Source organism: Hungatella sp. L36 (assembly GCF_014288035.1).
Genome location: NZ_JACOPC010000005.1, coordinates 230,687 through 288,357, shown reverse-complemented (window position 1 = coordinate 288,357; position 57,671 = coordinate 230,687). Strand labels below are relative to the sequence as shown.

At 50.0% G+C, this 57,671-nt stretch carries 50 protein-coding genes (2 of these 50 running past the window's edge); 42 read left to right on the top strand and 8 right to left on the bottom strand.

Annotation, left to right across the window (positions count from 1 at the left end):
- Both H8S80_RS14930 and H8S80_RS14925 read left to right on the top strand, forming a co-directional pair.
- Positions 1-357 carry the end of a DMT family transporter gene (locus tag H8S80_RS14930; RefSeq protein ID WP_002602438.1) on the top strand. 723 nt of this gene lie to the left of the window's left edge, so the window shows 357 of its 1,080 coding nt (coding positions 724-1,080); the start codon falls outside the window, past its left edge; the stop codon is at positions 355-357.
- Positions 358-361: 4 nt separating this feature from the next.
- Positions 362-628 (top strand): hypothetical protein, encoded by a 267-nt coding sequence (locus H8S80_RS14925; RefSeq protein WP_002602439.1) that lies wholly within the window; start codon positions 362-364, stop codon positions 626-628.
- 144 nt (positions 629-772) lie between these two features.
- Here H8S80_RS14925 and H8S80_RS14920 read toward each other — a convergent pair whose 3' ends face one another.
- A complete protein-coding gene (locus H8S80_RS14920) occupies positions 773-1,570 on the bottom strand; it encodes a histidinol-phosphatase HisJ family protein (protein ID WP_002602440.1) in 798 nt (265 codons plus the stop codon).
- A gap of 253 nt (positions 1,571-1,823) precedes the next feature.
- On the opposite strand from H8S80_RS14920, the gene H8S80_RS14915 reads away from it, so the two are divergent.
- The 9 genes from H8S80_RS14915 (at position 1,824) to H8S80_RS14875 (ending at position 11,324) form a co-directional block, all read left to right on the top strand.
- Positions 1,824-3,491: a Na/Pi cotransporter family protein gene (locus tag H8S80_RS14915; RefSeq protein ID WP_002602441.1), complete on the top strand. Its 1,668-nt coding sequence runs from the start codon at positions 1,824-1,826 to the stop codon at positions 3,489-3,491.
- 193 nt (positions 3,492-3,684) lie between these two features.
- The gene (gene gap / locus H8S80_RS14910) at positions 3,685-4,716 is read left to right on the top strand and encodes a type I glyceraldehyde-3-phosphate dehydrogenase (RefSeq protein WP_025530550.1); all 1,032 of its coding nucleotides are present in this window, start codon (positions 3,685-3,687) and stop codon (positions 4,714-4,716) included.
- 302 nt (positions 4,717-5,018) lie between these two features.
- Positions 5,019-6,230, top strand: coding sequence for a phosphoglycerate kinase (locus tag H8S80_RS14905; RefSeq protein WP_025530551.1), 1,212 nt, complete (start codon positions 5,019-5,021; stop codon positions 6,228-6,230).
- Between the two features lie 25 nt (positions 6,231-6,255).
- A complete protein-coding gene (gene tpiA / locus H8S80_RS14900; protein WP_002602444.1) occupies positions 6,256-7,008 on the top strand; it encodes a triose-phosphate isomerase in 753 nt (250 codons plus the stop codon).
- A 265-nt stretch (positions 7,009-7,273) separates the two neighbouring features.
- The gene (locus H8S80_RS14895) at positions 7,274-7,747 is read left to right on the top strand and encodes a hypothetical protein (RefSeq protein ID WP_002602445.1); all 474 of its coding nucleotides are present in this window, start codon (positions 7,274-7,276) and stop codon (positions 7,745-7,747) included.
- A 147-nt stretch (positions 7,748-7,894) separates the two neighbouring features.
- Complete coding sequence (gene gpmI, locus H8S80_RS14890) at positions 7,895-9,433, top strand: 2,3-bisphosphoglycerate-independent phosphoglycerate mutase (RefSeq protein ID WP_025530553.1); 1,539 nt, start codon at positions 7,895-7,897, stop codon at positions 9,431-9,433.
- 255 nt (positions 9,434-9,688) lie between these two features.
- Positions 9,689-10,201: a ferritin gene (locus H8S80_RS14885; RefSeq protein ID WP_002602447.1), complete on the top strand. Its 513-nt coding sequence runs from the start codon at positions 9,689-9,691 to the stop codon at positions 10,199-10,201.
- Positions 10,201-10,386 (top strand): (2Fe-2S)-binding protein, encoded by a 186-nt coding sequence (locus H8S80_RS14880; protein WP_002602448.1) that lies wholly within the window; start codon positions 10,201-10,203, stop codon positions 10,384-10,386. Before H8S80_RS14885 ends, H8S80_RS14880 begins: the two co-directional genes overlap by 1 nt.
- 77 nt (positions 10,387-10,463) lie before the next feature.
- A complete protein-coding gene (locus tag H8S80_RS14875) occupies positions 10,464-11,324 on the top strand; it encodes an SAM hydrolase/SAM-dependent halogenase family protein (protein ID WP_002602449.1) in 861 nt (286 codons plus the stop codon).
- A 205-nt stretch (positions 11,325-11,529) separates the two neighbouring features.
- On the opposite strand, the gene H8S80_RS14870 is transcribed toward H8S80_RS14875, so the two are convergent.
- A complete protein-coding gene (locus tag H8S80_RS14870; protein WP_412300688.1) occupies positions 11,530-12,570 on the bottom strand; it encodes an alcohol dehydrogenase in 1,041 nt (346 codons plus the stop codon).
- Between the two features lie 597 nt (positions 12,571-13,167).
- On the opposite strand from H8S80_RS14870, the gene H8S80_RS14865 reads away from it, so the two are divergent.
- From H8S80_RS14865 to H8S80_RS14845, 5 genes are all read left to right on the top strand, one after another.
- Positions 13,168-14,688 carry a GntR family transcriptional regulator gene (locus tag H8S80_RS14865; protein WP_117632925.1) on the top strand — a complete coding sequence of 507 codons (1,521 nt, stop codon included), beginning with the start codon at positions 13,168-13,170 and terminating at the stop codon, positions 14,686-14,688.
- 30 nt (positions 14,689-14,718) lie between these two features.
- Positions 14,719-16,434: an ABC transporter ATP-binding protein gene (locus tag H8S80_RS14860; RefSeq protein ID WP_117632926.1), complete on the top strand. Its 1,716-nt coding sequence runs from the start codon at positions 14,719-14,721 to the stop codon at positions 16,432-16,434.
- Positions 16,431-17,267 (top strand): energy-coupling factor transporter transmembrane component T family protein, encoded by an 837-nt coding sequence (locus tag H8S80_RS14855; protein WP_002602453.1) that lies wholly within the window; start codon positions 16,431-16,433, stop codon positions 17,265-17,267. Before H8S80_RS14860 ends, H8S80_RS14855 begins: the two co-directional genes overlap by 4 nt.
- A 22-nt stretch (positions 17,268-17,289) precedes the next feature.
- Positions 17,290-18,132 carry an SAM hydrolase/SAM-dependent halogenase family protein gene (locus H8S80_RS14850; protein WP_002602454.1) on the top strand — a complete coding sequence of 281 codons (843 nt, stop codon included), beginning with the start codon at positions 17,290-17,292 and terminating at the stop codon, positions 18,130-18,132.
- Positions 18,133-18,202: 70 nt separating this feature from the next.
- Positions 18,203-18,760: an ECF-type riboflavin transporter substrate-binding protein gene (locus H8S80_RS14845; protein ID WP_002602455.1), complete on the top strand. Its 558-nt coding sequence runs from the start codon at positions 18,203-18,205 to the stop codon at positions 18,758-18,760.
- 67 nt (positions 18,761-18,827) lie between these two features.
- On the opposite strand, the gene H8S80_RS14840 is transcribed toward H8S80_RS14845, so the two are convergent.
- Complete coding sequence (locus H8S80_RS14840) at positions 18,828-19,523, bottom strand: hypothetical protein (RefSeq protein WP_002602456.1); 696 nt, start codon at positions 19,521-19,523, stop codon at positions 18,828-18,830.
- A 160-nt stretch (positions 19,524-19,683) separates the two neighbouring features.
- Here H8S80_RS14840 and H8S80_RS14835 point away from each other — a divergent pair, with 160 nt between their 5' ends.
- The 7 genes from H8S80_RS14835 (at position 19,684) to holA (ending at position 29,680) form a co-directional block, all read left to right on the top strand.
- On the top strand, positions 19,684-20,934 hold the full coding sequence (locus H8S80_RS14835) for a hypothetical protein (RefSeq protein WP_002602457.1): 1,251 nt from the start codon (positions 19,684-19,686) through the stop codon (positions 20,932-20,934).
- Positions 20,935-20,942: 8 nt separating this feature from the next.
- Positions 20,943-22,709, top strand: a complete 1,767-nt coding sequence (locus H8S80_RS14830; RefSeq protein WP_117632927.1) for an ABC transporter ATP-binding protein — start codon at positions 20,943-20,945, stop codon at positions 22,707-22,709.
- Positions 22,710-22,767: 58 nt separating this feature from the next.
- Entirely contained in the window at positions 22,768-23,634 is an 867-nt protein-coding gene (locus tag H8S80_RS14825) for a DegV family protein (protein WP_002602459.1), read from the top strand.
- 28 nt (positions 23,635-23,662) lie between these two features.
- Positions 23,663-25,108 carry a sensor histidine kinase gene (locus H8S80_RS14820; RefSeq protein ID WP_002602460.1) on the top strand — a complete coding sequence of 482 codons (1,446 nt, stop codon included), beginning with the start codon at positions 23,663-23,665 and terminating at the stop codon, positions 25,106-25,108.
- A 19-nt stretch (positions 25,109-25,127) separates the two neighbouring features.
- Entirely contained in the window at positions 25,128-26,087 is a 960-nt protein-coding gene (locus H8S80_RS14815) for a GerMN domain-containing protein (RefSeq protein ID WP_025530558.1), read from the top strand.
- Positions 26,088-26,104: 17 nt separating this feature from the next.
- Positions 26,105-28,624: a ComEC/Rec2 family competence protein gene (locus H8S80_RS14810; RefSeq protein WP_320959146.1), complete on the top strand. Its 2,520-nt coding sequence runs from the start codon at positions 26,105-26,107 to the stop codon at positions 28,622-28,624.
- A gap of 84 nt (positions 28,625-28,708) precedes the next feature.
- Positions 28,709-29,680, top strand: coding sequence for a DNA polymerase III subunit delta (gene holA / locus H8S80_RS14805; protein ID WP_117632929.1), 972 nt, complete (start codon positions 28,709-28,711; stop codon positions 29,678-29,680).
- Positions 29,681-29,788: 108 nt separating this feature from the next.
- Here the strand turns inward: holA and H8S80_RS14800 are convergent, their stop codons facing one another.
- Entirely contained in the window at positions 29,789-30,430 is a 642-nt protein-coding gene (locus H8S80_RS14800; protein WP_117632930.1) for a superoxide dismutase, read from the bottom strand.
- A 669-nt stretch (positions 30,431-31,099) separates the two neighbouring features.
- Between H8S80_RS14800 and H8S80_RS14795 the strand changes: the two genes are divergently transcribed.
- Positions 31,100-31,390 carry a hypothetical protein gene (locus H8S80_RS14795; RefSeq protein WP_025530560.1) on the top strand — a complete coding sequence of 97 codons (291 nt, stop codon included), beginning with the start codon at positions 31,100-31,102 and terminating at the stop codon, positions 31,388-31,390.
- A gap of 465 nt (positions 31,391-31,855) precedes the next feature.
- On the opposite strand, the gene rpsT is transcribed toward H8S80_RS14795, so the two are convergent.
- Positions 31,856-32,119 (bottom strand): 30S ribosomal protein S20, encoded by a 264-nt coding sequence (gene rpsT, locus H8S80_RS14790; protein WP_002602465.1) that lies wholly within the window; start codon positions 32,117-32,119, stop codon positions 31,856-31,858.
- Positions 32,120-32,589: 470 nt separating this feature from the next.
- On the opposite strand from rpsT, the gene gpr reads away from it, so the two are divergent.
- The 4 genes from gpr (at position 32,590) to hemW (ending at position 38,239) form a co-directional block, all read left to right on the top strand.
- Positions 32,590-33,567 carry a GPR endopeptidase gene (gene gpr / locus H8S80_RS14785; protein WP_029466889.1) on the top strand — a complete coding sequence of 326 codons (978 nt, stop codon included), beginning with the start codon at positions 32,590-32,592 and terminating at the stop codon, positions 33,565-33,567.
- 88 nt (positions 33,568-33,655) lie between these two features.
- Positions 33,656-35,125 (top strand): stage II sporulation protein P, encoded by a 1,470-nt coding sequence (gene spoIIP / locus H8S80_RS14780; protein ID WP_117631863.1) that lies wholly within the window; start codon positions 33,656-33,658, stop codon positions 35,123-35,125.
- Between the two features lie 92 nt (positions 35,126-35,217).
- Entirely contained in the window at positions 35,218-37,032 is a 1,815-nt protein-coding gene (gene lepA, locus H8S80_RS14775; RefSeq protein ID WP_002602468.1) for a translation elongation factor 4, read from the top strand.
- Positions 37,022-38,239, top strand: a complete 1,218-nt coding sequence (gene hemW / locus H8S80_RS14770) for a radical SAM family heme chaperone HemW (RefSeq protein WP_002602469.1) — start codon at positions 37,022-37,024, stop codon at positions 38,237-38,239. Before lepA ends, hemW begins: the two co-directional genes overlap by 11 nt.
- 118 nt (positions 38,240-38,357) lie before the next feature.
- Here the strand turns inward: hemW and H8S80_RS14765 are convergent, their stop codons facing one another.
- Positions 38,358-39,086 (bottom strand): 3D domain-containing protein, encoded by a 729-nt coding sequence (locus H8S80_RS14765; protein WP_002602470.1) that lies wholly within the window; start codon positions 39,084-39,086, stop codon positions 38,358-38,360.
- A 229-nt stretch (positions 39,087-39,315) separates the two neighbouring features.
- Positions 39,316-40,119 (bottom strand): 3D domain-containing protein, encoded by an 804-nt coding sequence (locus tag H8S80_RS14760; protein WP_117631865.1) that lies wholly within the window; start codon positions 40,117-40,119, stop codon positions 39,316-39,318.
- A 394-nt stretch (positions 40,120-40,513) separates the two neighbouring features.
- Here H8S80_RS14760 and hrcA point away from each other — a divergent pair, with 394 nt between their 5' ends.
- The 11 genes from hrcA (at position 40,514) to thiI (ending at position 54,603) form a co-directional block, all read left to right on the top strand.
- Positions 40,514-41,563 (top strand): heat-inducible transcriptional repressor HrcA, encoded by a 1,050-nt coding sequence (gene hrcA / locus H8S80_RS14755; protein ID WP_025530565.1) that lies wholly within the window; start codon positions 40,514-40,516, stop codon positions 41,561-41,563.
- A 59-nt stretch (positions 41,564-41,622) separates the two neighbouring features.
- Complete coding sequence (grpE, locus tag H8S80_RS14750; protein WP_051079344.1) at positions 41,623-42,243, top strand: nucleotide exchange factor GrpE; 621 nt, start codon at positions 41,623-41,625, stop codon at positions 42,241-42,243.
- 138 nt (positions 42,244-42,381) lie between these two features.
- Positions 42,382-44,253, top strand: a complete 1,872-nt coding sequence (dnaK, locus tag H8S80_RS14745) for a molecular chaperone DnaK (RefSeq protein WP_002602474.1) — start codon at positions 42,382-42,384, stop codon at positions 44,251-44,253.
- A gap of 139 nt (positions 44,254-44,392) precedes the next feature.
- Positions 44,393-45,532, top strand: a complete 1,140-nt coding sequence (gene dnaJ, locus H8S80_RS14740; RefSeq protein ID WP_002602475.1) for a molecular chaperone DnaJ — start codon at positions 44,393-44,395, stop codon at positions 45,530-45,532.
- 217 nt (positions 45,533-45,749) lie between these two features.
- Positions 45,750-48,458, top strand: a complete 2,709-nt coding sequence (locus H8S80_RS14735; RefSeq protein WP_117631867.1) for a diguanylate cyclase domain-containing protein — start codon at positions 45,750-45,752, stop codon at positions 48,456-48,458.
- The gene (locus H8S80_RS14730) at positions 48,455-49,024 is read left to right on the top strand and encodes a hypothetical protein (protein WP_002602477.1); all 570 of its coding nucleotides are present in this window, start codon (positions 48,455-48,457) and stop codon (positions 49,022-49,024) included. Before H8S80_RS14735 ends, H8S80_RS14730 begins: the two co-directional genes overlap by 4 nt.
- Before the next feature lie 674 nt (positions 49,025-49,698).
- A complete protein-coding gene (locus tag H8S80_RS14725; RefSeq protein ID WP_002602478.1) occupies positions 49,699-50,445 on the top strand; it encodes a sulfite exporter TauE/SafE family protein in 747 nt (248 codons plus the stop codon).
- A gap of 9 nt (positions 50,446-50,454) precedes the next feature.
- Positions 50,455-51,411 (top strand): 50S ribosomal protein L11 methyltransferase, encoded by a 957-nt coding sequence (gene prmA, locus H8S80_RS14720; protein WP_117631869.1) that lies wholly within the window; start codon positions 50,455-50,457, stop codon positions 51,409-51,411.
- Positions 51,412-51,419: 8 nt separating this feature from the next.
- Complete coding sequence (locus tag H8S80_RS14715) at positions 51,420-52,157, top strand: 16S rRNA (uracil(1498)-N(3))-methyltransferase (RefSeq protein WP_117631871.1); 738 nt, start codon at positions 51,420-51,422, stop codon at positions 52,155-52,157.
- A 14-nt stretch (positions 52,158-52,171) separates the two neighbouring features.
- Positions 52,172-53,326 carry a cysteine desulfurase family protein gene (locus H8S80_RS14710; RefSeq protein ID WP_117631872.1) on the top strand — a complete coding sequence of 385 codons (1,155 nt, stop codon included), beginning with the start codon at positions 52,172-52,174 and terminating at the stop codon, positions 53,324-53,326.
- A 98-nt stretch (positions 53,327-53,424) separates the two neighbouring features.
- Positions 53,425-54,603 carry a tRNA uracil 4-sulfurtransferase ThiI gene (gene thiI, locus H8S80_RS14705; protein ID WP_117631875.1) on the top strand — a complete coding sequence of 393 codons (1,179 nt, stop codon included), beginning with the start codon at positions 53,425-53,427 and terminating at the stop codon, positions 54,601-54,603.
- A gap of 225 nt (positions 54,604-54,828) precedes the next feature.
- On the opposite strand, the gene H8S80_RS14700 is transcribed toward thiI, so the two are convergent.
- Positions 54,829-55,062 carry an HPr family phosphocarrier protein gene (locus tag H8S80_RS14700; protein WP_002602483.1) on the bottom strand — a complete coding sequence of 78 codons (234 nt, stop codon included), beginning with the start codon at positions 55,060-55,062 and terminating at the stop codon, positions 54,829-54,831.
- A gap of 151 nt (positions 55,063-55,213) precedes the next feature.
- On the opposite strand from H8S80_RS14700, the gene mtaB reads away from it, so the two are divergent.
- The 3 genes from mtaB to ruvX all read left to right on the top strand — a co-directional run.
- The gene (mtaB, locus tag H8S80_RS14695) at positions 55,214-56,533 is read left to right on the top strand and encodes a tRNA (N(6)-L-threonylcarbamoyladenosine(37)-C(2))-methylthiotransferase MtaB (RefSeq protein ID WP_029466885.1); all 1,320 of its coding nucleotides are present in this window, start codon (positions 55,214-55,216) and stop codon (positions 56,531-56,533) included.
- Between the two features lie 149 nt (positions 56,534-56,682).
- Complete coding sequence (locus H8S80_RS14690) at positions 56,683-56,943, top strand: IreB family regulatory phosphoprotein (protein WP_117631877.1); 261 nt, start codon at positions 56,683-56,685, stop codon at positions 56,941-56,943.
- Positions 56,944-57,330: 387 nt separating this feature from the next.
- On the top strand, positions 57,331-57,671 hold the 5' portion of the coding sequence (ruvX, locus tag H8S80_RS14685; protein WP_029466884.1) for a Holliday junction resolvase RuvX. It continues 100 nt past the right edge of the window; only the first 341 of its 441 coding nucleotides appear in the window; it begins with the start codon at positions 57,331-57,333; its stop codon lies off the right edge, out of view.

Sequence of the window (57,671 nt, the reverse complement as noted above, 5' to 3'; positions counted from 1 at the left end):
GTTCCGATTTTTGGCATCATTGCCGGCAACATCGGCATTGCCCCTCATTTAACGGTTCAGGCATTTACCAGCGGTCCGGCCATGATCTTTTTCGTGATCAGCGGATTCTTCGCCCTGTTTGCATACAGTCTGTGGTATAAAGGAAACAGCATGTGCGGCGCGGCTCTCGGTATGGCGTGTAACGGAGCGTTTTCCTTCTGGGGACCGTTCTTCTGCTGGATTATCCTCGGCGTCATCTGCGGGATCGACGGCTGGTCACTTCCGCCGATCGTCTGGGCGGCAGCGATTCTGATGATATTCGGTATCCTTATGATCGCCATGAATCCGCTGGATTTATTTAAGAAAAAGGAGGACTAGGCAGATGAAACCACTGAGTTACGCGATTATCAAACACTTTACGGAGGTCCCAGAGGCCTGTGCGGAAGATGTAATCGACGCCTTAAAGGGAGATTACGGTAAATTCAGGGGATTGACCCTTAAGTCTGTGATCGAGACCCTGATGACGGACGAGGCCAACGGTCTCCTTGAGGAATCCAGATTTGAACTGGATGAAGTCGGAAATTTAAGGATTTACTACCGGGCGAATGAGGAGCAGAAGGCGACCATCAACCGGTATATCAAAGACTGACGGCGGGATACGGTATAACCGCTGAACAGCCATCGATTGGAGGCGGGCCTGGCCCTTCCAGCCGATGGCTGTTTTGTGTAATAGGAAGGTGCTCCGCACCCTTTACTCCTCTGTGTATGGACTTTACTGCAGTGTACGAATCCACTACAATGGAAGAAACTGCGCTTTCCGCTGGCGGAACACCGTATAATACGAGAACCCGCATTCCTTCAGCAGTTCCCTTGTCCGCTCGAAATCAGCCCCTAAATCTTCAGGTATATGGGCGTCCGAGCCGATCGTCAGGATTTCTCCGCCTAACTCCCGGTAGCGTTTCAGCACATCTGCCGCCGGGTTGGGCTGGCTGATGCCCTTCCGCAGTCCGGCCGTGTTGCATTCAATTCCCTTGCCGTGTTCGATGACAGCCTTGAGAATCCTGTCGAGGATGTCCCTGTACGCCTCATAGCTGTAGAAGGCGGCCTTGTTGGGACCGTATCGGACGATGTAGTCGATGTGGCCCGCCACGTCGTAATCGTCCAAATGGCTGACATTATCCAGCGTAGTCTCAAAATACTGGAGGTAGGCATTGGCCTCCCCCCTCTCCTCGAAAAACTCCGGGTAGGCGGGATCCTTTCTGTCTATGAAATGGGTGGAACCGATGACGAAATCAAAGGGATATCTGCGGGTCAGTTCTTTAAAATACTCCTTTAAATGGACCTGCAGTCCCAGTTCAATGCCGATCCTCACATCGATCCGGTCTTTATATTCTTCCTGAAGCCTGGTGAGAGAACTCATGTAGGGGTCCAAATCCAGGTTGAAGTCGATGATGGATTCCACGTCATAGTCGTGGTGGTCCGTGATGCACAGCGAATCCATTCCCAGTTGTATGGCACGCTCGATCTGCGCCCTGGGGGGCGTCGTGGAGTCGCCGGAAAAATCCGTGTGCAGATGGTAATCTGGCAGCATGACTGTCTCCTCTCTCTCTAAATGAAAGCTAAAACCATTATAATCAATATCGTTGGGAAAAGCAACGCAGGATTCGTCAGCTTTACACACTTTTTACCAAAAGTTTACAGAATTCATAAAAAGCGTTGAAAAGACATTCCGGTCTATGATATCATTAGAGATGCGCGCGGCGGAGGGAATCCATGCGGGTATGAAGCCGGCGCTTAAAAAAGAAAATGAATGCAGTTGAAAAAGGGGTTACAAGGAGGTAACTATGTCTGTCAATGACATATCAAGTCTGTTCAGTTTTATCGGTGGACTGGGGATGTTCCTGTATGGCATGAACATCATGGCCGACGGTATGCAGAAGACCGCCGGAAGTAAGATGAGCCAGTTTTTGGGAATGTTAACGAACAATCGTCTGATGGCGGTCCTTTTGGGTGCGCTGATCACGGCAATTATTCAGAGCAGCGGTGCTACGACGGTTATGGTAGTCGGTTTTGTAAGTGCCGGGGTCCTGAATCTGACACAGGCGGTAGGCGTGATCATGGGTGCCAATATCGGTACGACGATTACGGCCTGGATTGTATCTATGAACCAGCTGGGAGATGCGTTTGCCGTATTCCAGCCGGCATTTTTTGCTCCGCTGTTGATCGGGATCGGAGCGATTTTCATGTTATTTGGTAAAAAACAGAGGATGAAAACGGCGGGAGAGATTCTGGTCGGCCTTGGTCTTCTGTTCATTGGTCTTGATTTTATGTCGAGTTCCATATCGCCATACACTGACGCGCCTGTTTTCTCTGAGGCATTCCGCCTGCTGGGAAGCAATCCATTGCTGGGAATGATCATCGGTGCTCTGGTTACGGCTCTTCTTCAGAGCTCCTCCGCCTCAGTCGGTATCTTACAGACTCTGGCGATGAACGGTGTGGTAACGACGAACGCGGCGATTTTCATCACGCTGGGCCAGAATATCGGTTCCTGTGTGACCGCCATGATATCCAGTATCGGCGGGTCCAGAACCGCAAAGAGAGCGGCCGTCATCCACCTGACATTTAATGTGATGGGCGCCGTGATATTCGGAGTGATTTCGTTTATCCTGTTTTCCCTTCATCCGGTGCTTGCGGCCCATAACATTACATCTGTGCAGATATCGATTTTCCATACGATCTTTAACCTGACGAACACGGCGCTGCTGTTCCCGTTTGCCAATCAGCTGGTGAAGCTCTCCGGAGTCTTCGTTCCGGAGGATAAGAAGGAACCGGCCGTCACTGACGAAGAGTCCGAGACGATGAAGCATCTGGATGAGAGAATCTTCGAATCTCCCGCATTTGCCGTGGAGACGGCAGCCATGGAAGTGGTTCATATGGGACAGATCACCATGGAGAATGTGAGACGGGCCATGGACGCGGTTCTGACTAAGAATGCAAATGAAGTCGAAGACGTGTATAAAACGGAGCAGACCATCAATAATATGGAGAAGATGCTGACCGAATATCTCGTCAAGGTCAACAACCTGTCGCTGACAGAAAGACAGAAGCTGGTTGTGAATGACTTGTTCTACAGCATCAATGACATTGAGCGTGTGGGAGACCACGCAGAAAACCTGGCCGAGCAGGCAGAATACATGGTACAGCATAATATCAGCTTTTCAGAAACAGGAGAGTCGGACCTTCATGTTATTTGTGAGACCGCTTTTAACTCGTTCAAACACTCCATCAACGCCCGGCAGAAGGGGGACATGGATGATGTCAGAAAGGTAAGCCAGTACGAGGACGAGGTGGATACGCTGGAGGAGGAGCTGAGGGAGAAGCACATCGAGCGGCTGTCTGCCGGTAAATGTGACCCTTCGGCAGGGGTGGTATTCCTGGATCTTATCAGCAATCTGGAACGTATTTCTGATCACGCATACAATCTTGCCGGTTACGTGAAGGACGAGATGTAGAAAATGTTAAAAAAGTAACAAAATCCAAAAAATGAAAAAAAGGACTTGCTATTTAATGGATTATTAGGTAAAATAAAGGGTAGTTGATTTTATTTTAACAAAATCACAAGAAATCCACTCTTCATTAAAGATTGTGGATATGTGAATTAAAAGGTACAATCAAATTAATTTTATTCTTAGGAGGAATTGAATTATGGCAGTAAAAGTAGCGATTAACGGTTTTGGTCGTATCGGTCGTCTTGCATTCAGACAGATGTTTGGTGCAGAAGGTTATGATGTAGTAGCTATCAACGATTTAACAGATCCGAAGATGTTAGCTCATTTATTAAAATATGACACCGCTCAGGGTGGATACACAGGACGCATCGGTGAAGGCCTTCACACAGTAGAAGCTGGAGAGGACTCCATTACTGTAGACGGCAAGACCATCAAGATTTACGCAGAAAAAGATGCTGCTAATCTTCCTTGGGGAGAAATTGGCGTAGATGTAGTATTAGAGTGTACAGGCTTCTACTGCTCTAAAGATAAATCTCAGGCACACATCAATGCAGGCGCTAAGAAAGTTGTTATCTCCGCACCAGCAGGCAGCGATCTGCCAACCATCGTTTACAGCGTAAACGAGAAGGAATTAACTGCAGATGATACCATCATCTCCGCAGCTTCCTGTACAACAAACTGCTTAGCTCCTATGGCTAAGGCTCTGAACGATTACGCTCCGATCCAGTCCGGTATCATGAGCACAATCCACGCTTACACAGGCGATCAGATGATCCTTGACGGACCGCACAGAAAAGGCGATTTAAGAAGAGCAAGAGCTGGCGCTGCCAACATCGTTCCGAACTCCACAGGCGCTGCAAAAGCAATCGGCCTTGTTATTCCGGAATTAAACGGCAAGTTAATCGGTTCCGCTCAGCGTGTTCCGGTTCCGACAGGTTCCACAACAATCTTAGTTGCTGTAGTTAAGGGCAAAGACGTTACAAAAGAAGGCATCAACGCAGCTATGAAGGCAGCAGCTTCCGAGTCCTTCGGCTACGAAGAAGATCCGATCGTTTCTTCTGACGTTATCGGCATGAGATTCGGTTCTCTGTTCGATGCTACTCAGACCATGGTTTCCAGCCTTGGTGATGACTTATATCAGGTACAGGTTGTTTCCTGGTATGACAACGAGAACTCCTATACAAGCCAGATGGTTCGTACAATTAAGTACTTCGCTGAATTAGGCTAATTATTAAAGATCCATGGAGGGTCCGGTCGTTTGGACCGGACCCTTTTATCGTTCAAAGGAAGGGGCGCTCCGGCGTGTCCTTTCTCTTATAAAACAGGTTCGTATCCTGTATCCATAACCATTTCGTTATGAATACAGCGTCAAGTCAAAACCCCGCCGCAGGCAACGGGGCATCCAATTTGCAACGCCGTGAACGGCGGGGTTTTTAACCCTCGCGGCAGTCGCCAAATGGTCCCGCAAGCGTGCCCATCTGGCTCGTTGCCCGCGGGAATAAGCGAAAATATGGAAAGGAGCATGAAATTATGCTTAACAAGAAAACAGTTGATGATTTAACCGGATTACAGGGAAAGAAAGTGCTCGTAAGATGTGACTTCAACGTTCCGTTAAAGGAAGGCGTGATTCAGAACTACAACCGTATCGACGGTGCGATTCCAACCATTAAGAAATTACTTGATCAGGGTGCAAAAGTGATACTTTGCTCTCATTTAGGAAAGCCGAAGGGAGAGCCGCTTCCAGAGCTGTCCTTAGCTCCGGTAGCTCCGGCACTGAGCGAGAGACTTGGCGTAGAAGTAAAATTCGTGGATGATCCGAAGGTAACTGGACCGGAGACACAGAAGGTTGCTGCCGAATTAAAGGATGGCGAAGTTTTATTACTTCAGAATACCCGTTACAGAATCGAAGAGACAAAGTACGGAAAAGATGAGAATGCGGAAAGCTATGCGAAAGAACTGGCTGATCTCTGCGACGGCATCTTTGTAAACGACGCGTTCGGTACGGCCCACAGAGCTCACTGCTCCAACGTAGGCGTTACAAAATACACCAATACCAATGTAGTTGGATACTTAATGGAAAAAGAAATCAAGTTCTTAGGACAGGCCGTTGAGAATCCGGTTCGTCCGTTCGTTGCCATCTTGGGCGGAGCGAAGGTTTCCGATAAGATTAACGTAATCAACAACCTGCTTGACAAGGTAGATACCCTGATCATCGGCGGCGGTATGGCTTATACATTTGAGAAGGCACAGGGCGAGGAGATCGGCAATTCCTTATGTGAGGAAGACAAGCTGGATTACGCTCTGGAGATGATCAAGAAGGCCGAAGAAAAAGGCGTGAAGTTATTACTTCCGGTTGACCATGTAGAAGGTAAGGAATTCTCCAACGATACAGAACGCAAGGTCGTTGATGTTATCGATGCCGGCTGGTCAGGATTCGATATCGGACCGAAGACCATCGCTCTTTACAAGGCTGCTCTGGAAGGTGCTAAGACTGTTGTTTGGAACGGACCGATGGGCGTATTTGAATTCTCCAACTTTGCGGAAGGTACTCTGGAAGTATGCCGCGCCGTTGCTGATTTACAGGACGCAACAACCGTAATCGGCGGCGGAGATTCCGTAAATGCTGTGAAGAGACTTGGCTTCGCTGACAAGATGACTCATATCTCCACAGGCGGCGGTGCATCCTTAGAGTTCCTGGAAGGCAAAGAGCTGCCAGGCGTAGCTGCTGCAGATAATAAATAAGTAAGTAAGAGGAGAATAAGATAAAATGGCAAGGAAAAAAATTATTGCTGGTAACTGGAAGATGAACATGACACCAACAGAGGCTGTAGAGCTGGTTAATACCTTAAAGCCGCTGGTTGTTAATGAGGATGTAGATGTAGTATTCTGTGTACCGGCCATTGATATCATTCCGGTTATGGAAGCAGCAAAGGGAACCAACATCTGCGTTGGTGCCGAGAATATGTACTATGAGGACAAGGGCGCCTACACCGGCGAGATTTCCCCTGCCATGTTAGTAGATGCTGGCGTTAAATACGTAGTAATCGGCCATTCTGAGAGAAGAGAGTACTTCGCTGAGAGTGACGAGACAGTAAATAAAAAGGTCTTAAAGGCATTCGAATACGGCATTACACCGATCGTATGCTGCGGAGAGTCCTTAACTCAGAGAGAGCAGGGAATCACCATCGACTGGATCCGTCAGCAGATCAAGATCGCCTTCTTAAACGTACCGGCAGACAAGGCTGCAGAAGCTGTTATCGCTTATGAGCCGATCTGGGCAATCGGTACCGGCAAGGTCGCTACGACTGAGCAGGCTCAGGAAGTATGCGGAGCGATCCGTGCATGCATCGCTGAGATCTATGACGAAGCCACAGCAGAAGCGATCCGTATCCAGTACGGCGGTTCTGTATCCGCTGGAAGCGCACCGGAACTGTTCGCACAGCCGGACATCGACGGCGGCTTAGTAGGCGGAGCTTCCCTGAAGCCAGACTTCGGAAAGATCGTTTGCTATAACAAATAAGTAATGAATAATACAGGATTATGAAGTGTCCTGTAATGAAAAAAGGTGGAGACAGTCGCAAACGCGGCTTCTCTGCCTTTTTATTATTCTGTACACGGCCGGTATTTCGCGAAGCGTACTGCCGGTCGCAGTGTGTGCAGTAACTTTTTATTCCGCTGAAAAGCCTGGTTATGCGCATACGGTTGACAAGTGATGAGAAAAAGTGAATAATAGTAATGAATATACCGATGTCAGGGTGCGCAGAATGGGTAAAGGAGGAGGAGTTATGGATACAAAAGAGCCGGGACTGATGCAGAGGAGTATTGAGATCGACATGGAGCGGATTCGGAAGGAACTGTGTGAGCAGGAGCTGCTTCCGGGAGCGTACTGCCAGGAATACGAGATATTTAAAGTGATATACCGGTTTGTGGCGCGGAGGCTGAAGCGCACGAATGAGAGCGCCTATATCATCCTGCTGACCCTGACGGACCGGAAGGGAGAACTGCCCTGTCTCGAGAGCAGAAACGGGCAGATGGAGATTTTAAGGGAACTGATTCAGTATTCGATCCGCTGCGGGGATGTCTATACGAAATACAGCAGCTGTCAGTTTCTCATTATGGTGACAGACTTATCAGAGGCGGATGCCGATATGGTTGCGAAGAGAATTGCGGATGCATTTTACCAGAGACTGGGCGAGGGAGCGGACCAGGTGCTGCTGCACCACTGCTATCCCATGAAAGCCATGGAAGAGCGGCCTTAAACCATTATCGTTCACAGCCTAAAGCCTGGGTTTATGATAAAAATTTGTCATTCAGCAGTTGCAAGATATCCGCAAATCATGTAGAATATAGAGTTGTGAGAAGATAATTACCATTATATAGAAAAAACAAGATAAGGAGATTAAGTTATGAGCAAGAAACCTGTTGTACTTATGATACTTGATGGATATGGACTGAATGATAACTGTGACCATAACGCAGTCTGCGAAGGCAGAACACCGATTATGGACCAGCTGATGAGCCAGTGCCCGTTTGTAAAGGGCAACGCCAGCGGCCTTGCCGTAGGACTTCCGGATGGCCAGATGGGAAATTCCGAGGTTGGTCACTTAAACATGGGTGCCGGCCGTATCGTTTATCAGGAACTGACCAGAATTACAAAATCGATCCAGGACGGAGATTTTTTCGATGTTCCTGAATTTTTACAGGCTGTAGAGAACTGTAAGAAGAATGATTCTGCCCTTCATTTATGGGGACTTGTCTCCGACGGAGGCGTGCACAGCCACAATACCCATATCTACGGACTCCTGGAACTTGCCAGGAGAAATGGCCTCGACAAGGTTTACGTACACTGCTTCTTAGACGGCCGTGACACACCGCCGGCTTCCGGCAAGGGCTACGTGGAAGCGCTGGAAGCGAAGATGAAGGAAATCGGAGTGGGCAAAGTAGCCTCTGTGATGGGCCGTTATTATGCGATGGACCGTGACAACCGCTGGGATCGTGTGGAGCGCGCTTACAACGCTCTGACCAGGGGAGAAGGCGGTACTGCTGCCAGCGCTACGGCAGGAATTCAGGCTTCTTATGACGCGGAAGTGAATGATGAGTTTGTGGAGCCGTTTGTCGTAGTCGAGGATGGAAAACCGGTTGCTACCGTAAAAGATAACGATTCCGTTATTTTCTTCAATTTCCGTCCTGACCGTGCAAGAGAGATCACGAGAGCGTTCTGTGATGACGATTTCAAGGGATTTGCCAGAGACAGACGCCTGAACTTAACGTATGTATGCTTTACCGATTATGATGACACCATTGCAAATAAGCTGGTTGCATTTAAGAAGGAAGCCATTGCGAATACCTTTGGCCAGTTCCTTGCAGACCACGACATGACCCAGGCCAGAATCGCCGAGACAGAGAAGTATGCTCATGTGACATTCTTCTTTAACGGCGGTGTTGAGGAGCCGAATAAGGGCGAGGACAGAATTCTGGTTCCGTCTCCGAAGGTGGCTACCTATGACCTTCAGCCTGAGATGAGTGCCCCGGCTGTTTGTGACAAGCTGGTGGAAGCGATCAAATCCGGAAAATACGACGTTGTCATCATCAACTTCGCGAACCCGGATATGGTTGGCCATACGGGAATTGAGGATGCTGCGATCAAGGCGATCGAGACAGTAGACGCCTGTGTGGGAAGAGCCGTAGACGCAGTCAAGGAGATGGACGGCGTACTGTTCATCTGCGCCGACCACGGAAATGCAGAGCAGCTGGTAGATTACGAGACAGGAACACCGTTCACCGCTCATACCACAAATCCGGTTCCGTTCATTCTTGTGAACGCAGATCCGTCCTATAAGCTGCGCGAAGGCGGCTGCCTGGCAGATATCGCTCCGACATTAATTGAATTAATGGGCATGGAACAGCCGAAAGAGATGACTGGAAAGTCATTATTAGTGAAGTAAGATACGGGAAATATCCTGTAAAAACGACAAAAATATAAAAGAAAAGTCATGTTATAATCTCAGACATAAAAAAATAGTTATGAAAAGTCGAAAAAAGGCCGCATATTTGAACCTTAGGAACCGCAGCGATCACCGGCGGGGAAGAGGGGACAGAGTGACGGCCTTTTTCCTGCCTCCGTGGGAACGAATGGTGGTTGTTCGTCTGGCTGGCGGATGATATAATATGGGAAGAAAATAAAAGAAAGGGGAATTACCATGTTGGATCAAAAAGTTGCAGAACTTATTAATGTGCAGGTGAATAAGGAATTTTACTCGGCGTATCTGTATCTCGATTTTGCCAATTACTACCGCGAGGCGGAGCTGAATGGATTTGCAAACTGGTATCAGGTGCAGGCACAGGAGGAGAGAGACCATGCCATGCTGTTTATTCAGTATCTGCAGAATAACAGCGGCAAAGTGACTCTTGAGGCCATTGACAAGCCCGATAAAAAGTTTGAGGACTACGTCGGACCGCTGAAGGCAGGGCTGGAGCATGAGGTCTATGTGACCGGACTTATCCATGCGATCTATGATGCGGCATACTCCGTAAAGGATTTCCGTACCATGCAGTTTCTCGACTGGTTTGTGAAGGAGCAGGGCGAGGAAGAGAAGAATGCAGATAATCTGGTGAAGCGTTTCGAGCTCTTTGGCCATGATCCGAAGGGGTTATACATGCTGGATTCTGAGATGGCGGCCCGCGTATACACCGCTCCGTCCCTGGTGCTGTAATGGGAAAGAATGAATATCTCTGTCCGTGCCTGAAGATCACGAAAAAGGATATCAAGGAGGCGATCGCGGACGGCGCGGATTCCTTTAAAAAAGTGAAAAAGAAGACGGGAGCTTCCCTGAAATGCGGCCATTGTGAGTGCCGGGTGAAGAAGTATGCGAAAAAGCAGTTGAAGAAGCACGCTTGACAAGCGCAGCAAAGAAATCTATACTAAATGTGCAAGGGTTTCTAAACAACTCCCTTAGCACTAAAGGAAAGATGAATATGAGAAAACCACTTATTATTCAAACAGATTTTGGCACTGCGGACGGGGCTGTCTGCGCAATGTATGGAGTATCCTATGGGGTAGACCCGGAACTTCGGATTACGGACTTGACACACGATATTCCCCAGTATGATATCTGGGAAGCATCCTACCGGCTGATACAGACGGTGAACTATTGGCCGGAGGGGTCGGTATTTGTCAGCGTTGTGGATCCGGGAGTGGGATCGACGAGACGAAGCATTGTGGCGAAGACCACCACGGGACAGTACATAGTGACACCTGACAATGGAACACTGACCCATGTGAAGCGGATGTGCGGAATCACGGAAGCGCGTATCATCGATGAGAATGTGAACCGCCTGCCGGGATCGGGAGAGAGCTATACGTTCCATGGCCGTGATATTTACGCTTATACTGGGGCGAGGCTGGCTGCCGGTGTCATCACCTTCGAGGGAGTAGGCCCTTCCGTGGAAGCGGAAAGCGTCATCGAGCTTCCTGTTGTGGAAGCGGCTTATAACGGAGAGCGTGTGAGCGGTACCATCGATGTGCTCGACGTCAGATTCGGAAGCCTGTGGACCAATATCTCCAGAGACCTGTTTTTGAAGATTGGTGTAAAACACGGACAGCGTGTGGAAATCAGTATTGAGAATGAGACGAGAACCCTGTACAAGAATATTCTGGTTTATGCAAAGAGCTTTGCCGACGTTTATGTAGGCGAACCGCTCATCTATGTGAACAGCCTGGACTGCATGGCGGTAGCCATCAATCAGGGCAGCTTTGCAAAGGCCTATAACATTGGAACAGGGAATAAGTGGCAGATTACGATGCGTAAGGCGCCTAAGATTATATACGAAGACTAAACACTTTATCTGATTTAATAGATAAAGGATGAAAAAGTGAATAGACATAGAAGACGGCTGTCCCGCCGCTCCGGAAGAAGGAGCGGGCGGGACAGCCGTCTTTATCGCGCTAAGGAAGTATGGCCGCTGAAGCGACCGCGCTCCGGCGCGATAGTCCGGCGGGCCGGAGTCTTTGCTCTTGCTTTTTTGTCTTATGATCGTCCGGTCAGATGGTAATCGCGTATTTTATGACATGATCGGCCTGCTTTTCAAATATCTCGTAAGCCTCCAGGATATGGGCTAAATCCGTCCGGTGTGTGATGAGGCAGCCGGTATCCAGCTTTCCTTCCTCAATCAGCTTCAAAATTTCACTGCAGGAATTGGCATCGACGCCTCCTGTCTTGAAAATCAGATTTTTCCCATACATAGAAGGCAGAGGAAGTACCTGCGGTTCCTCATAGAGTGCGGCGACGCAGACAACCGCGTTGGGACGGGCGATCTGCCAGGCCATCTGGAAGGTGTCCTTCCCTCCGGCCACCTCGAGAACAGAGTCGGCGCCCCGGCCGGATGTGAGTTCCAGCACTCTTTCCAGGACATTTTCATTGCGCGGGTTTAGGGTGTAATCGGCAAGACCGCGGCGTTTGGCAAGCTCCAGGCGTTCCTGGGAGGTATCGATGGCGATCAGCTTCCCCGGATGATAGAGGCGGGCACACATCATGGTGCATAAGCCGGTAGGGCCGGCTCCGATGACGGCCGCCGTGCCGCCCTCCCCGATCTCCGCAAGCCCCGCGCCCCAGTAGCCGGTGGATAGGATGTCCCCCGTAAAAAGGGCGGCTTCATCGGTCACAGAATCGGGAATCGGCGTGAGGCCGTTGTCCGCAAATGGAATGCGGACGTACTCCGACTGACCTCCGTCGATCCGGCAGCCGAGAGCCCAGCCGCCATGCTCATCAGTACAGTTATTGACATAGCCGCGCTGGCAGTAAAAGCACTCCCCGCAGAAGGTCTCCACATTGACGGCAACCCTGTCGCCGGGTTTTACCCGTGTCACCTCACTTCCAGTCTCTTCCACGATCCCCACAAATTCATGGCCCAGTATGGTGCCCGGAACAGCCCTGGGAACTGCGCCGTGCAGGATATGGATATCGCTGGAGCAGATGGTGGTGAGCGTAACTCTCACGACGGCATCCCTGGGGGTCATGATATGTGGGATTGGCCGTTCCTCTAAACGCAGGATTCCATTGCCTTCGTAGACGACGGCCTTCATGGTTTCCTTACGGGGAAGGTTTTGTGATGTATGGTTCTGTGATACCTGATTTTGTGACATAAGTTTCTCCTCTCCATACTTTAAAAGCGGTAAAAATACCTCTTACTATACTCTGTATAATAGTCTAGTCAATGGCCTCCCAATTGTCAATGCGCATGCCTCGAAAAATATCCGGAAGTGTAACAGTTCAGTCTCTGCTGCGAGCTGCCGCTGTCTGGCCCGGCGTTTTCGCTTTCCGGACCTTTTCTGTTCCGGTTTCGGGCATAAGCATTTCTAAACGTGCAGGATTTTTCTAAAAACCAGTGAAAATCCCCAAACTCGCTGCGCTCAGACAGGTGGGGATTTCCCCTGAACGAAAAATTCTGCGCGTTAAGAACTGCTAATGCCCTGCAAAGTCACAGAAAAGGTCCGGGAAGCGAAAACGCCGGGCCAGACAGCGGCAGCTCGCAGCAGAGGCTGAACTGTTATCCGAAAGCATATCCGAAAGACTGAACAAAAAGTAAATGATTTTACCTGTAAACTTTGTAGAAATGTGTTGACAGAAGGGGATCTCTGTACTAAACTTAACTTGTTGAACAAGTTGGATGGGAGGTGCCTATGGTTAAGAGATGTACCGGGGAAGATGAGAGCCGGCTGCTGGATTTTTTGCAGAATGATGCGGTCTATCACACATTTCTGCTGGCAGATATCGGCAATTACGGATTCGATCAGGAGTTTCAGACCGTATACGCGGGGCTGGAAGAAGACCGGATTACTCATGTTTATCTGAAGTTTTACGGGAACTTAATTGTGGCAGGGGAGGCAGGGAACATCGACGGGGAGTTTTTAAGAACACTCACCGAAGAATGGAAGCCGGATGTGATCATGGGAAAGGCGGAGCTGACGAAAGCGGTCGGCAGATGGCTTCCCGGATATGAGCTGGCGGAGAAGAACCTCTATCTCCTGGAGGACAGTGCGCACCTCATCGGCGAGGCCGGACTGCCGGAGGGCGTGACCATGAAAAAGGGCGTGCCGGGAGACGAGGATAAGATTCATGCATTTCTCATGACGATTCCGGAGATACGCGCGCTTTATGCTTCAAAAGAGATGATCGCGGACCGGTTAAAGAGCGGAGACGGGACCCACCTCTATCTGGAGCGGAACGGAGAAATTATCGCCCATGTGAACAGCGCAGCGAAGAGCCCGTTTACCGTCATGTTAGGCGGCGCAGCTGTGAAGGAAAAGGAACGGGGAAAGAACTTAGAGGCCCTGCTGGTCAGCCGGATAAGCCGCGATATTCTGGCGGAGGGGAAGAAACCGTGTCTCTTCTGCGACAGAGGGGAAGAACATAATCTGTTCGTGCAGATCGGCTTTCAGAAGGCCGGAATCTGGGGAACGCTGACCCCTAAGAAGCCGGAAGAGGGAAAGAGCCGGCTGCCATCCTACATACCGGTTTATAACCGGCTGTTTCAGGATTTAATGGATGGCGTCTATGAGAAGGACAGCCTTCTTCCCAGTGAAAATGTGCTGGCGGCGGCCTATAAGGTGAGCCGGAACACGCTGAGGCAGGCGCTGACCATTCTGACACAGGACGGATTTATCTATAAACGGCAGGGAAAGGGAACCTTCGTATCCTACGACTGCCGCAGAAATGAAAAGAAGAACCTGTATAATTTTTTGAGAGAGTGTGCCAAGGAACCGGTGAGCCGGGTGACTATGGATTACAATATCGGACTTCCGACGAATATTGCAAAACAGAAGCTAAAGCTTAAGGACGGCGACGAAGTCCTGGCGAGCAATAACGTATACTGGGGCGAAGAAGGTCCCATCGGCCAGTCCTTTCTGCAGATTCCCATGGAGATGATCATGGGGAGCGGCATAGATGAAAAGGAACCCGACGAGGAACAGCTTCTTCATTTTATGGACAGTTTGATTTATCAGAAGGCGGTGAAAGCCCACATGACAATTCAGGTGGTGGCCGCCGATGAACAGGTGATCTCCTATATGGATATACCGGAGGGAACTGTGCTTCTTCATATGGAACAGATTTTATACGGGCCGGATTATACACCCGCCGCCCGGATTAAATATTATTTCATTCCTGACAAATATCAGGTTGACTGTCAGCTGCAGGCGTAACCGCCAAATGCTCATAACTAGGAGGCATATATGGATACGAATAAGAAACCAATTATTCAGTTCAATTCATTCCAGTTTCACTATTTCAGCCAGGCGGAACCGACCCTTCATGATATCAATTTAACGATCTATGAAGGGGAAAAGGTTCTCATCGTCGGCCCCAGCGGAAGCGGTAAGAGCACCCTGGGAAACTGTTTAAACGGTCTGATCCCTTTTGCCTATAAGGGGGAGATTGAAGGAAGCCTTAAAATCAACGGCAGAGAGACGAGGGAGATGAATATCTTCGAGCTGTCGAAAATGGTGGGCACCGTGCTTCAGGACGCGGATGGCCAGTTCATCGGACTGACGGTGGGCGAGGACATCGCGTTTGCACTGGAAAACGACTGTGTGGACCAGGGCAAGATGAAGGAAGCCGTCCAGAAGGTGGCGGACATGGTGGACATGGGAAATCTTTTAAAATCTTCTCCTTTCGAGCTGTCTGGGGGACAGAAGCAGAGAGTATCCTTCGCAGGCGTCATGGTTGATGATGTGGATATCCTGCTCTTTGACGAGCCGCTGGCCAATTTAGACCCGGCCACGGGAAAGACGGCCATCGATCTGATCGATCACGTGTGGAAGGAACTGGGAAAGACGGTTGTGATTATCGAGCACCGTCTGGAGGATGTGCTTTACCGCGATGTGGACCGGATCGTGGTGGTAAATGATGGCCGGATTGCAGCAGACATGTCGCCGGACGAGCTGATCGCGGCGGACATCCTTCCGAAAATGGGAATCCGGGAGCCCCTCTATGCCACCGCACTGAAGTACGCGGGAGTCAGGGTAACGCCGGAGATGCGCCCCGGCCGTATGGAGACGCTGCGGATCGACATGGTAAAGGAGGCGGTGCAGAAATGGGCGCTGAGCCGTGTGCCGGACCGGGAAGTGAATAACAGGCCCGATATTCTGGCAGCGGAACATTTAAGCTTCCAGTATACGAAGAAACGAAGAATTCTGAAGGACATCAATTTCCACATCAGGGAAGGGGAGATGGTCAGCATCGTGGGCACCAACGGCGCCGGCAAGAGCACCCTGGCCAAGGTAATCTGCGGATTTGTCACGGAAGACGAGGGACGTCTTCTGTACGAGGGCGAAGATTTGAAGGGGAAGACGATCAAGGAGCGTTCCCGGATGATTGGTTTCGTGATGCAGAATCCTAATCAGATGATCTGTAAGCCCATGATTTACGATGAAGTGGCGCTTGGACTTAGAATTCGGGGGATTGATGAGGCGGAGACGGAAAAACGTGTGGAAAAAGCGCTGAAGATCTGCGGCCTGGCTCCATTTAAGAAGTGGCCCATCTCCGCGCTGAGCTTTGGCCAGAAGAAGCGCGTTACCATTGCCTCCGCGCTGGTTCTGGATCCGAAGATCCTGATTCTGGATGAGCCCACGGCGGGCCAGGATTTCCACCACTATACGGAGATCATGGAATTTTTAAAGAGCCTGAACAGCGAGGGGGTCACCATTATCATGATTACCCATGACATGCATCTGATGCTGGAGTATACGCCTCACGCCATTGTAATCTCCGACGGGCAGAAGATCGGGGATGCAACCTCGGCGGAGATACTGACCAATGAGACGATAACGGAGCAGGCGAACCTAAAGATCACCTCCCTCTATGAGCTGGCCGTGGCATGCGGGGTGGAGAATCCGGAGGGCTTCGTCCAGAACTTCATCGATTACGAAAGGGGGCTTCGTCACGCATGAAAAGCAAATTGTTCGACTACATAGACCGGGATAATTTAATCTTTAATTTATCGGGGCTTACGAAGCTGGTATGCTTCATCGGTTTGACCTTCGCGGTCATGTTTTCCTACGATATCCGCTACATCCTGTTTGTCATGGTGCTGTCCGTCATCTTCTTCGCCATGTCGGGCCTGCAGTTTAAACAGATCAAGCTGATGGCAATTTATGTTGTCGTATTTCTAGCCATCAACTTTGTGCTGACCTATATCTTCAGTCCGCAGTACGGAACGGAAATTTACGGAACGACCCACGAGCTGTTTCGGTTCAACAGCCGCTACACGGTGACGGAAGAGCAGCTGCTCTATCAGGTGACGAAGGTGGCCAAATACGCCTCCGTGGTACCTCTGGGAATGATTTTCTTACTGACGACCAACCCAAGTGAGTTTGCGGCCTCCATCAACCGCGTGGGCTGTAATTACAAGGCGGCCTACGCGCTTTCTCTGACACTCCGGTATTTTCCGGATACTATCCGGAATTACCAGGATATCGCGCTGGCACAGCAGAGCAGAGGACTGGATTTATCCAGGAAGGAAAAGCTGGGAACGAGGGTAAAAAACGTGATGAATATCTGTGTGCCCCTGATCTTTTCCACGCTGGACAGGATTGAGCTGATCAGCAATGCCATGGATTTACGCGGCTTCGGAAAGAAGAAAAATCGGACATGGTACGTGGCAAAGCCATTAAAGACTGTGGACTGGTGCGCGATGGCGGCAGCATTGGCGATTTTCCTGGGATCTCTGGCTATGACATTTTTTGTCAATGGAGGTTCCAGATTCTATAACCCATTCATTTAAACAATCATAAAGGAGAAAAGCTATGAAACCAATTTTAGTATTTCAGACAGATTTTACTTACAAAGAAGGCGCAGTCAGCTCCATGTACGGCGTGGTGAAGTGTGTGGACCGTGAGCTGGAGATTATGGACGGTACCCATGAGCTTCCGCAGTATGACACCTGGAGCGCCAGCTACCGCTTATATCAGAGCCTTCAGTTCTGGCCGGAAGGAACCGTTTACGTGTCTGTCGTGGATCCTGGAGTAGGAACGAAGCGCCGCGCCTGTGTGGCAAAGACGGTTGACGGATACTATATCGTAACGCCGGATAATGGCTCTCTGACACATGTAAAGAAGATGATCGGCATCGAAGCGGTTCGTGAGATCGACGAGACAGTAAACCGTCTGAGAGGAAAAGGCACGGAAGGCGTTGCCATCTTCCACGGCCGTGATTTATTCGGCTATACAGCGGCTCGTCTGGCCAGCGGAATCATCGATTTTGAGGGCGTAGGACCGGAGTACCCGGTGGAGGAGATCGTGGAGCACCCGATTCTGGAACCGGAGATTACAGAGGGAAAGGCCTGCGGTGTATTCGAAATCAATGATCCTAACTTTGGAAACTTATGGACGAACATCAGACTGGAAGACTTTAACCGCGCGGGATTTGCTTACGGTGACTATGTCAATGTAACGGTAAAGCATGACGGAGAGGTGGCTTTCCAGCAGAAGGTATTATTCCATCAGAGCTTCGGTTTCGCTGAAAAGGGCGATCCGATGATTTATAACAATGAGCTCATGAAGGTGTCTCTGGCCGTCAGCCAGGGAAGCTTCTGTGACAAGTATAATCTGGGATACGGGCCAGAATGGACGGTTGAGTTTACAAAGTAGAATTTACTTGACAAATTATGGGAATTTGAGTAGTCTTAACTCGTAATCTACCAACCAAAGGAGGGTAATCATGAAAAAGTTATTTGAGTTCAAAACAAAGACCATCGTTGCAACCGGACTTGGCGCGGCTTTATTCACCCTGTTATTTATGTACGTGAAGATTCCGACCGGAATTCCGGAAACCGACATTCAGACCGCATACGGCATCGGCGCGTTTTTCGCCGCTCTGTTCGGACCGATCGCGGGCGGACTGATTGCATTCATCGGACATGCGCTGTCTGACGGTATTCAGTATGGGTCTATATGGTGGAGCTGGGTAGTTGCCAGCGGCATTTCCTGCTTCATTATCGGTCTCGTATATCCGAAGCTTCATGTGGAAGACGGTGAATTTGGAAAGAAGGATATCGTTCTTTTCAATATTTACCAGATTATCGGTAACTTTGTTGCGTGGGTTATCGTAGCACCGCTTCTGGATGTCGTAGTCTATGCAGAGCCGGCAAACCTGGTCGTGACACAGGGCGTCGTAGCTGCTATCAGCAATGCGATTTCTGCAGGCGTCATCGGTTCAATCCTGCTGGTACTCTACAGCAAGACACGTTCCAAGAAGGGCAGCCTGACAAAGGAATAAATCAGTATAAAAGAACCGCCGCCGGCAGGCAAGACCTGCAGGCGGCGGTTCCTTCGTTATTCGCGCATTACTCGTCAAACAGCTTTGAATAGATCTCTTCACACAGTGCATCCACGTAAGCCTGGTCGGGAAGGTCCTTCGAGGTAATGAGGAGGTCAGAAATCAGCTCGAACCGCTTGAGATTCCTCTCATCCTCGCCCAAATCAGAAAAATCGGCATCGAGGCGCCCATCAATATCTTCCCTGCGGTAGGCAGAGAGGAACCAGGAGATCAGCTCCTCCGTCTGTTTTTCTTCTTCCTCAATCTCACTGGCCATGCCCTTGGCGGAGCGGAATGTCAGGAAGGCGATGATCAGACAGCCGATCCCCATAACGGTCAGCGTACCCTGAATCAGGTACTTGGAAAAACCCGCCATGGGCATGTCGAAAATGCCTGCCCAGCATAAGACGGCAAAGACGGTGATGGCTCCTCCAACCAGTAAAAATGCGGAGGCGCTGGACTTGCGGTCTTCGTATTTCTGAGATTTCTTCACGTAAGCAGCGGGCGGACGCACCGGCTTTTCCGCCTTCGGCATCTCCCCGGATTCCTCGCCCGAGGCCTCGCTGTCCATGTCTTCCTGCATCAGGGCGTCCGGCTCCTTTGCCAGCGCCGCCTTCTGCATGGCGAGGGCTTCCTCCTTCGATTCAAACAGGGGACCGCCGCAGTCGGAACAGACGGTAACTCCTTTGATAAATTCCATGTCACATTTAGGACAGTATGGCATGACGTTCTCCTTTGCATATGGTAATATAGGTAAATTATACCTCTCAATCACAATTTCGTCTATGAAGAAATGAAAATACAAAAAAGTAAGGGCGTTTTATGCTTCCCTTTCTGAGCAAAATACGATAGAATAGAGAAAGACATATTAGGAAGGGTTTCAGATGAGTATTAGGATCAGGTTTGCGTTAAGGCCAAAGAACCGGCTGACCGGCTACCGTGAATGGACGCCGGATGCCGCGGAGACGATGATTAAGGAACTGGCTGGAGAGCAGGGCTATACATGCGAGTCTCTATCCGGATGTCTGCTTTGCAGGCTCTGTCCAGAGGGCTATATATGGTTCCACTGGGATAAACGGGTTCTGCGGGGGGAGTCCCAGACCAACATCGTGGGGCCCGGCTTTCATGTGGCTGTCATAGCATTTTTAGAGCAGCTGGCCGGGCAAGGAAAATTAAAATTAAAAGTTGATGACAAGACGGGCTATTACTGGAGAAGAGATTTTCTGACTATGCGGAGAAAGTATTTCTATCAGTGGTTTATGGATCTGATGAAACTGGTGTCCGGATGGGAGAATGGGCCGGAATATACATTTTGCTGGCCTTCCAGCTACTATATACCGGAGAAGCAGGAAGGAAAGCTGATTACACATATCCGCCCTTTTTCGTTTATGGAAATTCGCGGAGTCGTGAATTCAGGACTCAGTATGGCATTTGCCAGGGATTTTTTTATTTGGAATGAGATTGAAAAGGATGCCGTTTACTACAGAAACTGCGCACTGGTGCTTTTAAATCAGAGCTGCTTTTTTATGCCCTCCAGCAGGTGCGAGACGGATAAGAAGGTCAATGACAGGATTATTGAGTGCCTGGAAAAGGCGCTGGCCATGGATTCCAGCCTGCCGTTTCCATTAAAAGAATATCTGGAGATATGCCGCCTCGCAGAGCATGAACCGGTGGATGTAAGCCATGCGGAGCCGCTTTCGAGAGAGCTTTTCGTGGGCTGCCGGAGACATCTCATTTACCGGAAGCTGGGCAATATGAAATTCTGCCTGCCGGGATCTTTCATGTTCGACGAAAACTGCCGCAACGGCATGGATCATTACTACGACGGCGTGGAATACGGCGGTCATGATCTCTACATTTACGCGGTGGTCTTAGGTACAGGCGGCACATCCAAATTTAAAAAAGCATGGTTCGAACAGGGGACGCCGGAAGAGGAGTTCCTGTTTGATGTGGATAAAGGAAAAGGAAAAGCGGTCTTTTATGCGCCCGAAGAGAAGGACGGAGAGATGCTTTACAACATGTCCGCCCAGGTTCTCTACAAAGAGCAGAGAACCAATATTAACATAACCTGCAGGAAGCCCGGGGAGATGGAGTGGGCTCTTGATCTGGTAAAGAAGATTACAATAACGGAATAGAGGATTTTATGGAACAGAAAGAGATGAAAACGGGAACACTCTTAAAACGGTTTGTTCCCTATTATAAGAAATACACGCGGATCATGGTATTGGATCTGCTGTGCGCCTCGCTGACTACGGTCTGCGAGCTGATACTGCCCCTGATCCTGCGCTATATCACCAATCAGGGACTGAAGGATCTGGCCTCACTGACCGTTCAGACGATTGTGGGCATCGGTGTGCTCTACTTCGCCCTCCGGGTTGTGGACGGTCTGGCCAGCTTCTATATGGCGTACACAGGCCATGTGATGGGCGCCGCCATTGAGACGGATATGCGTCAGGATGCATTTGAACATCTGCAGAAGCTGTCGGATAATTATTTCAACAATACGAAGGTGGGACAGATCATGTCCAGGATTACCAGCGATTTGTTCGATGTGACGGAGTTCGCCCACCATTGTCCGGAAGAGTTTTTTATCGCCTTTTTGAAGACCGCTGTGTCCTTTGTCATACTGGCGGGAATCAATCTTCCCCTGACGGTGATAATATTTGTGTTTATCCCTGTGATGGCGGTCTCCTGCTCCTACTTCAACATTCAGGTGAAGAGGGCATTCAAGAAACAGCGTAACCATATCGGTGAGCTGAACGCCAGAATCGAGGACAGTTTGCTCGGTAACAAGGTGGTCCGCGCCTTCGCCAATGAGGGTGTCGAGATCGAGAAATTCAACCGGGACAATCAGGAATTTTTAAATATCAAGCGCCAGACCTATAAGTATATGGCGGCGTTCCAGAATACGATCCGCATGTTTGACGGACTGATGTACGTGGTAGTCATCGTTGCGGGCGGCATCTTTATGATTAAGGGGCTTATCGATCCCGGCGATTTAGTGGCCTATACCATGTATGTGACGACGCTTCTGGCGACAATCCGCAGAATTATCGAATTTGCGGAGCAGTTTCAGAGGGGAATGACGGGAATCGAGCGTTTCACGGAGCTGATGGACGCGTCGGTGGATATTTTCGATGAGGAAGGGGCGGTTCCCTTACGGGATGTACACGGAAGCATTACCTTTGACCGTGTGTCCTTTGAATATCCGGATGATCATAATCCGGTCCTTTCGAATATCGATTTAAAGATCAGGCCGGGGGAGAAGGTTGCCCTGGTGGGGCCGTCGGGCGGCGGAAAGACGACGCTGTGCAATCTGATCCCGCGTTTTTACGATCCTACCGAGGGACGGATTCTGCTGGACGGACAGGATATTAAGAATGTAACGCTGCAGAGCCTTCGCGGAAGCGTCGGCGTCGTGCAGCAGGATGTGTACTTATTCTCGGGTACGGTTTATGAGAACATCGAGTACGGCCATCCGGGTGCCTCCAGGGAAGAAATCCTTGCGGCGGCGAAGATGGCGGGAGCCCATGAATTTATCATGGGGCTGAAGGACGGCTACGACACGTATGTGGGCGAGCGCGGTGTGAAGCTTTCAGGCGGCCAGAAGCAGCGGATCAGCATAGCGAGGGTATTTTTAAAGAATCCGCCCGTCCTGATTCTGGATGAGGCCACATCTGCCCTGGACAACGAGAGCGAACATCTGGTATCGCAGTCTCTGGAACGTCTGGCGGCGGGCAGGACAACCCTTACGATTGCACACAGGCTGACAACCATCCGGAACGCGGACAGAATCCTTGTCCTGTCCGGCAGTAATATTATAGAAGAAGGAAATCACGAGGAACTGATTAAGAAGCAGGGAATCTATTACCAGCTGTACACCTCCGCAGGCGAAGCGGAGCAGAATTAGTGCGGTCCAGCGTATTTACGCCAGAAGGCACTAGATGGAAAATGAAGGAGAATAGCAGATGAGAGTAGCGATTGTTACGGACAGTAACAGCGGAATTACACAGGAGCAGGGAAGACAGGCGGGAATCTATGTGGTTCCGATGCCCTTTATGATGGCTGGAGAGACGTATTTTGAGGATATCAGCCTTACACAGAAATCATTTTATGAGAGGCTGGCGGAGGGCGCGGATATCTCCACGTCACAGCCGTCACCCGCGTCTCTGATCGACTTATGGAACGAGTTGTTAAAGGATCACGACTCTGTGATTCACATTCCCATGTCCAGCGGCTTAAGCAGCTCCTGCGAGACGGCCCACGCGCTGGCTGCCGACTTCGGCGGAAAGGTGCTGGTGGTCAATAACCAGAGAATTTCTGTTACACAGCGGCAGTCCGTTCTCGAGGCGAAGGCCATGGCGGATCAGGGAATGAGCGCGGAAGAGATTAAGAGGGTGCTGGAAGAGACGGCCTTCGATTCTACCATCTATATTACGGTGGATACCCTGGAGTATTTAAAAAAGGGCGGCCGGATTACGCCGGCAGCGGCACTGCTGGGAACCTTTTTGAAGATTAAGCCGGTTTTGACGATTCAGGGAGAAAAACTGGATGCATTTGCCAAGGCGAGAACCATGAAGCAGGCGAAGAGTATGATGGTTACAGCCATTAAGAAGGATTTAGAGGAGCGTTTTTCCGATCCGGAGGGTGCGGCTGTCCATATGGCGGTAGCCCATACGGATAATGAGACGGCGGCTCTTGAATTTAAAAAGGAACTGATGGAGCTGTTCCCGAAGGCCGGCGATATCTACGTGGACCACTTATCCTTAAGCGTGTCCTGCCACATCGGACCGGGAGCGCTGGCTGTCGCCTGTACGAAGAAGCTGTCTCTATGAGCGGAACAGACCGGGAGGTGTGCTTAAGATGTTCTTCCAGGTAAAACCGATTAAACTGAAACACACCGTAAGCTTAAGGCTGGTGCTGATCCTGTTCTTCCTGATCATCGGTCTGGCTCCCATGCTGATCCAAAATAAGATCATGCTGGGAACCTACAGGCAGAACCAGATCGATGCGCGGATTCAGGATATTCAGAACCAGTGCTCGATCCTGAGCAATAAGATGACGCGGGGCGGCTACCTGGTGAATGAACCCAGGGATACGCTGTTAGACAATGAGATGTCCGTGAAAGCGGACATGTTCAATGGCAGAATTGTCATCGTCAATAAGAATTTCCGGATTGTTTCCGATACATTTTCGCTGTCTCTTGGCAAGCTGAACGTATCGGAGGAGGTGATCCGATGCTTCAACGGGGAGAACAGCAGCAAGTATAATTCGGACAAGAATTACGCGGCTCTGACGATCCCGGTTTACTCCAACAGCGAGGACAAGGTAATCGACGGTGTTATGATCGTGACGGCGTCCACCGAGGATCTGCTGACGCGGCTGTCCTCCGTGTCGGAAAAGGGCAGCTTCCTGCACCTCATGATATTTTCCATCCTGGCGATTCTCGTCGTGCTTCTCGTCAAGCTTCTGATGAATCCGTTTAAGGAGCTGCAGTGGAAGCTGAAACGGGTGGAGGAAGGCAACCTGGATGAGGAACTCTCCTCCAACGCGTATACGGAGACGCGGCAGATTACGGAATCGATCAGCAAGACGCTGAAAAAACTAAAGGCGGTGGATCAGTCGAGGGAAGAATTCGTATCGAATGTATCCCATGAGCTGAAGACGCCCATCACCTCCATCCGTGTTCTGGCAGATTCCCTGATGAGTATGGATGACGTACCGGTGGAGCTGTATCGGGAATTTATGACGGATATCTCGGACGAGATTGACCGGGAGAGCAAGATTATCGACGACCTTCTGTCTCTGGTCCGCATGGACAAGACGGCGGGGGCGGAGTTAAACATTGCGCAGGTGAATGTCAACGGCCTGCTGGAGCTGATTTTAAAGCGACTCCGTCCTATCGCAGGAAAACGCAATGTGGAGCTGACCTTTGAGAGCATCCGCGAGGTGACGGCGGACGTGGACGAGGTAAAACTGTCCCTGGCTCTCAACAATCTGGTGGAAAACGCTATTAAATATAACGTGGAAGGCGGATGGGTGCGCGTCACTCTCGACGCGGATCACAAGTTTTTCTACGTCAAGGTGGCAGACTCCGGAATCGGCATATCGGAGGAATTCCAGGAGCACATATTTGAACGATTTTACCGCGTGGACAAGGCACGTTCCAGGGAGACCGGGGGTACCGGCCTGGGCCTCGCCATTACGAAGAATATTATCCTGATGCATCAGGGAGCGATCCGGCTTACCAGCAAGGAAGGCGAGGGAACCACGTTTACCGTGAGAATCCCGCTCACCTATATTCCATAGAAACAGGAGGACGTAATTTATGAAACGATGGATATACAGTCTGCTCCTCCTGGTGCTTCTTGTCGTTCTGGCAGGCTGCCAGAGGAGAGACGGGAATGAGGAACAGACGGAGGGAGTGTACCAGATTTACTATATGAATTCCTCCATGACGAGGCTGGAGCCGCAGGACTATACGATGCCGCAGATGCCGGCGGATGGGACGGCCACCGAGACGGACTGGAAGATCACCAATCTGATGGAGCAGCTTAAGACGGTGCCGCAGGATTTAGACCGCCAGTCGGCAGTCCCGGATAAAGTGGGATTTGAACGGTATAAGCTGGAGGATACGGTACTCTACCTCTATTTTGACAACAATTACGCCATGATGAATCCGACGAGGGAGATCTTATGCAGGGCCGCTCTCGTGCGGACACTGACCCAGGCGGAGGGCGTGGACTACGTGGCCATCTATACGGCGGAGCAGCCCTTGATGGACAGCACCGGCGTGCCGGTGGGCGCTATGACAGGAGCCGATTTTATCGATAATATCAGCAATGTCAACGCGTTTGAGAAGACGGAGCTGACCCTGTATTTTGCAGACAGCACCGGAGAAAAGCTGGTGAAAGAGCAGCGGGAGGTCGTACATAACGTGACCACATCACTGGAGAAGCTGGTGGTGGAACAGCTGATCGCCGGGCCGGACAGGCCGGGAATCAACGCGACACTTCCAAAGGATACGAAGCTGTTAAACGTATCGGTCAATGAAAACGTCTGTTATTTGAATTTTGACGCATCATTTTTAAATAATTCGCTGGATGTTAAGGAATATATCCCAGTCTATTCCATTGTGAATTCTCTGGCCGCCGTATCGTCTGTCAATAAAGTACAGATCGCGGTCAATGGTTCCCAGGATGTGATGTTCCGGGATTCCATTTCCTTAAACCAGCTGTTTGAACGCAACTTGGATTACAACGCGGAGAATGAAGACAGTCCGCAGTAAACAGGAGGAAAGTATTTATAAAACGTCCATTATGTCTGATAGCAGGGGGATTCGTACTTGGAGAGACCGTCGTTCTGCTTTCTCTGACATCAGGACTTCTGATTCCGGCGCTTCTGGCGGCGGGAACAGGTGCAGTATGCCTGAAAAGGAGGAGCAAAGGTGCCGTGTGGCTGCCTGTGTTCCTCCTTTTTGTGCTGCTCGGAATGGGGCGGGCAGGGGATATGAAGCAGAAATGGGAGGCGCGGGAACGGGCCTGTATGGAGATGGCCGGCGTTTATTCGGAACTGCATGGACGGGTGAGTGCCGTGGAGGAGTCTGAGGGAAAGGTACAGATTACGCTTGAGGAAAATGTGGTGCGGCCGCTGGCTGGGGGCGGAGAGGGCCGGTCCTTCAGCATGAGCCGGCAGATTCCCTGTGTACTGGTATCGTGGAAAACGGATGCGACGGAAGATATGCCGGACGCCCGGGACTTTAAGATTGGCAGTAATGTTACTGTGAGAGGTAAGCTGGAGTTATTTGCACGCGCCAGGAATCCGGGAGAGTTTGATTCCAGGAGTTATTACCGCGGACAGGGAGTGGACTGCCGTATGTATGGGGAAGAAGTGGAGATTGCGGGAGGAGATGTCTCCCCGCTTCCGGAGCTTTTGCGGCAAATCAGGGAAAAGGCGAAGCAGAATATTATGAGATCTGCGGCGGCGGAAGACGCGGGTATCTTTTCTGCGGCCGTTTTGGGGGATAAGAAAGCGCTGGACAGCGAGATTAAGGATTTATATCAGAAGAACGGTATCGCCCATCTGCTGGCCATCAGCGGCCTTCATTTATCGATTATCGGAATGGGGGGATATAAGCTGTTAAGAAAAGCCGGTTTAGGCTATAAAGGAGCCGGACTGGCGGGAGCTGCTTTTATCTTCTGCTACGGCGCGATGACCGGCGGATCACCTTCCGTGGTGCGGGCCGTCGTCATGATGAGCACCGGTTTCCTGGCCTCTTATCTGGGAAGGACCTACGATCTCCTGTCGGCGCTGTCCCTGGCGCTTCTGATGCTGGTATGGGAAACACCGGAGCTTTTGACGCAGGGAGGTGTTCAGCTGTCGTTCGGCGCTGTCTTTGCCGTGGGAGGCGTGCTTCCTGTCATTCAGGATTATCTGGGGAAGGGGCGAAAGATTCTGGGCGCGCTGGCGGTGAGTGCTGCGATTCAGCTGGTGACGCTCCCGGTAATTCTGTGGGATTTCTTTCAGTTCCCTGTTTACGGAATTTTCCTGAATCTGCTGGTGATCCCGCTGATGGGAGGCGTCATATGCTCCGGGATCGGGACGGCTCTGATGGGCGGGATTTCCTATAAGGCGGGTGCGCTGGCCGCGGGAACCGGTCACTATATACTGCGGTTTTATGAATGGCTCTGCCATGGGACGGAACGCCTTCCGTATCATACGCTGGTGATGGGAAGGCCGGCTGCTGCGGCTGTGATTCTTTATTATATGGTGCTGCTGGTGGTGCTGATCGGGATGAAGAGAGCGGTAGGGAAGAGAGACGAGGCGGAAAAAGAGAGAGAAGAGGTAAAAGAGAAAAAAGAGGTAAAAGAGAAAAAAGAGGTAAAAGAGAGAGAAGAGGTAAAAGGGGGAATAGAAGGAGACGAAATAATTGGAATGGCCGAAAAATCCCGCCCAATATGGCTGAGAACGGTCCTGTTTTTCTGTATCTGCGTATTTCTGCCCTGTATTCTGATGCCGCGCCCTGTTGACGGGATGGAGATTCTGTTTCTGGATGTGGGACAGGGGGATGGAATTCTGCTTCGTTCCGGCCGCGGCGCCATGCTGATTGATGGGGGGAGTACCTCGGAGAAGAAGCTGGGAGAGTACCGGCTGGAGCCGTGCCTGAAGAGCTGTGGGGTATCGGTGATTGAGTATGCCTTTGTCAGTCATGGCGACCTGGACCATATAAGCGGTGTTCGCTATCTTCTGGAGTCCTGTGAGGAGATCGAGATACGCAATCTGCTTCTGCCCTGCCAGGGAAGGGAAGATGATGCGCTCCTAAGCCTTGCTGAGTTGGCCAGGGCCAGGGGGACAAAAGTATCATTGATTGAAGCTGGAGATAGCTTTTATATGGAAGGGATCGGCGTGACCTGTCTCTATCCGGGAATTTCTGATCTGCCTGCGGATAAGAACGAGGAGTCCGAGGTATTGAAGGTGGACTATGGAAATTGCCATATTTTATTTACCGGAGATATGAGCGGCGAGGGAGAGCTGCGGCTTTTGTCTGCCTTATCGGAAAAACCGGGTGTGCTTTCGGAGATTCAGATATTGAAAACCGCTCACCATGGTTCCCGGTTTTCTTCCGGAGAGACATTTTTAGACGCCCTGGGCGTTAAATGGGCGGTGATTTCCTATGCGGAAGGGAATTCCTACGGCCATCCTCATAAGGAGGTACTGGAACGTCTGGGTGACCGAAGCGTGAAAATCTATGGAACGGCGGAAAGGGGAGCAATTACGATGAAGACGGATGGGAAAAGGGTGAGGTGGAAGGCGTTTTTGGATTGAGAGCGGTTTTTGTTCGTTGACGCATCGGAATTCCCTTAGTATAATGGTACCAGTGACGAAAGGCAGGTAGAAAGGAAAGACATCATGCAGAATCTCACTCAGGATATTAAAAATCATAGCTTCAAACCGGTGTATTTGCTGTACGGCGATGAGGCATTTTTAAAAAACAGCTATAAAAACCAGATGAGAACCGCCATATCCGGCGATGATACCATGAATTATAACTATTTCGAGGGGAAGGGGCTGGATTTGAACGAACTCATCAGTCTTGCAGACACAATGCCTTTCTTCTCGGAAAAACGTCTGATTATGGTCGAGGACAGTGGATTCTTCAAGGGTGCGTCAGACGAGCTGGTCGCTTATTTGCCCCAGATGGCGGATACGACCTGCATCATTTTTGTGGAATCTGAAGTGGACAAGCGCAGCCGGATGTTCAAAAAGGTGAAGGAAATCGGCTATGCGGCGGAGATGGCCAGACAGGATTTTGCACAGCTTTCCAGGTGGGCAGGAGGAATTCTGGCCAGAGAGGGGAAGAAGATTACCGGGCGTACCATGGAGCTTCTCTTAAATATGACCGGAGATGATATGGAAAATATCCGGATGGAGCTGGAAAAACTGGTAAGCTTCACTATGGGGCGGGACGTGATTACGGACGAGGATGTGGAAGCGATCTGTACAGTTCGTGTGACCAATAAGATCTTTGATATGGTGACAGCCATTGTGAACCGTCAGACGAAAAAGGCCATGGATTTGTACGAAGATTTACTTACGCTCAAGGAACCGCCGATGAGAATTCTGTTTCTGATAGCCAGGCAGTTTAATCAGATTCTGCAGGTGAAGGAACTGATGGCAAAGGGAATGGATAAAGGGGCAATCGCCTCCCGAATTAAGGTGCCGCCGTTTGTGGCAGGCAAGATGATGCCCCAGGCCAAGACATTTACACGGGAGCAGATCCTTTCCTGTGTGACTCAGTGCGTGGAAGCGGAAGAAGCGGTGAAGACCGGGCGGCTGAATGACCGGATGGCGGTCGAACTGCTGATTACAAGAAAATTTTAAGACGTTGAGAAGTCTTTACGGCGGAATGAAAAAGGAAGAAAAAAGGAAGGAAGATACCGTTGATGGTAAGCTTCCTTCCTTTTTCTATACAAATTCAGATATTGAATTTTATTGCATCTGAAAACATGCCATATAACGCTGGCCTGCCTGTTCCCAATTTATTACATGGAATAAATCGTCGATATAGTCGGCTCTGAGATTATAGTGCTTTAAATAGTAGGCGTGCTCCCAGACATCGAGATTGAAGACGGGGCACAAGCCCAGTGGGAGCGGAGTATCCTGATTTTTCGTAGTAGTAATCATGAGAGAACCATCTGCGGCGACTACCAGCCAGGCGTATCCGGAGCCGAAGACGGATAACGCGGCCTCCTTAAACTTCTTTAAAAAGGCGTCGAGACTTCCGTATTCCCTGCGGATGGCTTCGGCCAGTGCACCGGTTGGCATTTGGTTCGAAGCGGGAGCCAGGCCGGTAAAATAGAGCAGGTGGTTGTAAACTCCGCCGCCGTTATTTCGTACCGCTGTCTGGATCTCCTCAGGAAGGCTGGCAATATTGTAAATAAGCTGTTCCAGCGTCCAGTTATGAAACCGGGAATAATCAGCCAGCGCCTTGTTAAGATTGTCAACGTAAGTCTGAAGATGACGGTCGTGGTGAAGCTTCATGGTCTTTTCATCAATATAGGGTTCGAGTGCCTGATAGGCGTATGGCAGCGGGGGATTGGTGAATGGATAATGATAAGTAAGATTGGTCAAGGGTAACTTCCTTATGCGCTTTTTCTATCATATGCTGGCGGGAAGCGTGCCGTGAGAAGTGTTTTTCTTTTTTAAAGGGCGGAGGAGGAGAAGGATAACCTCCGCCCCTGGGGGGATGAGCTGCAAAATACAACTCACTTTAATAACGTATATAGTTTCTTTTTGTGATGCATTTTTTTGAAATAGACAAAATGTTTTAAAAGTAGAGCAAGATTGTGATAAAATAGATTGAACTATAAGATAAATAAGGCGTTATAAGCTATTTCCTTATGAGAGTGTCCGTTTTAACCGTGGGACTGGACCGTTGCTCATGCCAGGCGCACAAGAATGGAAAGCTGGCTGCTTCGGTCCATTAGGCCCGGCTTAACTGCATGGATCTGGGACGGCATCTGATCCAGGAGACGAGGCTCCCAACGAATCGCGTGATCCGGCATTGCGACGCCAAATGAAGTGGTGCCCACGCAAGAGGGTGGACAGCCCGGAAGGCTGATCTGGCAGCATATGGGGGCATTACTGGTTACGAATAATTTAAGACAGGGAATCTCGTGGTACAGTGGACAGAATAATCACGACTTGTCACCTTTGTCCTCTCTCTGCATATAATAAATTATAATTTAACATATATAAAAAAGGGGAAATAAATTATGTGTAATATATGTAGATGTCTCTGTGGTAACTGGTGTGGTTGTAGAAATAATAGCTGTAATAATAGCTGTAATAATTGCTGCAGATGCGTATGCAACAATCCCTGTGAAAATAATTGTAATAACAATTGGAATTGCAACTGCGGCAATAACAACAATAACAACAATAATTGCTGCTTCGATCCATGTGCCAGAGAAAGAAAAGAAGCTTATGAGGCCGGATTTAGAGACGGCTGTAACAATGCCTCCTGCAGGCAGGATAACTGTGGTTGCTAATGATATCTATAAAAAGGGCGGTCCGTTTGGGCCGCCTTAAGTATTCCTTGTATTTGTGTTTGCATCAACCGTTTTCATGATAGAATGGTCTTCCCGCAGCCACACGTTTCCTTATAACAGTATTCACATCTGTTGATATCCGCCAACTTAAATAAAAAAATGCCGCTGGCTGGAGTCAGCGGCCATATCTTTTAAACCGTTTTTCAAGCAGTCTGGTATCTATTCTTACGTGCCGTGTTATTAAAATATCTTATGCACTTAAAAATAGAACATCTTTGACCTTCATATTATCATTCCCTTATTCCAACAATATATCTGAGTATATGGAAAAGTCATGGAAGTATATGGAATTATATATCCTGTTTCTTCCTATTACAAATATTAGAAACTTTCTATAAATAGTAACAAAGTAGCAACAAATCAAAATATAATAAAACAAAAAAATCCCCATCCAGTGGGTTAAGCCGAACGGGGAATTCCTTTATTTATCAGGTTTTTCTATGAATTAAGCCATTGCGTTAACAGCCTTAGAGATACGGGATACTTTTCTGGAAGCAGTATTCTTATGATATACTCCCTTAGTAGCAGCCTTATCGATCTCAGCGATTGCGCTTATTAAACATACCTGTGCAGCAGCCTTGTCACCGGCAGTAATAGCAGCGTCAACCTTCTTAATCGATGTTTTCACTCTGGATCTGATCGCTTTGTTTCTAGCAGCCTTAGTCTCGTTAACTAAAATTCTTTTTTTCGCGGATTTAATGTTAGCCAAATCTGTACACCTCCAATTTTAATTGATATATGGTTATTCTTTGTTTTGCATCAAAGCCTGGACACGGACAGTTCAATGTAAACATACCTTAGTATTTTAACGAATAAAGCTTCTAATGTCAATACATAATTCCTGATTTTTTGCAGAAAATACCAGAGAAAAGAAAAAAAGTCGCAGTTCACGACCCGTCGGCACCTGCTGTCCGGTCTGCCCCGGCCGGTTTACCCGACCTTTCCTGTTCCGGTTTCGGGCACAAACACTTCTAAACGTGCAGAATTTTTCTAAAAACCAGAGGAAATCCCCAAACTCGCTGCACTCAAACAGGTGGGGATTTCCCCTGAACGAAAAATCCTGCGCGTTAAGAATTGCTAATACCCTGCAAAGTCACAGAAAAGGTCGGGTAAACCGGCCGGGGCAGACCGGACAGCAGGTGCCGACGGGTCGTGAACTGTTAAAGAAAGGTGAGAAATATGGAAAATACATTCGAAGTTCGGACGGATCTTGCAGTAGAGGAGAAGGAAAGCTTTCCAGGAAATGGCGGAGAAATAAGTGGGGTATCCTTAAGAGAGTGGCATCGGGCGGACAGCCGCATCAAGATGACGGAAGTGAAAATACTGGATAAGAAGGGCGAAAAGGCCATGGGGAAACCGATGGGCTCCTATATTACACTGGAGGCAGACCAGTTATCCAGAAAAGATGAAAATTATCACAGAGAGGTGTCGGAAGAGCTGGCACGGCAGATTGGGCAGCTTCTGGAGGGCGAAGACTACCGGGCCTCCGGCTTCCATGTTCTGGTGGTCGGTCTCGGCAACAGTTCTGTGACACCGGACTCTCTGGGGCCGAGAGTGCTTAACAATCTCCAGGTCACGAGACATTTGAAGGTGCAGTATGGGGATGAGTTCTGGAATGGGCGCAGTATGCCGGTCATCAGCGGTATTGTCCCAGGCGTCATGGCTCAGACCGGGATGGAGAGCGCGGAAATTTTAAAGGGTATTATTCATGAGACGAAGCCGAATCTGATTATTGCAATTGACGCGCTGGCCGCAAGGAGCGTGAAACGGCTGGGAACCACCATTCAGCTGACCGATACGGGAATTCATCCGGGTTCCGGCGTTGGCAATCACCGTCACAGCTTAACGAGGGAAAGTCTGGGGGTTCCGGTTATGGCAATCGGGGTGCCTACCGTGGTGGGAGCGGCAGCTATCGTGCATGACACCGTATCCGCCATGATTGCCGCCCTGTCTAAGGGGATGGAGACGAAAGGAATGGGGGATTTTGTGGGAAGTATGAGCTCTGACGAGCAGTATGATCTGATCCGGGAGCTGCTGGAGCCGGAATTCGGCCCACTTTATGTGACTCCTCCGGATATCGATGAGACGGTAAAGGAATTGAGCTATACCATTTCCGAGGGAATCCATCTCGCTTTTATGGGAGAGGAAGAGGAGTAAGGGGTAAATGGTGATTTTCCTGCATAGTATATAAGCGAGGGACTTTTTTCTTTCCGGGTCGCCGTGAAAGAAATGCAGGAAGGTGTTTATGAAGGAGAAGGGCGGAAGGATTAACTGGCTCATCAGACATATGATGCTTATCACCGGCCTGGTACTTGCCGTCCTCCTCTTGATCAGGGGAGCGGCGGGAACCGGACGGGCGTTCGACAGAGAGCGGCTTACTGCCTTAATAAATGGCCAGGCGGATGCCGGGCTCGAGTGGATCTGGCGTATGAATTATCCGGCTGCCGGACGGGCAGAAGAAAATGAGACGAAGATGGTTAAAGCGGAAGAGGAAAGCATCAGCGGTCTTATCTGCCGCTTCATATTTGGGCAGTCACCTCTGTACCGGTATCTGGGCAGGGAAGAGGGCGGTGAAATAAACTACAAGGAAGAAGATCCGGCATTTGCAGGGTATCTGGAAAGCGGAAAATTCTATGAGGAACACCAGTACCTGATGTATGACGGCGGTGAAGAGACCGGAGCCGGTACCATGGAGCAGGCCGGTACGACGGTGCTGGCCGCTAATGGCGATGGAGCCGCAGGAAGCAGCGGAAATACAGGGAGTGGCGGAAACGCGGGAGACAGCGGAAATACAGGGAGTGGCGGAAACACAGGAGACAGCGGAAATACAGGAAATGGCGAAAACACAGGAGTCGGCGAAAACGCAGGAATCAATGGAAACGCCGCCGCCCTCCCGAAAAAGGACGATAATATGACGTGTGCTGCCAGCGTCCTGCCTCTCATAGGCAAAACCTACAGGAAAGAGCAGCTGGCCGACTACGACTACATGATGAAGCATTTTTACAGTGTGCACACCTCGACGACGGCGGGGCGTGATCTTATGAAGGCGGATGAATTTCTGGCAAAGGACTTTACACTGGAGGGAAGTAACGACAAACCGCAGATTTTAATTTACCATACCCATTCCCAGGAGGAATTCTCCGATTACGGGCCTGATAATAAGGAAGCAACCGTGATTGGGATAGGCAATTATCTGACGGAGCTTCTGACGGCCAAGGGCTATCATGTGATCCATGACAAATCGGTCTACGACCTTCAGAATGGAAAGCTGGACCGGAATAAAGCGTATACATATGCCCTGGACGGGGTCACAAGGATTCTTCAGGAGAATCCCTCCATCGAGGTCATCCTGGATCTGCACCGGGATGGGGTCAATGAAAGCCTTCACATGGTCAATGAGGTGAATGGAAAACCGACGGCTCCCATCATGTTCTTCAATGGCGTCAGCCAGACTCCGGAGGGACCGATCGAGTATCTGCCCAATCCGTACCGGAGTGATAATCTGGCATTCAGTTTCCAGATGCAGCTGGATGCGGCGGCCTATTTCCCGGGTCTGACCAGGAAAATTTATATCAAGGGTCTCCGGTATAATCTCCATCTTCGTCCAAGGTCCGTGTTAATTGAGGTCGGCGCACAGACAAATACATACCAGGAAGCACGAAATGCCATGGAACCGCTTGCGGAAGTTCTGAATATGGTGTTGCAAGGAAATTAAAAAAATGGTATATTTTTAAAGCAGGAACATCATTGCCGTGTCATTTTGTATTTGTATCATCAACTGCAGAAAAATGGAAAAGAGGAAAGTAAATGGCAACTGTTGACCAGAGTAAAATACGCAATTTTTGCATTATCGCCCATATTGATCATGGGAAGTCAACCCTTGCGGACAGAATCATAGAGAAGACCGGACTTTTGACAAGCCGGGAAATGCAGGCCCAGGTTTTAGACAACATGGATTTGGAGCGGGAACGCGGAATCACCATCAAGGCCCAGACCGTCCGTACCGTATACAAGGCGGAAGACGGAGAGGAATACATTTTCAATATGATCGATACGCCGGGGCATGTAGATTTTAACTATGAGGTGTCCCGGAGCCTGGCGGCCTGTGACGGCGCTGTGCTCGTGGTAGATTCATCTCAGGGAATCGAGGCCCAGACGCTGGCCAATGTCTATCTGGCGCTGGATCATGACCTGGACGTTTTTCCGGTTCTGAATAAGATCGATTTACCGAGTGCGGAGCCGGAACGTGTGGTGGGAGAGATTGAGGATGTGATCGGAATCGAAGCCCACGACGCTCCAAGGGTCTCGGCTAAGACAGGCGAGAACATCGAGGAGGTCTTAGAGGCCATCGTGAAGAAGATTCCCGCACCCAAGGGGAATCCGGATGCGCCGCTCCAGGCTCTGATCTTTGACTCTCTGTACGATTCCTACAAAGGCGTCATCGTATTCTGCCGTATCATGGAAGGCCGTGTGAAGAAGGGCGTCAGAATCCGTATGATGGCTACCGGAGCGGTGGAAGAGGTTGTGGAGGTCGGCTATTTCGGCGCGGGCCAGTTTATCCCCTGTGACGAACTGAGCGCGGGTATGGTTGGCTACGTGACAGCCAGTATCAAGAATGTGAAGGACACCGCCGTGGGTGATACGATTACGGACGCGGACAATCCCTGTAATAAGCCGCTTCCGGGTTATAAGAAAGTCACCTCCATGGTGTACTGCGGTATGTACCCGGCGGATGGCGCCAGATACAACGATTTAAGGGACGCGCTGGAGAAGCTTCAGCTTAATGATGCATCCCTGTTCTTCGAGCCGGAGACATCTCTGGCACTGGGCTTCGGCTTCCGGTGCGGTTTTCTGGGACTTCTGCATCTCGAGGTTATCCAGGAACGTCTGGAGAGAGAGTATAACCTGGACCTGGTAACCACGGCGCCCAGTGTTATTTACCGGGTCTATAAGAAGACCGGTGAGATGATACAGCTGACGAATCCGTCAAACCTCCCTGATCCGTCCGAAATCGAATACATGGAAGAGCCGATTGTCAGCGCGGAGATCATGGTGACCACTGAGTTTGTGGGAGCGATCATGAAGCTGTGCCAGGAGAGACGCGGCGTCTATCTGGGAATGGAATATATGGAAGCAACCCGTGCCCTTTTAAAGTACGAGCTTCCGCTCAATGAGATCATTTATGACTTCTTTGACGCTTTGAAGTCACGTTCCAGAGGTTACGCCTCCTTCGATTATGACTTAAAGGGGTACGAGCGTTCTGAACTGGTGAAACTGGATATCCTGGTGAATAAGGAAGAGGTGGATGCGCTGTCCTTCATCGTACATGCGGAATCCGCTTACGACCGGGGACGCCGGATGTGCGAAAAGCTGAAGGAGGAGATCCCGAGACAGCTGTTTGAGATTCCTATCCAGGCGGCCGTCGGAGGAAAGATCATTGCAAGAGAGACCGTCAAGGCCATGCGCAAGGATGTACTTGCCAAGTGCTACGGCGGTGACATAACCCGTAAGAAAAAACTCCTTGAAAAGCAGAAGGAAGGTAAAAAACGTATGCGCCAGATTGGTAACGTAGAGATACCACAGAAGGCATTTATGAGCGTACTGAAGTTAGATGATGAATAAAAAGAAATTGGAAATCTATGTGCACATTCCTTTCTGTGCAAAGAAATGCGCCTATTGCGATTTCCTGTCGTTTCCGGGTAACATGCGGATGCGCCGGGAGTATACGGACAAGTTGCTGGAAGAGATACGCATTCAGAGCAGCTTTGTACGGGAGTATCAGGTTGATACCATTTTTCTGGGTGGGGGAACGCCTTCTGTCCTGGATGTGACCGATATTACAGCCATCATGGGGACGCTTAAGGAACACTACGACATCGCGCCCGATGCGGAGATAACGATCGAGGTCAATCCGGGGACGGTGAAGATGGAAGGTCTCGTCGCCTACCGGGAAGCTGGAATCAACCGCGTCAGCATGGGACTTCAGTCGGCGGATGACACGGAGCTTCGCTATCTTGGGAGAATCCACACCTACGACGAATTCTTAAAAAGTTTTCAGAGGGTACGCATGGCAGGATTTACGAACGTCAATGTGGACCTGATTTCCGCCATTCCGGGACAGACTCCGGAATCGTGGAGGAATACGCTGAAAAAGACGGCTATGCTGAAGCCGGAACACATATCTGCCTACAGTCTGATCGTAGAGGAAGGAACGCCGTTTTACGACCGTTACGGCGGCCATGTGGAGATGGAGAGCTATGAGATGTCTCCGGAGGAACGCCGCCGCTTAATGGCGCTGCCGGATCTTCCGGATGAGGATACCGAGCGGGAAATGTATTACATGACCAGGAACTGTCTGGCCGAACAGGGGTATGAGCGGTATGAGATATCCAACTATGCCAGACCCGGCTTTGAATGCCGCCACAATGTGGGATACTGGACCGGAACCGGGTATCTGGGACTGGGACTGGGGGCCTCCTCTTATTTGGAGGGATGCCGTTTCCACAACACGTCCGATTTTCAAAGCTACGTATCGGCCCACTTCGACGACGAGGCAGAGTTTTGTCAGGCGCTCAGACAGGATATGGAGCAGCTGAGCGTAAAGTCCAAGATGGAAGAGTTCATGTTCCTGGGGCTTCGCCTGACACGGGGCGTATCGGTAGAAGGCTTTATCACCCGGTTTGGACAGAGTATACGAAACGTCTATGGCGGTGTGATCGACAAACTGGAGCGTGAGGGCCTGCTGGAACATAAAAACGGCTACTACCATCTGACCGAGCGGGGGCTTGATTTGAGCAACTACGCGATGAGCCTGTTCCTGCTTGACTGATGGAAATAAAGGATACAGAAAACCGCTGTTAAATTAGAACGATTCCCATTCTAACTTAACAGCGGTTTTTGTATTGTTCCTTTTTATTACCATACAGGGTCTGCCCTGATTATTTTTCTTACTGAACCAGGAACACTTCCGCACTTCTGGTACCATATGCCCTCGTCTCTCCGTGTGTATTAAAGAAGATATCAACATGGTTTCCTTTTACTGCGCCGCCGCGGTCCTCTGCGGTATAGATCACGCCGTTGATCATAATCTTGCTTCCGTAAGGAATCACTCTCGGGTCAACCGCGATCGTGTGGTTGGCGGAGGCGATGGCTCCTGTGCTGGTGTGGCGTCCCCAACCCTCGGAGCAGGCGGAACACGGGCAGTAGCCGGTGGTCTTAAAGACACCGAGGGAGCGGAGCGTTCCTGCGCTTCCGTCAGAGCTCATGACCTGCATATCGCCGACACTGTGTACCTTCGGGCTGGAGAGCTTCATTCCTGATGCGTAGGCTTCAACGAGATAGGAACCGTCTTCATACGATTCCCACGGTACGATCACTTCAAATCCGTAATTGCCGGTTCCGGTGCCTTTCCTGACCAGGTCTTCCCGGTAGTCATCGGCGGGAGCCGTGTACTCGGCCTCTGTCTGTCCTGTCGCCTGATTGGTGACTGTGACCTTGACTTCTACCGCGGAAGCGGGATCGGAGCTGTTCCAGGCCCAGCCCCGGACGCTGTCGCCCTCCACACAATCCAGAACTCCGGGTGTCTGCCCTGCGAGAGCCGGGACGGCGGTACCTAATAAAAATGTCATCATAAGTAAAGTTCCGAAGAACAGTTGATTTCGTTTCAATCGTTTCATGTAATAAATACATCCTTTCTTTTTTACTAGCTGTAACATATTTTAATATATTATAAATATATGTAACAGTTTTGTAATAAATGAGGTACAAGTACACATTTTACACTATTTTCCAGATTTGTCAAGGATATGAATAAAAAAATAGAGACGCCCGATGTTTTATAAGGCGTCTCTATTCGTTCTGATGTGTTGATTGAAAGGTTTTTCTTCTTATATTATAATTCAGGATCTACTCCGCAATTGCCTGAAATACTTCCTGTTTTTTTACTCCATAGTCCAGTGCTTCCTGGTGGCTGGAGAAGTAGAGATCCACGGTGTGGCCGTCCACTCCGCTTCCGATGTCCTCCACCGTATAAACGGTTTCACCGATCATCACCTTTGTTCCAAGGGGAAGTACGGTGATGTCTGCTGATATGGTGTGGTTTGCCTGCGGCACGGTACCGGAATAGGTGAGGCCGCTGCCGCCGGAACATTTACTGCATCCACAGTATCCGGTGGTCTTGAAGATCCCGAGGGACTCTCCCTTTTTATATCCTCCGAAGGTTTCTTCCACCGGTTTCTCCTCTTTTTTCGGAATTCCGGGGCCGATCTCCTCGCTGGTGCTTTCAGTTTTCTTTAAAGCTTCTGGTGCCGGTTTGTATTCCAGGGAGCCGGTAAGAAGTGTTTTCTCATCTCCGGTTACCAGGCAGGCTTCTACTTTATAAGAGGTTCCGCCTATTTCTTCCCAGCTGATCTTATAGTCAAATGCACGGCAGCCGTCTCCATAGGACTTTCCTGCCTCTTCGCTGTAGCTTTCTTCCGGTACTGTGATGACCTTTGCCGCTTTGGCGGCTCCGTCTTTGTAAATATGCAGTTCAACCGCTGCCGTCTCGTCGGATTCCGCGTTGTCCTTCAGCCACCCTGTAATATGGTTTCCATCCACGGCCGTGAGAGCGCCCTTTTCTTCGGCAGCCAGAGCCGTCATGGATAAAAACAGGGTACAGAGGAGCGTCACACACAGCATCAGAAGAAGCTTTCCTGATTTCTTTTTCATGATTTACCTCGCAATATTATGATTTTTCCGTGAAATATGATAGAAAAATGCGTTGTTATGGTGTATCAATTTTCATTATATTACAAAACTGTTAAATGTCAAGGAAATACTGGCAATACGTTTGTAACATTTGTCACAGTTCCCCGCCCCCGCCCCTGCCGCCCTCTGCATCCTGTTCGGTCCCGGCTGGCTCCTGGAACGGCAGCGAACAATTGTCTTACTTCAATAAAATGCTTTATAATTTGTAAAGAAGAAGTTCACAGAAAATTCTCAAAAAATTTTCAATCGAATGTATTGACAAATGAGGGAAAAAAGAATATATTATGAAATGAAGATGTTAGCACTCCCAAACGTTGAGTGCTAACAGGAAGGCTCAGAAAGGAAGTGTGGCGGGTTGAACGATAAGGACCAGTTGGACGGCCGTAAGGTTACGATCTTGAAGGCCATTATTAAAACGTACTTAGAAACCGGCGAACCGGTTGGTTCCAGAACTATTTCCAAGTACACCGATCTGAATTTAAGTTCAGCCACGATCCGGAATGAGATGTCTGATCTGGAGGAGCTGGGATACATTGTACAGCCGCATACGTCGGCCGGGCGGATTCCCTCCGATAAGGGATACCGTTTCTATGTGGATCAGATCATGCAGGAGAAAGAAGAAGAGTTTACTGAAATCAAGGAACTGATGCTAAAGCGTGTGGACCGGGTCGAGCTTCTGCTGAAGCAGATGGCGAGAATCCTGGCGCAGAACACGAATTACGCGGCTTTGATCAGCGCTCCCCAGTATCATAGAAACAAGCTGAAATTCATCCAGCTGTCCAAGGTTGATGATGGAAAGCTTCTGGTGGTCATCGTTGTAGAGGGAAATATGATTAAGAACACCATGATCCCCATCAGCCAGCAGCTAAGCGATGAAGGGCTTTTAAATCTTAACATTCTTCTTAATAATGCCTTAAACGGGCTGACCATAGAGGAAATCAATCTGGACGTGATCAGCAGATTAAAGGAGCAGGCCGGCATACACAGCGAGGTGGTCGACCGGGTTCTCAACGAGGTTGCGGAAGCAATCCGGGCGGACGACGATGATTTGCAGATTTACACCAGCGGCGCCACGAACATTTTCAAGTATCCGGAGTTAAGCGACGGAGAGATGGCGAGCCGTCTGATCGGTACGCTGGAACAGAAAGAACTCCTTCAGGAGCTGGTCGATGATGTGAACAGTTCAGAAAGCAGTTCGGGAATTCAGGTCTATATCGGCGAGGAAGCGCCGGTGCAGACGATGAGGGACTGCAGTATCGTCACAGCGAATTACGAGCTGGGCGAGGGCTTGAGGGGAACGATCGGTATCATCGGTCCAAAGCGTATGGACTATGAAAAGGTTTTGAATACGCTGCGGAATCTCATGACGCAGCTGGATTCGATCCTGAAAAAAGATGAAAGGTGAAGGGAAGAACAGTGAGCAGCGAAGAGACGAGAATAGAAGAGGAACTGGTAGAAGAGGCCATGAAGGCTGAAGACGCCGGTTCCGTTGAAAAGGAAATAGAAAAAGGCGAAAAAGAGGCCGCGGAGACAGAAGCGTGTGCTGAGGACGCCGCTGAGGAAAAAACCGGAGAAGAAGAGCCGGCAGAAGAAAAGCAGGCAGAACCGGAGAAAAAAGGATTTTTTGGAAAGAAGAAAGAGAAGAAAGATCCGAAAGACGCCAAGATAGAGGAACTGACCGACCGTCTGCAGCGGAATATGGCCGAGTTCGATAACTACAGAAAGAGAACAGAAAAAGAAAAATCTGCCATGTTTGAAATCGGCGCCAGAGACATCATTGAAAAGATACTTCCGGTTGTCGACAATTTCGAGAGAGGCCTTGCAGCCGTTCCGGAGGAGGATAAGGGCGCTCCGTTTGCAGAAGGAATGGAAAAAATATATAAACAGCTTATGAAGACGCTGGAGGATGCAGGTGTAAAACCGATCGAAGCGGTGGGTCAGCCATTTGACCCGAATTTCCACAACGCAGTGATGCATATTGATGACGAATCCCTTGGCGAGAATACGATCGCCATGGAACTTCAGAAGGGTTATACCTACCGGGATACCGTGGTGAGACACTCCATGGTTCAGGTAGCCAATTGACTGTGAGCATTTAACGAGGTCTATTCGAGTTTAGTGCGAACGTCGTTCACGAATCTTAGCGAGGTTCTTTCGAGCTTAGATGAGCTGAACATTAAATGATAAAATTGAGAGTAAAGACAATTATAGGAGGAAAAAACTATGGGCAAGATTATTGGTATTGACTTAGGTACTACTAACAGCTGTGTGGCTGTTATGGAAGGTGGAAAACCGGTTGTTATTCCGAACAGTGAGGGTGTAAGAACAACACCATCTATCGTAGCATTTACAAAAAACGGTGAGAGACTGGTAGGTGAGCCTGCAAAGCGTCAGGCGGTTACCAATGCGGACAGAACCATCTCTTCCATTAAGAGACATATGGGTACAGACTACAAGGTAGCGATCGACGGAAAGAATTACACACCGCAGGAAATCTCCGCGATGATTCTGCAGAAGTTAAAAGCAGACGCAGAGGCTTATCTGGGCGAGAAGGTAACAGAGGCCGTTATCACGGTTCCTGCATACTTCAACGACGCACAGCGTCAGGCAACCAAGGACGCAGGCAAGATTGCCGGCCTTGATGTAAAGCGTATTATCAACGAGCCGACGGCAGCAGCGCTGGCATACGGCCTTGACAATGAAAAAGAGCAGAAGATCATGGTATACGATTTAGGCGGCGGTACATTCGATGTTTCCATCATCGAAATCGGCGACGGCGTAATCGAAGTACTTTCTACAAACGGCGATACCCGTCTGGGCGGCGATGATTTCGACAACCGCATCACCCAGTGGATGGTAGACGAATTCAAGAAGACAGAGGGCGTAGACTTATCCGGTGACAAGATGGCTATGCAGAGATTAAAAGAAGCTGCAGAGAAGGCTAAGAAGGAATTATCCTCCTCCACAACCACCAACATCAACTTACCGTTCATCACTGCTACGGCAGAAGGCCCGAAGCATCTCGATATGAACTTAACGAGAGCGAAATTTGACGAGCTGACACTCGATCTGATCGAGCGCACGGCTGTTCCGGTACAGAACGCATTAAGAGATGCCGGAATCACAGCTTCCGAGCTTGGAAAAGTTCTGCTGGTAGGCGGTTCCACCCGTATGCTGGCAGCACAGGAAAAAGTAAAACAGCTGACAGGAAAAGAACCGTCCAAGACCTTAAATCCTGACGAGTGTGTGGCGATCGGCGCCAGCATTCAGGGCGGTAAGCTGGCAGGCGATGCCGGCGCAGGCGATATCCTTCTTCTGGACGTTACTCCACTGTCCTTATCCATCGAGACCATGGGCGGCGTAGCGACAAGACTGATTGAGAGAAACACCACAATCCCGACAAAGAAGAGCCAGATCTTCTCCACAGCGGCTGACAACCAGACAGCGGTTGATATCCACGTTGTACAGGGCGAGAGACAGTTCGCGAGAGACAACAAGACACTCGGCCAGTTCCGTTTAGACGGAATTCCGCCTGCAAGAAGAGGCGTTCCGCAGATCGAGGTTACCTTTGATATCGATGCCAATGGTATCGTAAACGTATCCGCTAAGGATCTTGGAACAGGCAAGGAACAGCACATCACCATCACTTCCGGCTCCAACATGTCCGATGATGATATCGATAAGGCTGTAAAAGAAGCGGCTGAATTCGAGGCTCAGGATAAGAAGCGCAAGGAAGGTATTGATGCGAGAAATGACGCCGACTCCATGGTATTCCAGACAGAGAAGGCTTTACAGGAAGTAGGCGACAAAATTGACGCCAATGATAAGGCTGCCGTAGAAGCTGATTTAAACGCTTTAAAAGAAGCCATCAACAGAGCTCCGATCGAAGAGATGACAGACGCGCAGATCGAAGACATCAAGGCAGGCAAAGAGAAGCTGATGAACAGCGCTCAGGCACTGTTTGCAAAAGTATATGAGGCTGCCCAGGGTTCTGCAGGTGCCGGCCCTGATATGGGCGCTGGTGCGGATAACGCAGGCGGCGGAGCTTCCTATCAGGACAGCGATGTAGTTGACGGAGACTACAAAGAGGTGTAAGATAGTCTGGTCAGTTGACAGGGCTTTGGAAAAAGTGTTGTAGTGATACAGCACTTTTTCCGCAGTTTTCATATCTGGTTGTCCGGCAGGCATGAAGGGCCGGAACCAGGTAAAGCGATGAGTGAAAGGTAGACCTAAGATGGCAGAAAAGAGAGATTATTATGAAGTCCTCGGCATTCCCAAAGACGCAGACGATGCGGCGATTAAGAAGGCCTACAGGGCATTAGCAAAAAAATACCATCCTGATACGAACCCCGGCGACGCTGCCGCAGCGGAGAAGTTTAAAGAAGCTTCCGAGGCGTACAGCGTGCTCAGTGATCCAGATAAGAGACGCCAGTACGACCAGTTTGGTTCCGCTGCGTTTGACGGAAACGGCGGACCGGGCGGATTCGGCGGTTTCGATTTTTCCGGCGCAGATATGGGAGATATCTTTGGCGATATCTTCGGCGATATTTTTGGCGGCGGACGATCCAGAAGCGGTGCCCGTTATAATGGACCATCGAGGGGCGCCAATGTCAGGACCAGTGTCCGGATCACATTTGAAGATGCGATTTTCGGATGCGAAAAAGAGATTGAGCTTAATTATAAAGAGGAATGTGCGTCGTGTCACGGAAGCGGGGCGAAAGCGGGAACCTCACCCGTTACCTGTTCGAAGTGTAACGGAAAAGGTAAGATCATGTATACCCAGCAGTCCTTCTTCGGTCAGGTACAGAATGTCCAGACTTGTCCGGACTGCGGCGGAACAGGCCGTATCATAAAAGAAAAATGTCCGGATTGTTATGGAACCGGATATATTACAAAGCGTAAGAAGTTTAAGGTCACAATTCCTGCGGGCATCGATAACGGACAGAGCGTGCGTCTGGCCGGAGCCGGTGAACCTGGAACCAATGGCGGAGAGCGGGGCGACTTACTGGTCGAGGCCGTAGTATCCGGCCATCCGATCTTCAAACGTCAGGATACCAGCATATTCTCCACCGTGCCGATTTCCTTTACCAGGGCGGCGCTGGGCGGTCCGATCCGTATCAAGACGGTGGATGGAGACGTGGAATACGAGGTGAAGGCCGGAACCCAGACAGACACCAAGGTCCGCTTAAAGGGCAAGGGCGTTCCGTCTCTGAGAAACAAGGCAGTCCGCGGCGACCATTATGTCACACTGGTTGTACAGGTGCCGGAGCGTATGAATGAGGCTCAGAAGGAGGCGCTGCGCCGGTTTGATGAGGCGATGGGCGGCGACAGCTCCGAGGGCGAGAAGCATAAGAAAAAAGGAATTTTTAAATAGCAGTTATTGATAAGGCCGTCATCAGGCAGTAATCCCTGATGGCGGCCTTTTCATTTACTGAAAATTCTTGTAAAAATTTATGAATCCTTACAATTTTATACAATACACAAAATATAATTGGTTGTATCTTGTAAAAAACAGTAAAAACCAGTAAAATAGAAATCAGTAAAAGAAACATATCAGTTTCGGCTTTGGGGAAATCCGGAAAGGGTAAGGGATGACAGAAGAAGAGCGGCAGGTTTTAGAGTTTGTCAGGCGGTTTCACCAGGTCTGTCTGGAAGAGCAGGATATGGAACAGGTCGGTCAGATGATTTCTGACGATATTGAATGGACTGGTGCAGGAAGATACAATAGAGTAAATGGACGTGAGAACATCTTAAACGCTTTTGAGGCGGATCAGAACGGAAAGAAGTACGATTATCAGATCCTGAGTGCGGATTATGCGGTATCACTTCTCGCCGGACATATTTATTCCTTTTCAGGAAGCTGTTACGTCAGAGGAAAGCGGGAAGTTCTGGAGGACGGCGAGCGTGTGGTGCGCGCAACGGGCATCTGCCGGTTTGAGGACGGCGTCGGGTATATGATGAGACTTCATCACTCTCTTCCGAACCGTGCGTGGGAATCCGATCTGCAGCGCATGACACAGGAAGATGTGCGGGTGCTGCGGAGTCTGGTCGGTTTGCAGTCAAAGGAACTGGAGGAGAAAAACTCTAACTTGGACGCGCTGATTCAGAATATCCCCGGCGGCGTTATCTGCTGCAGGGACGATGAGGATCTGGAGCTTATATTTTACAGCGACGGTTTTTTAAAGATGTTCGGCTATACAAGAGATGAGATGGAGACGGTCCTTGAGAATAAGTTCAGCCGGATGATCGTGCCGGAAGATTTGCAGAGCACGCGTCTGGACGTGATCCGTCAGATGAAGAACGGAAACACCAAGGAGATCGAATACCGTGTGATCTGCAAGGACGGAAGTTATCTTGTCATTCAGGATAATGGACAGCTGGTCATGCGGGACGGCCAGCCCGTCTTTTACTGCATTCTGATCGACATTACAGAGCGCAGAAAGGCGGATGAGGAGCTGAAGATGAGTCTGGAACGGTGCCAGATTATCTTAAATCAGGCGACAGACATTATTTTCGAGTGGGATATTAAGAGCGATACACTGACCTGCTCGCCGAACTGGATCAAAAAATTCGGATATCAGGCGATCCGTGATCACATATCGGAAGAGGTATTGAGACGGGGCAATTTACATAACGATGATAAAAAGATCTTTGTGCAGATGCAGAAAGAAGTCCTCTTAGGATCCCCCTACGGGGAAAATGAGATCCGGATAGCCACAAAGGATGGGCGCTTTATCTGGTGCAGGGTGCGCTACACGCTTCAGACGGACCAGGACAAGCGGCCGGCACGGGCCATCGGACTGATTGCGGACATCGACAAGGAGAAGCGGGAAAAGGAGCGGCTGCTGGAGCTGGCGGAACAGGACTCGCTGACCGGCCTCTACAACCGGGGCGCGGTTCAGACGCTGATCCAGCGGTATGTGGTGAAGGCGCTGCCGTCGGACCGCTGTGCGCTGATGATTCTTGACGTGGATAATTTTAAGAAGGTCAATGATATTTACGGCCATTTAAGCGGTGACGCGATGTTAAGAGACATTGCGGACATGCTTCGCAGGCTGTTTCCGGAAAATGCGGTTCTGGCGAGAGTCGGCGGAGATGAGTTCGCGGTCCTTTTGTACCATGTGAGAACTTTGGGTGAGGTGGAGGAGAAAGCGGACGGGATTCTCAAAAATTTCCGGTCGATTTTAAGGCAGCAAAAAGATATCATATCCTGTTCGATCGGTATCTCCATCGCTCCCGAGAACGGTGATAACTTCGCAAGCATCTACAAAAACGCCGATGCGGCGCTCTATCAGGCCAAACGGCAGGGGAAAAACAGATATGCCCTCTATGCGGAATCGCTGGAGGATGTCATGACACCGGAGGGACAGACGGACGTGGCCGGAGCGGCGGTTATGGATCAGAAACTTGCAGACCAGAACCTGACAGGCTATGTGCTGGATATCCTGAGCCGCTCCCACAGCATGGAAAAATCCATCAATCAGCTGCTGGAGATTGTCGGAAGACAGGTGGATGTGTGCCGTGTCTACATTTTCGAGGATGACGAAGATGGAATCAGGTCCTCCAACACGTTCGAGTGGTGCAAGGAGGGGGTCCAGCCCGAAAAGGAGAATCTGCAGAGCATAAATATGGAGGAGCTCGATCATTACTACGATAACTTTAATGAGGAAGGAATCTTTTTCTGCCGGGATGTCAGTACGCTTCTGACGCATCAGCGCATGATCCTGGAAAATCAGGGGATTAAGTCCGTGCTGCAGTGCCGGATCATGGACCAGGGGAAGCCGAGGGGATTCATTGGTTTCGACGAATGCATGAAAAACCGTTACTGGACCGGCAATCAGATCCGGCTGCTTCAGACCATTTCCAGGATTCTCGGTATCTTTTTAATGAAGGGAAGGGCGCAGGAGCGGCTTGACAGGGCAATGAACGGATTTTCCGCCGCATTGGAGGAGCAGAGAGACTGGTTTTATATTCTGGACATGGAGACGTGTCAGTTTCTCTACACCAGCAGAAAGGTGCAGGAACAAGATCCGGCGGTCGTCTGCGGCGGTGTCTGTTACCGTGTATTCTTCGGGGCGGACCGGATGTGCGAGGGCTGTCCCATGCTGATGCTGGATTCCGTCAGGACCAGTGCGTCGAGCCTCGTCTGGAACCGGAATAGGAAATGCTACGTGCATACCCGCGCCCAGGCTGTATTGTGGCCGGGAGGAAGAGAGGCGTGCATGATCAGCTGCCGCATTGTGGAAGGACTGGAAAAACAGAGAGAGGAACCAGAAAATAGCTTGGAGGAAGAAAAATGAAAAAAATAAGAAGATTTGCATGGACAGCGGTGCTGGCATTCTGCGCGATCCTGTGGTTTTCCATGGCGGCATTTGCGGATGATACGCAGGAGGTACGGGATTTTCCGGGATTTAACGGTTCCGGATCGAAGCAGGTCGGACCGATCGAGGGCAGCGTCTCCTATGACTGCTGGTACGATGACGACGACAGCGATGATGACGATGGCGGACCGGGCGCTTATACGTATAAGAGGGGATGGCGCTACAGCCCGGGCGGCTGGTGGTTTCAGAACAGTGATGGGAGCTGGCCGTCCAACGGATGGAAGCACATCGACGGCAGATGGTATATGTTTGACAATGGCGGGCACATGATGACCGGATGGTACACCGATGGAAACGGCAATAAATTTTACTTAAATCCGACTGACGACGGCACGCTGGGTTCCATGAGAATCGGATGGCAGATCGTCGGCGGAAAGGCCTACTATTTTAACACGATGTCCGACGGTACGCTGGGACGTCTTCTTGTGAATACGACGACGCCAGATGGCTACCATGTGGGTACCGACGGAATCATGGCACAGTAGCCGGGACGGAAGGGCGGGAGCCCCCGTATTCTGAACAGCCTGGAAACATGGATGACAGATAAGAAATAACAGATAGGAAATAACAGATGAGGCATATTAAATGAGACAGAAAAAGGCTGAACCTGCTTGCCGCGGGTTCAGCCTTTTTCGTTTCGATTACAAACTCTAATTGCCGTTAGATTGTAATATGTGAAAATGCGTTCTGTGTCCGGTCCCTCATGACTCAGGGCGAGTGTGATGTGGTGTAATGCATCAAGGAATTTCGTTTTTCTTGATATTTTTTGCCCCTTGTGATCGGTATGGAACAGAAGTGATTTTCATCCGTTCAATAGATTAATGCATGAGGATCGTGTTTTATTGCATCTATTTCAAAAAAAAATAAAAAAAATTTATTTTTCTTTTTCGCTTCCATGCGTTATGATGGAACAGACAGCCGTACAGGTCGAAAAATGGCGTAAATCCGCCATTTTTGAAAGAAGAAGGCCCCGGTAAACACAGTTGCTGTTGCAGCGATATCAAAACTATGCTATGATATCATGTGGTTTATTTCCGTGAGCAGCGAGCCAGACGGACATGTCTGCATGTCCAATGGGAGGTTTTCGCAGGCGGCGGATCATGTCGGATTATCTGAATGACTGGAATCAGTCACAGATGAAAGAGAGGAAACGAATATAATGCACCAGTATCTGATTGTATGTCCGCTGGTATTCTTAGCCGGTTTCGTAGATTCCATTGCCGGAGGCGGCGGTCTGATCTCACTTCCCGCCTATTTGGCAGCAGGGGTTCCGCCTCATTTGGCGCTGGGAACGAATAAGATGGGATCGACCATGGGAACGGTCATCTCCACGGCGAGGTTTGCGAAGAGCGGCTACATCAAATGGAAGCTGTCCTTATTTGCGGCGGCCTGTGCGATCGTCGGTTCCATTATCGGTTCGAACTTATCTCTGCTTGCCAGTGAGAAGTTTTTAAAGGGAATGATGCTGTTCGCCCTGCCGGTTGTGGCTTTCTATGTTTTGAAAAATAAGGATATGGGCGATAATAAGAATACGGGAAGTCTTACGGAGAAGCAGATGATGCTGATCAGCATGGCTGCCGCGCTGGTGATCGGTACATATGACGGCTTCTACGGCCCGGGAACGGGTACCTTCCTTCTGTTAGTTTTAACAGGGGCGGCGAAGATGGACTTGAGGACCGCATCGGGAACGACAAAGGTGATCAACCTGTCCTCCAATATTGCGGCGCTGGTGACATTTTTAATAAATGGAAAAGTACTGCTTCCGCTGGGAATTACAGCGGGCGTGTTCTGTATCGCGGGCCATTATATTGGCTCCGGTATGGTGGTAAAGAGCGGCCAGAAGGTCGTGCGCCCGGTTGTTCTGGTGGTACTGTTGTGTCTTTTTGTGAAAATTGTGAAAGGGTAAGGGATTGCTATGAAATGGAAGAAATTTACGCTGAAGACCACGACGCAGGCCGTGGATTTAGTCAGCAGCATGTTTGATGAGATCGGAATCGAGGGAATCGAGATCGAGGACAATATTCCGCTTACGGCGGAGGAGACGAAGGGGATGTTTATCGATATTCTTCCGGAGCTGCCGCCGGACGAGGGTGTGGCGTTTGTCAGCTTCTATCTCGACGACAGCCATGACATCGCCGGCATCCTGAAGAGTGTGGATGAGGGACTTGATGACCTTTCCATGTTTACGGATCTGGGAGAGCGGACCATCACCGAGAGTGAAACAGAGGATAAGGACTGGATCAACAACTGGAAACAGTATTTCAAGCCGTTTACCGTGGATGATATCCTGATCAAGCCTACCTGGGAGGAGATTCCGGAGGAACACAAGGACAAGCTTCTCATTCAGATCGATCCGGGAACAGCGTTCGGCACGGGCCAGCATGAGACGACTCAGCTCTGTATCCGCCAGCTCCGCAAATACGTGACGCCGGAGACGGTTCTTCTCGATGTGGGAACGGGAAGCGGAATTCTGGGAATCACTGCCTTAAAGCTTGGTGCGAAGGCGGTGTTCGGTACGGATCTCGACGAGAACGCCATTACGGCGGTCGGTGAGAACCTGGAGGCCAATGGAATTGATTCAGAGAAATTTGCAGTCCTTCAGGGCAATATTATCGACGATAAAGATGTTCAGGACGCGGCGGGATACGAAAAGTATGACGTGGTAGTGGCAAATATTCTGGCGGATGTCATCATTCTGCTTCAGAGGGAAGTTCCGGTACATTTGAAAAAGGGCGGAATCTTCATCACCTCCGGCATCATTAATATGAAGGAAGAGGCAGTGAGGGCGGCATTTGCGGCCAACGACGCCTTTGAAGTGATCGAGGTAACGTATCAGGGTGAGTGGCTGTCGGTTACGGCCAGGAAGAAATAGGGAAGAGTATGTATCATTTTTTCGTAAATCAGGATCAGATTGGGCCGGAGACTGTGACAGTCACAGGGCCTGACGTGAACCATATAAAAAATGTGCTGCGCATGAAGCCGGGAGAAGAAGTCCTGATCAGCAACGGTGTGGACAGGGATTATTTATGTAAACTTGAGACGATCGCGGCGGACAGCGTGACCGCGGCGATCGTCTCGGTTACGGAGGGCGGTACGGAGCTGCCCGTGAAATTTTACTTATTTCAGGGGCTTCCGAAGAGCGACAAGATGGAGCTTATCATCCAGAAGGCAGTTGAACTGGGCGTCTATCAGGTGATTCCGGTAGAGACGAGGCGCACCGTCGTGAAGCTGGACGCGAAGAAGGAAGACGCAAAGGTGCGCAGATGGAACGCCGTCTCGGAGAGCGCGGCGAAGCAGTCGAAACGCCTGATTATTCCGGAGGTGACCGGTGTGATGTCATTTCGAGAAGCGCTCCAGTACGCGGGTGGATTCGATAAGAACATCATTCCGTTTGAGCATGCGGAAGGGATGGCGGACACAAAGGCATATTTTACAGGAATCAGGTCGGGCATGAGCTGCGGAATCTTCATCGGCCCGGAGGGCGGATTCGAGGATGACGAGATCGCGATGGCCTCGGAGGCCGGAGTGAAGCCGGTGACACTGGGAAAACGGATTCTGCGTACGGAGACGGCCGGGCTGGCAGTGCTGTCCGTCTTAATGTTCCAGATGGAGAATTGACGAGGAGAATTTAAATGGAAGTTTATTTTGATAATTCGGCAACGACGAAGGTGCTTCCGTCGGTGGCCGATCTTGTGCTGAAGGTGATGACGGAGGATTATGGAAATCCGTCCGCGAAGCATGGAAAGGGCATGCGCGCGGAACAGTATATCAAAGAGGCCGCGGAGATCATCGCCGGGACACTGAAAGTATCTCCCAAGGAGATTATATTCACCTCCGGCGGCTCAGAGTCCAACAATATGGCGCTGACCCGGACAGCCATAGCCAATAAACGGGCCGGTAATCATATCATCAGCACCTCCATCGAACACGCCTCAGTCTACAATCCGCTGGCGTATTTGGAGGAACAGGGCTTTCAGGTGACATATCTGCCGGTGGATCATGACGGCCATATCAGCCTGGAGGATTTGGAAAACGCCATCCGCGAGGATACGATTCTTGTATCCATCATGTATGTGAACAATGAGATCGGCGCGGTGGAGCCGGTGGAAGAGATCGCAAAGCGGATCAAAAAGAAGAATCCGGCGATTCTGTTCCACGTAGATGCCATTCAGGCGTACGGAAAGTTTGTCATCCGGCCGAAACGGCAGGGTATCGATTTACTCTCGGTCAGCGGCCATAAGATTCATGCTCCGAAGGGAATCGGTTTTCTGTATGTGGACAGCCGGGTTAAGATAAAGCCGCTCATCTACGGCGGCGGCCAGCAGCGGGGCATGCGCTCCGGCACGGAAAACGTACCGGGGATCGCCGGACTCGGTGAGGCGGCCAGGGAGATGTATCAGAACCATGGCGAGAAGATGAAACAGCTCTATGAGTTAAAGGATTACATGATAAAACGGCTGGATGAGGTCGAGGGAACCACGGTCAACAGCCTTCCGGGAGAGTTGTCCGCGCCTCAGATCGTGAGCGCCAGCTTTTCCGGTGTGAGGAGCGAGGTGCTGCTTCACGCGCTCGAGGACAAGGGAATCTATGTTTCGTCCGGATCCGCGTGCTCCTCCAACCACCCGGCGGTCAGCGGAACCTTAAAGGGAATCGGGGTAAAACAGGAGCTGCTGGATTCCACACTGCGGTTCAGCTTCGGTGTATTTAATACGAAGGACGAGGTGGATATCTGTATCGCAGCGCTTAAGGAGCTGCTTCCGGTGCTCCGGAGGTATCAGAGAGGCTGACAGCTATGAACAATCAGAACGGCTGACCTGGCAGAAGGCCGCAATGCTGAACTGGGCTTTCAGAACGGAATGCCCGGCAGAGAAAAGAAAGGATCAATATGCAGTATAAATCATTTTTGATAAAGTACGCCGAGATCGGCGTGAAGGGAAAAAACCGTTTTATGTTTGAGGACGCACTGGTGACACAGATCCGGCACGCGTTAAAGGATATCGATGGAGATTTTATGGTGGTGAAGGAGTCGGGAAGAATCTACGCCACAGCGGAATCCGAGTACGATTTTGATGAGGCGGTTGAGACGCTTAAGCGTATTTTCGGCATCGCCGCCATCTGTCCCATGGTTCAGGTGGACGACAATGGATATGAGGACTTAAAGAAACAGGTGCTCGCCTATGTGGATGAGGTTTATGAGGATAAGAATTTTACCTTCAAGGTAAATGCCAGACGCGGCAATAAAAAGTATCCGGTAAATTCCGACCAGATCAACAGGGATTTAGGGGAAGTGATTCTGGATGCGTTTCCCGAGACGAAGGTGGATGTTCATCATCCCGAGGTCATGCTCCATGTGGAGGTGAGAAACCGGATCAACATTTACTCCATCGTCATTCCGGGACCGGGCGGTATGCCAGTGGGAACCAATGGAAAGGCCATGCTGCTCTTAAGCGGCGGTATCGACAGCCCGGTGGCCGGTTACATGATCTCAAAGCGCGGTGTGAAGATTGACGCCGTTTATTTCCATGCGCCGCCTTATACGAGTGAGCGCGCAAAGCAGAAGGTGGTCGATTTAGCGAAGCTGGTATCGAGGTATTCGGGACCAGTCCATCTTCATATCGTGAATTTTACGGATATCCAGCTCTATATCTATGATCAGTGCCCTCATGAGGAGCTGACCATTATCATGAGACGTTACATGATGCGGATCGCCGAAAGACTGGCCGTGGATGCCGGAGCACAGGCTCTGATCACAGGGGAGAGCATCGGTCAGGTGGCTTCCCAGACAATGCAGTCCTTAGCCGCCACTGACGCATCCTGTACGATGCCGGTATTCCGTCCGGTTATCGGATTTGACAAACAGGAAATCGTGGATGTAGCTGAGAAGATCGGAACGTACGAGACATCGGTTCTGCCCTTTGAAGACTGCTGTACCATCTTTGTGGCAAAGCATCCGGTTACAAAGCCGAATTTGAAGATGATTGAGCGTTCGGAAGAAAAGCTGAAAGAAAAAATCGACGAAATGGTGGAGACTGCCATCAATACAGTAGAAAAGGTATGGTGCTGATGCATCGGACGAACTTTCCCGTGAAAGAACAAAGAGTCCGGCTCGCCGGACTCTCGCGCCGGAGCGCGGTTGCTTCAGCAGCCAAACTTCCTTAGCGCGGAGTGCGCATACCCGATAAAGCGGGGTACGCTGTCCTGCCCGGGGGCTTTTTATGTAATAGGAGCACCTTCCTATAACATAAAAAGCTTCAACCGTGAGACACGGTTGAAGCGCTTACTTGTCCGATTAATCAACGATGTATGGCTTTAAGATGTTTACGATCTCATCCACGCTGCTCTCAGAATGAATGTTTAAATCGATCGGCTTGGATAAGTCTAAACTGAAGATGCCCATAATGGACTTGGCATCAATAACGTATCTTCCAGATACCAGATCAAAATCGGTATCGAACTTGGTTAAGTCATTTACAAAAGATTTTACTTTGTCGATGGAGTTTAAAGATATACGCACTGTTTTCATGTGAAAAAACCTCCTTGAGATTGTTCTTTTTTTGATCAGGGAATCCCCGCTTGTTCAAGTTCAATACTACTGGCATATGGGTTAAAAGTCAATGGTAATTTTACATGAAAATAAACTTCACATACTGTTTATTTAGATAGGAGAAAATAAAATGAGAAAGGCAGCCCTGCATAACCTTGGATGCAAGGTGAATTCATACGAAACGGAGGCTATGCAGCAGCTTCTGGAAGAGGCGGGATATGAGATTGTTCCATTTGCCGAAGGCGCGGATGTGTACATTATCAACACCTGTTCAGTAACCAATATAGCCGACCGCAAATCGAGGCAGATGCTTCACCGGGCAAAGAAGATGAACCCGCAGGCCGTGGTAGTGGCGGCAGGCTGCTACGTGCAGTCGGCAGGAGAGGCGCTCAAACTGGACGAAGCGGTGGACCTGGTCATAGGAAACAACAAGAAGACTGAGCTTGTGAGAATCCTGGATGACTACTTTGCAAACGAAGACCACACCGTGGAAGAGACGGTAATCGATATCGGGGCGGCAAAGGATTACGAGGCCCTGACCATCAAACGGATCGCCGACCACACCAGGGCGTTCATAAAGGTCACAGACGGATGCAACCAGTTCTGCAGCTACTGCATCATTCCTTATACGAGAGGCCGGGTGCGTTCCAGAAAGCTGGAGGACGTGCGCGCCGAGGTCGAACGGCTGGTGGAAGCAGGATATAAGGAAATCGTGCTGACAGGGATTCATTTGAGTTCCTACGGCGTGGATTTTGAAGAAGGAGAGAAGAAGACGCTTCTCGACTTAATCGTGTGTCTCCATGAGGCAGAGGGACTCTTAAGAATCCGTCTGGGCTCTTTAGAACCGCGGATCATCACAAAAGAGTTCGCGGAAGCGCTGGCGTCCCTTCCCAAAATCTGTCCTCATTTCCATCTGTCCCTTCAGAGCGGATGTGATGCAACGCTTGCGCGGATGAACCGCCACTACACGACGGAAGACTATTTAAGCCGCTGTGAGATCCTGCGGGCGGCGTTTGACTGTCCGGCGATCACCACCGATGTCATCGTAGGCTTCCCGGGGGAGACAGAAGAAGAGTTCCAGACAACAGAGGCGTTCTTAAAGGCGGTTCATTTTTACGAAATGCACGTCTTCAAATATTCCAAACGCGAAGGCACCCGCGCGGCCGTCATGCCCTCCCAGATCCCTGAGCCGGTAAAGACCGAACGAAGCGGAGTCCTCCTTTCGCTGGAAAAAGAAATGTCCCTGGAATACCGAAAGCAGCATCTCGGAAAAACCACCGAGGTACTGATGGAAGAAGAGTTCGAGTGGGAAGGAAAGCGTTACATGATCGGCCATACAAAAGAGTACATTAAGGCCGCGGTACCGTTTAGAGAAGACCTGAAAGGAAGAATGATTTCCGGCATACTTGAGACCTTGCTAAACGACGAAGTATTTCTCCTAAAAAACTAAGAAGATCCATTCAGCCTCCACCCCCTGCGGAATTTCGGCGTAACTTATCCCTAGAAAATTCAGGAAAATCAGGAATTTTTATTTTTTTTCTTGCCGAAACAGCAAATATGGTTTAGAATAGAGAAGAACAGTTAAAGGACGTGAGCGTAATGGGCGATATTCATAATACACAATTTTTTGGTTCAGTACAGGAAAACAAGCTGAATGTAAGCCAGGTTCTGGAGCAGGTCTATATTGCCCTTTCAGAGAAAGGGTATAATCCGGTCAACCAGATCGTGGGTTATATCATGTCTGGAGATCCTACTTATATAACCAGTCATAAGAACGCCAGAAGTCTCATCATGAAGGTAGAACGGGATGAGATCCTGGAGGAGCTTATGAGGGTCTATATCGATACGATGCTTAAGTAATTTTACGTGGTAAAGAGAATCTGTAATTTGACTGTCAGATGAAGGAATAAACGGACTCTGGCAGTTGTTTTTTCGTGTTGAAAAAATACCAGTTTTATTTCCAGCGGCAGCAGTCAGAGAGACATGCGGGCATGTTTATCCGGTAACTGCTGCGGGAGCCAATACCCCGCCACCTGCGGGGCGCAAATGTGATGCCCCGTTGTCCGCGGCGGGGTATTTGAATTTTGCTGCAGTTCCTCAGATAACCGATAGAATGGCTGAACTGGAGCTTTTATTTCCGCAGGCAATGAGTCAGGCGGACATGCCCGTATGTCTGTCCGGCGGCCGCGAGTGTCAGGAATCCTGCCGTTAGCGGCGGGAGATTTGACGAATATGGAGAAAATAAATATGAGAATAATGGGCCTTGACTACGGTTCCAAGACTGTTGGCGTCGCCGTATCCGATTCCCTTGGCATTACTGCCCAGGCGGTGGAGACGATTACGAGAGAAGACGAGAACAAATTAAGAAAGACTTGCGCCCGAATTGAAGAATTGATTCGGGAATATGAGATTGAAACCATTGTTTTGGGTTATCCTAAGAATATGAACAATACTCTGGGAGACCGTGCAGAGAAAACAGAAAGTTTTAAAGCCATGCTGGAGCGCAGGACCGGACTGCCGGTGGTACTCTGGGATGAGAGGCTTACAACCGTTCAGTCGGAACGGATCTTACAGGAGAGTGGAGTCAG

Coding starts and splice junctions, on each gene's coding strand:
- prmA (WP_117631869.1), top strand. CDS start 50,455: ATGAAATGGAAGAAATTTACGCTGAAGACCACGACGCAGGCCGTGGAT.
- H8S80_RS14860 (WP_117632926.1), top strand. CDS start 14,719: ATGGATACGAATAAGAAACCAATTATTCAGTTCAATTCATTCCAGTTT.
- H8S80_RS14700 (WP_002602483.1), bottom strand. CDS start 55,062: ATGAAAACAGTGCGTATATCTTTAAACTCCATCGACAAAGTAAAATCT.
- H8S80_RS14915 (WP_002602441.1), top strand. CDS start 1,824: ATGTCTGTCAATGACATATCAAGTCTGTTCAGTTTTATCGGTGGACTG.
- H8S80_RS14875 (WP_002602449.1), top strand. CDS start 10,464: ATGAGAAAACCACTTATTATTCAAACAGATTTTGGCACTGCGGACGGG.
- thiI (WP_117631875.1), top strand. CDS start 53,425: ATGCAGTATAAATCATTTTTGATAAAGTACGCCGAGATCGGCGTGAAG.
- mtaB (WP_029466885.1), top strand. CDS start 55,214: ATGAGAAAGGCAGCCCTGCATAACCTTGGATGCAAGGTGAATTCATAC.
- H8S80_RS14760 (WP_117631865.1), bottom strand. CDS start 40,119: ATGAAAAAGAAATCAGGAAAGCTTCTTCTGATGCTGTGTGTGACGCTC.
- holA (WP_117632929.1), top strand. CDS start 28,709: ATGCAGAATCTCACTCAGGATATTAAAAATCATAGCTTCAAACCGGTG.
- H8S80_RS14735 (WP_117631867.1), top strand. CDS start 45,750: ATGACAGAAGAAGAGCGGCAGGTTTTAGAGTTTGTCAGGCGGTTTCAC.
- gpmI (WP_025530553.1), top strand. CDS start 7,895: ATGAGCAAGAAACCTGTTGTACTTATGATACTTGATGGATATGGACTG.
- H8S80_RS14920 (WP_002602440.1), bottom strand. CDS start 1,570: ATGCTGCCAGATTACCATCTGCACACGGATTTTTCCGGCGACTCCACG.
- H8S80_RS14840 (WP_002602456.1), bottom strand. CDS start 19,523: ATGCCATACTGTCCTAAATGTGACATGGAATTTATCAAAGGAGTTACC.
- H8S80_RS14730 (WP_002602477.1), top strand. CDS start 48,455: ATGAAAAAAATAAGAAGATTTGCATGGACAGCGGTGCTGGCATTCTGC.
- H8S80_RS14880 (WP_002602448.1), top strand. CDS start 10,201: ATGGGAAAGAATGAATATCTCTGTCCGTGCCTGAAGATCACGAAAAAG.
- lepA (WP_002602468.1), top strand. CDS start 35,218: ATGGCAACTGTTGACCAGAGTAAAATACGCAATTTTTGCATTATCGCC.
- H8S80_RS14925 (WP_002602439.1), top strand. CDS start 362: ATGAAACCACTGAGTTACGCGATTATCAAACACTTTACGGAGGTCCCA.
- H8S80_RS14830 (WP_117632927.1), top strand. CDS start 20,943: ATGGAACAGAAAGAGATGAAAACGGGAACACTCTTAAAACGGTTTGTT.
- H8S80_RS14865 (WP_117632925.1), top strand. CDS start 13,168: ATGGTTAAGAGATGTACCGGGGAAGATGAGAGCCGGCTGCTGGATTTT.
- H8S80_RS14820 (WP_002602460.1), top strand. CDS start 23,663: ATGTTCTTCCAGGTAAAACCGATTAAACTGAAACACACCGTAAGCTTA.
- H8S80_RS14710 (WP_117631872.1), top strand. CDS start 52,172: ATGGAAGTTTATTTTGATAATTCGGCAACGACGAAGGTGCTTCCGTCG.
- H8S80_RS14690 (WP_117631877.1), top strand. CDS start 56,683: ATGGGCGATATTCATAATACACAATTTTTTGGTTCAGTACAGGAAAAC.
- gap (WP_025530550.1), top strand. CDS start 3,685: ATGGCAGTAAAAGTAGCGATTAACGGTTTTGGTCGTATCGGTCGTCTT.
- H8S80_RS14715 (WP_117631871.1), top strand. CDS start 51,420: ATGTATCATTTTTTCGTAAATCAGGATCAGATTGGGCCGGAGACTGTG.
- H8S80_RS14815 (WP_025530558.1), top strand. CDS start 25,128: ATGAAACGATGGATATACAGTCTGCTCCTCCTGGTGCTTCTTGTCGTT.
- H8S80_RS14885 (WP_002602447.1), top strand. CDS start 9,689: ATGTTGGATCAAAAAGTTGCAGAACTTATTAATGTGCAGGTGAATAAG.
- H8S80_RS14855 (WP_002602453.1), top strand. CDS start 16,431: ATGAAAAGCAAATTGTTCGACTACATAGACCGGGATAATTTAATCTTT.
- H8S80_RS14850 (WP_002602454.1), top strand. CDS start 17,290: ATGAAACCAATTTTAGTATTTCAGACAGATTTTACTTACAAAGAAGGC.
- dnaJ (WP_002602475.1), top strand. CDS start 44,393: ATGGCAGAAAAGAGAGATTATTATGAAGTCCTCGGCATTCCCAAAGAC.
- gpr (WP_029466889.1), top strand. CDS start 32,590: ATGGAAAATACATTCGAAGTTCGGACGGATCTTGCAGTAGAGGAGAAG.
- H8S80_RS14905 (WP_025530551.1), top strand. CDS start 5,019: ATGCTTAACAAGAAAACAGTTGATGATTTAACCGGATTACAGGGAAAG.
- H8S80_RS14895 (WP_002602445.1), top strand. CDS start 7,274: ATGGATACAAAAGAGCCGGGACTGATGCAGAGGAGTATTGAGATCGAC.
- H8S80_RS14825 (WP_002602459.1), top strand. CDS start 22,768: ATGAGAGTAGCGATTGTTACGGACAGTAACAGCGGAATTACACAGGAG.
- H8S80_RS14725 (WP_002602478.1), top strand. CDS start 49,699: ATGCACCAGTATCTGATTGTATGTCCGCTGGTATTCTTAGCCGGTTTC.
- dnaK (WP_002602474.1), top strand. CDS start 42,382: ATGGGCAAGATTATTGGTATTGACTTAGGTACTACTAACAGCTGTGTG.
- H8S80_RS14870 (WP_412300688.1), bottom strand. CDS start 12,570: ATGAAGGCCGTCGTCTACGAAGGCAATGGAATCCTGCGTTTAGAGGAA.
- grpE (WP_051079344.1), top strand. CDS start 41,623: ATGAAGGCTGAAGACGCCGGTTCCGTTGAAAAGGAAATAGAAAAAGGC.
- H8S80_RS14765 (WP_002602470.1), bottom strand. CDS start 39,086: ATGAAACGATTGAAACGAAATCAACTGTTCTTCGGAACTTTACTTATG.
- hemW (WP_002602469.1), top strand. CDS start 37,022: ATGATGAATAAAAAGAAATTGGAAATCTATGTGCACATTCCTTTCTGT.
- H8S80_RS14835 (WP_002602457.1), top strand. CDS start 19,684: ATGAGTATTAGGATCAGGTTTGCGTTAAGGCCAAAGAACCGGCTGACC.
- tpiA (WP_002602444.1), top strand. CDS start 6,256: ATGGCAAGGAAAAAAATTATTGCTGGTAACTGGAAGATGAACATGACA.
- H8S80_RS14845 (WP_002602455.1), top strand. CDS start 18,203: ATGAAAAAGTTATTTGAGTTCAAAACAAAGACCATCGTTGCAACCGGA.
- spoIIP (WP_117631863.1), top strand. CDS start 33,656: ATGAAGGAGAAGGGCGGAAGGATTAACTGGCTCATCAGACATATGATG.